This is a genomic window from Paenibacillus sp. J22FR83 (genome assembly GCF_059691955.1).
This window is the reverse complement of the sequence record NZ_JCAUAM010000001.1, coordinates 1-57,671: the sequence shown is the minus strand read 5'-3', so window position 1 is coordinate 57,671 and position 57,671 is coordinate 1. Positions and strand designations below refer to the sequence as shown.

The window sequence follows — 57,671 nt, the reverse complement described above, 5'->3', positions numbered from 1 at the left end:
CGGTGAGTTGGTTGATACGAATCGCATAGGCGACACCTGACTCCAAGTTTTCCAACTTGCCGGAAACCGTCGTTTTCGGCGAGGTTACCGTAAACCAATCGTCGTTGTCCAATTTAAGGCGCGCTTGAGGCCCTTGACCTGTCATGAGTGCGGAAACAGGGACTACTTCACCATTTTTTCGCAGCTTAATGAGATCGCCAACCTTGAAGTTTTTCGCTAGATACTGTTTAAAGGTTTTGTTCGCCCAGCTGTCATCATTCGCGACAAGAATGAAACCGCCTTGCGGGATCGTCAAGGTTGTCGGTCCTGTCCAGACAGGCACACCGCCGTTAACGGATGGATTGACGACTCGAGTGACATGATTTGTCGCATCGACGACAACACCGACGGAGGTGGTGCCAACGGTAACGGATGTTGCAAATTCCGTAGTGTATAGTGCGACATAATCGGTGATTCGACTCATATCCGTATCAATGGCATTAATTTGCTTGCGCGGACCCTCAATATCGATGGTGATATCGACGGGAGCCGCTTCTACTTCAATGAAATCAGTGGGACTGGTTGCCGCAGATGCGGTGATGGACCAAGAAGAAGCGAGTAGTGTAATCAATAAAGTCATGATTAGCCATTTCGAATTTTTCAATTGGTTTCACATTCCTTCCCTAGAAACGGATTTCTTCACCTTTTTCACTAGATTCATAGACGCCGCAAAGTATTTTCATCATCTCAACCCCATCTTGTACAGGAGAAAGAGTCTCCTTGATACCTTGACACACTTCAATGAAGTAGTTGATCTCGTCCTGGAAGCCAGCGACGAAATCGAAGCTCAAATTATTAATTTGCGGAGTGAGGTTCAAGATCGTATCGTATTTCTCCGTAATGATGGAGAGCTGAGGCTCTAATTCTGCTCCGCCTTTCTCCCCATAGAGCTTCACTGTTAATTCATCTTCCTTGGCATGCAGCGTAAAGCTAACATCTACGAGAATCGAAGCGCCGTTCTCAAATCGAATCAAAGCATTGGCCAAGTCCTCGACAGTATTGTGCGTAGGATCGTAATCGGCAGCTTTGTAAAAGGCCAAGTTCTTCACATTGGCGCGATTACCTAACTTTTTGTAGGTATTACCAGAAATCGACTTTACTTTAGGTCGGCCCATCAAATACCAGCATAGGTCAATTACGTGTACACCTACGTCAATCAGAGGACCGCCTCCTGAACGATCTACATCAGAGAACCAGCCGCCAGGGTTGCCCAAACGACGAATGCAGGAAGCCTTCGCGTAATAAATATCGCCGAGTTCATTGTTATCGAGGAACGATTTGATGATACGGGTATTCGATGCGTAACGGCGAACGAAACCGACTTGCAGCGTTTTGCCTGTCCGCCGAACGGCGTCCTCAACAGCCAGCGCTTCGCTGACTGATGTACACAACGGCTTTTCGGTGAGTACGTTTTTGCCAGCTTCCAAGGCAGCAATGGAGATTTGGGCATGACTGTTATTCCATGTACAAATGCTTATCGCATCTACTGCGTCGTTCGCTAACAGATCTTCATAGCTCGTATAGACATGTGGAATGCCGTATTTTTCTGCTTTGGCCTTCGCGCGTTCCTCGTTCAAGTCACAGATGGCATATAGTTCAGCATCTGGATTCGTATGATACGATTTCAAATGCATTTCGGATATGGAACCTGCGCCTACGACACCAATACGTATTTTACTCATGAACATGCACCTCATCTTTCACATATTAAACGGGACGAATCGCAGGCCAAGCCAGCTCGATACCGTAACTTTCAAGCATATTTTGGAAAATGCGTAGTTCAGAAGCTTCGTTGCGCACTTCGCGTGGCAGGATGCCACGGTCGATGCAGCGGCTTGCGAGAAACCCGGCGGCTTCGCCGATGTTCCATTCGACGGGATGCAGTCGGTAACATCCATTGGTGATGTGGGTGACGCCTAGGTTTTTGCAAGCTGGCAGCAAATTGTTCATGCGTACTGGGATTAAGCTGCCAAGTGGAATCTGGAAAGGCAGCGAAGAGATATCGATATAGTGACGATTGCCTGTACTTGGATGGAGATCTATGCGATAACAGCCAATGCCAACGGAATCATGGAACTGTTCCGCTTTCCCGTCAGGACGACAAGCTGTGCTCACATGTTGTTCAAGGACGGTAAACTCGGCCTTGATCCTGCGTGACTCTCTTATGTAGGGATACATAGCGAGCCCGTCGTCTGTGCCTACAATATCCGGGCGCAGGCGAAGACCAGGGTAACCTTGCCCGCCATCTGGCCTAGGCGCTTCGGTTTGCAGCCAATACAGCAGCGATAAGCTGAGTTGTTTTGCATCCCATAAGTGTTGCTCTCTTTCTTCGGCGCTGACGTCAATCACGGATCCTAGCCAGTAGTCGTTCTGCGGCCAATTGACCAGTGTAATGTCGCCAGGGTAAAAGCCTTCCTCGAAATTGCGGCCATCAATAATGCGCCGATAGAAGAATAAGGAGTACTTGTCCGTGCCTTCAAACAGTTCATAGGAGACATGTTCCAATGTGCTCGGACGAACACCCGACCAGCTGAGCAACTTATCTGGCCAGAACTCCGCTTTGTACGCTTTCCAGAAGTCATAGCGCTCGGGCTTTGGAATGGTGTGATCTTCTCCTTCGATGTAGTCCATGGCGAAGCACTGCGTAAATCCCTGCATGTCTTGCGGCAGTGCATCGCCCTCTACGGCATTCGGCTCGCCAGTCTGACTTTTGGACTCAGCTCCTGTCACATATTCCGCACCCGCAAGTGGCAGCACATCGCCACATTCGGTGGCGTCAAGGAAATAAGCCGCATACAGCGTTATCCTATCGCCGCTCGTCAAGTTGCGAACGAGAACGGAACGGATATCATCGCCGTCCACGTCTACGGATTCTATGCGATGACGAGTTAGAATCTGCAACCGCCCACTGTTAACATAAGGAGCCAGCATCTCGTGCAGGACCGCTAATGCTGCCCGCGGCTCATGGCATAACCGTGATACGCCGCCATTGCCAGGATTAAGCAGCGGTCGAGAACGCGCGTCTGCGGTAAGTGGGAAATGACGGCGGTAATAGTCACGCACACCATCTCGGAACTGTCGATAACTGCGTGTGCAGCCAAATTGTTCGATCCATGGGTGTTCATCTGGCGGAACGGCTTGGCTCGTTAATTGGCCGCCGATCCAGTCGGTTTCCTCGGTCATGATTACTTTTTTTCCGGATTTGGCAGCGGCTAGCGCGGCTGCATAGCCGCCGGTTCCGCCGCCGATCACGACGATATCAGCCTGGTAAGTGTGTGTATGGGGATTGCTTGTCGTGTTCACCAATGATGATTGTCCCTCCTTTAACCAATTCACCTGCAAGCATTTACAGGTTATCCCTATTGTATTACAGCGGGTTCATAGTCACAGCGGAGGACGATGACTTCTTTTGGTACTTTAATAACCCATTCATGGTGAAAAAAAAGGGATTGTACAAGCGAGGGCGAAGAAAGATTATCTAGTAAGATAACAGAATGGATACGAAATCATAATTAGGGGAGAGATGACCATGAGTAATCAACCGCCATCAAATGACGTTCTGAAATTGGATGCGAATATGAGGATTCCACAAATGGGTGATCAAGGATTGGAGTGGTACTCGCCGCTCGAGCAACCTTTTTATGTAGCAGGTTTTGGATGGCTGAAAGAGAAACAGCAATACCGTCGTCTGCCAGCAAAACCTGCCTGGGTACTGCCCGAAGCGGTGGATCAAATAGCAAACTGTACAGCCGGCGGGCAAATTCGTTTTACGACCAATGCGGTCTCGCTTTCCATTAAAGTGAAGCTGTCCAGCGCTGCCAATATGTATCATATGCCAGCAACAGGTCAATGCGGATTCGATTGTTACATCGGTGAGCCAGGTGAACAGTTCTATTGCAGTACAACGCGCTACGATGCGAAACAAACGGAATATGAAAGCGTTATGTTTACAGATATGGACCGAGCATATAGAAGCGTCACGTTGAATTTCCCATTGTACCAAGGCGTTCAGGAAGTGTGGATTGGCTTGGATCCATCGGCTCAAATCGCACCTCCACCAGCCTACGATAACAGCGAAAAGATCATCTTTTACGGGACTTCCATCACGCAGGGAGGTTGTGCTACCCGTCCTGGAATGGCTTATCCCAATATACTATCCAGGCGAGTGAATAGGGAATTTCTGAATCTAGGCTTCTCAGGTAATGGCAAAGGAGAGCCCGAGCTTGCGCACATTCTAGCAGAAATACCGGATCCCGCTTGTCTCGTCTTGGATTATGAGGCGAACTGCGTTTCCACGGAGAGCTTGCAAACCACGTTGCCCGAATTCATTCGTATCTATCGAAATAAGCATCCGTATACGCCAATTCTTGTGGTTTCATGTATTACTTATGCGAAGGAACGGTATAGCGAGGCATTGAGGTTGGAAAAGGAAGAGCGTAAAGGCGTCCAGCGCCGCACGGTCGAGCTCCTGCGAGAAAATGGGGATGCCAACATTTATTTCTATGATGGTTCAAGGTTACTAGGCGAACAAGGGCACGAAACCACTGTCGATGGCGTGCATCCGACTGATCTAGGATTTCTGTTTATGGCTGACGGACTCACGCCTGTTCTCAAAGAAATACTGGAATGATGAGACGAACGAGGGCAGCATTTCTAGTCATGATCACTTGTTGCTTAATTGCAGGCTGCGGTATTTCAAATTTGACTTTAAAGGAAGAGAATAACATAAGTGCAGCAAGTGAACCTGCAATTCGAATCGTCGCGAACAGCCTAGGTATGAATTTCCCGGAGGGGATGGATGAGAATCATAATCCGTATCTCAGCTATATCGAGAAGAACATCGGTGTTCAGGTCAATGTGACGCTCCCTCCGCTCAATGGCTATGATGAAAAGCTTAATGTCATTATGGCGTCTGGCGAGCCTCCGGATTTGTTGAATACAAGCGATCCATCGTGGTTTATTCATTTCGTAAATCAGAAGGCGCTGACGCCTTTGGATGACTATATTGATAAGTACGGAGCAAATCTGAAAGCCAAAATTCCCAAGGAAGCTTGGGATAATGTCACCGTAGATGGCAAGATCTATGCGATCCCGAGTCTGAACGAGGTGAAGGGAACCGAAATTATTTATGCCAGGAAGGATTGGCTGGATAAGCTAGGACTGCAGCCTCCTAAGACAATCGACGAGTATACGGCGGTGATGAAGGCATTTGCTGAGAGAGACCCAGATGGCAATGGGAAGAGAGATACGTACGGTTTATCGATACTGGAGCGGCTGCGCAGAACTTCGCCATTTCTAGGTGCATTTGGTGTGCAAATGAAAGCGTGGTACGAACGAGACGGTAAATTGGTCTACTCGGGAATCCTTCCAGAAATGAAGGAGGCGCTTCTGTATCTGCGAGGCTTATATGACGCTGATATTCTAGATCCCGAATTCCCTTTGAATAAAATTGATGTGCTTGGCGAAAAAATTGTAAGCGGACGCGTAGGTTTGTTCTCAGCAGCGTGGTCAGACACGCGCGCACATATAGCCGCAAATCGCAAAGCTGATTCCAACGCGGAGTGGATCCCACTGGATTTCCCAATCGGTCCGAACGGGAAACATGGTGTTTACAGCACGACGAACGTCCGATCCTATAACGTGATTCCGAACAAAAGCGAGAACGCCGAAGCAGTCGTTAAGTTTTTGGATTTCATCGCAGGTCCAGGACAAACGAGTTTAAAGCTCGGCTTTGAGAACGAAATTTGGACAAGGGTCAATGGGAAATTGTCCATACGTTTTGATGAGCATTCGAAGCACGGCTATCGTGGGATCTACGGTGCGTTAGCGGATGTTGCAGATCCCAATGTCACGCGAGATCGGTTGGAAGCTCTAGGTTTACAGTTCCGACTATATGATAATATCCAACGGATCGAACAGAATTTGATGGTTGACCGATTCAATGGCCCACCAACACCAGCAATGGGGAAGCATCAAGTGAAGCTATCTAAGCTTCAAGAGGATACATTTACGCGAATTATTGCCGGCTTAAGCCCTATAGAAGAGTTCGACGCTTTTGTGAAAAAGTGGAAGGAAGCTGGGGGCGATGAAATTACTGGGGAAGTGAATGAATGGTGGCGAGAAACCAACCCATGATGAAAGAGTTCATATCCCGAATTCGTAAATTACTAACCAGTTATATTCAAGTTCGGTTAACTTGGTATTTTCTCCTTATTTTACTCCCATTAGCCGGATTTAGCTTATTTGCCATTGCCAAATCGCAGGTGATATTGGAAGTGCAGACGGGGGAAAGAACACAGGGAGCTCTGCATACCATGACGGATTATCTTGACCTCACCTTGCAAAATATTGAACAGCTGTCCTCCTTGATCGCGTTCGATTCGAATGTTAACACTACGTTGCAGTCTGTTGGTCAAGAGCCGGAAAAGCAGTCGTTCGTTCGCTTTGCCCAAGTCATGGATCAGATCACTAGCATGACGACTGTCAATCTCATTGTAGATCAAATCACGATTATTCATATGCCTTCGCGCACTGTCATTTCTACCAAATTCGGTGGAGGCAAGCTGCCTGCGGGGGCGGAGAACCAAGAGTGGTACCAGCATTTGATGGAGGCAAACGGGGGAACGATTTTTTTTACACCGCAGGTAGGGGAATCCTACTTTGATGCAGACAGTGTGCATCTGATTCGGACGATGGATCCGTATAACCGCACGCTGATGAATCCGAATTTACTTATTTTATCTGTCAAAAAGAGTGCACTTATCGAGCTTGCGAAACCTCTCCTGCCTTCCAAGAACGCGAATATTTATCTCTTCGATAATGACGGAAGATCGATCACGGGCACAGGTGGAAGTGTGAATAACCAAGTTAGGGAGAAGGGCGACAAAGTCAGAACGATTCGCAAATCGCCTCAGACAGGAACGGAAATGGTCACGATCAGTGTGAAATCCAAGCTATCTGGATGGTCGCTGATGATGGAGCAGCCCCTATGGGAAATTCGGAGTCATACCGACTCGTTGAAAGTTTTCTCTTATGGCATTTTAGTCGTTAGTTTAGTCTTGGCGATTTGGACTTCTTGGATTATTTATCGGGGTATCTCCGCGCCGCTGCGCAAATTAGCGTATGGGATGAAGCAGCTCCGCACAGGGAATTTCACCATTCAATTGGAGGATACCCGGGTCGATGAATTAGGCTATGTGATTGAGTCCTTTAACCGAATGGCGGAGAATCAGAAAACACTGATTCGAGATCACTACGAGAAGCAGCTTTTATTATCCAAAATGGAACTGAAATTTTTGCAATCTCAAATTAATCCGCATTTTCTCTACAACACTTTGGATTCCATTTATTGGACGGCCAAAAACTATGAAGCTGATGAAATTAGCGAAATGGTCTTGAATCTATCAAAATTTTTCCGTTTAAGCTTGAATAAAGGGAATGAGACCTTTACTGTTAAGGAAACGATTGAACATTTGAAATATTATATTAAAGTGCAGCAATTGCGATTCTTGGACCATTTCACGGTACGCTTCGATATTGCGGAGGAAAGTGCGCATTATCATGTGCTGAAGCTCCTCCTTCAGCCATTGGTCGAGAATGCTGTGCTGCATGGCTTAGAGAAACAGAGCAGCGGCGGGGAACTTGCCATTTCTTCCTATGTGGATGGCGGTTATCTCGTCCTGGAAGTACGCGACAATGGCGTTGGTGTTAGCAAGGACAGGCTGGACTATATCTGCGCCAAGTTAGAAGAAGCAGCTAGACAAGCGTCCGAAGGTATTTCTACGGATACCAAAAAAGAAAAAGACCTGTTCGGGTTGCGAAATGTCGTTGCGCGAATGAAGATGTATTATGGGGATGAGTCACAATTTCTATTTGAAAGTGGTCATCACATGGGAACGCGAATTACACTTCGTCTCCCACTCGACATGTGTGATTCACCCATAGAGGAGCAGGCAGTGTAGCGTTCACTGAGATCATACAGCATGATAAATATAACGAAAAAGAAGATGATGTGATGGGAACTGCATGGAGCTTGAGACGGAAAGCTTGGATGCATAAGCATTTCTCCGGCAAAGTGATGGATTATCAACAGATTATTGGCTTGTATATACCGATCCTTATCGATCAGGCTTTCCTTGTTGGGCTTAATTTGGTGAATATTGCGATGATTAGTTCATCAGGCGTAGCTGCCGTTAGTGCAGTAAGTATGATTGATTCGCTGCAAATATTTCTGATCAGCGTATTCGTAGCCGTTTCAACAGGCGGAACGGTGGTGGTCGCTCAGTATAAAGGAAGCGGAAATGAAGGCATGGTAGCCAAAGCTGCAGCCAGTTCCATTTCTCTGGTGTCAGCATTTGCGCTCGCCATTAGCTTGTTAATGATTGTTTTTCATACGCCAGTCTTAACGCTGCTATTCGGAACAGCCTCTCCGGAGGTTTTCGCTTATGCCAAGACCTATCTGATAGGGAGTAGTGCCTCTTATGTGGGTATTGCGATTGTTGAGGCGGTTTGCGGTGCATTAAGGGGGATCGGGAAGTCCCGGACATCCTTGAAACTCTCACTAATCATGAATCTATCGTATGTCCTACTGAACGTAATATGTATTCAATTCTTACATATGGGCGTGCATGGGTTGATTATCGCTGTGAATGTGTCCAGATTTCTCGCGGCAATCGTAGCTGTGCTGTATGTGGTGAAATTAGATACGAATTTCCAAATGCGATTATACGACTTACTTCATGTGAATATCGCGATGATGAAGAAGATTTTATTTATCGGGATTCCTTTTGCAGCCGAGCAAATGTTCTTTAATGGGGGTAAAATTGTAACCCAAGTGTTTATCGTTAGTCTAGGGACGCACGCTATGGCGACGAATGCGATTGGCGGGACGCTCGCAGGATTGTTACAGATTCCTGCTGCCGCGCTGTCTCTAACGACGGTAACTGTGATTGGACAATGTATGGGTGCGCAAAATGTGAAAGATGCTCGCAAGTTTACCAAATCGTTCCTTGGGCTTGCATCGTTTACACTTTTCCTGACGGCACTGATCCTGCTTCCATTGTTCAAGCCGTTGATCAGTTTTTTTCACCCGCCAGAAGATATCATTCGGGAGCTCTTCATTATCGTGTTGATTAATGCAATCGCGCAGGTTCCCCTGTGGCCAATCAGCTTTCTTCTGCCAGCTGCGCTGCGCGCTGCGGGAGATTCCAAATTCACATCGGTGACTTCCATGTTGTCCATGTGGCTATTCCGGGTTGTTCTGGGCTATGTGCTAGGCATCATGTTTCACATGGGTATTATCGGCGTATGGTTAGCCATGAATATTGAATGGGGCGTTCGTGGGCTCATCTTCCTTTGGCGTTTCAAGGGAGATCGGTGGTATCGCCATCGATTGATTGAGCCAGCTGCGGAGTTGAAATAAAGAAGACAAGATGACAGAAAGTACGAAGACACCTTCCTTGCGACGGTGTTTTTTCTTGTCTTCTCATCTATATTTTCAAATAAATGGAAAATATCCATTTAATGTTGCCGAATTCATTGTATTTCAGTGAATAGATGGAGAAGATACATGTAAATTAAGCGAGATTGATAGTTTGGAGGATTATAGCAGAAATTAACTGTAGGAAATCCATCTATTGCTCCCAAATGGTAAGAATCGACGGAAATAACAACATAAAATCCATTTATTTGATATGAGTCTTAATGATTAGAATTGTTCACTTCAAAGTTGGTACGGTTCATGTTAGTATTGCTACTAAACTAACTTTCGGGTAGTCTTACAGAGGATCCGAATGAATATAGAGGTGGATATTTTTTTTTTTCACAAAAGGGGGATTACTATGAATCTGAATCTAACGAGGCATCCTTGGAAGAAAAATGCGCTCAGAAGATTGATTCTCTCGTTTATTTGCATTCTGTTACCACTCTATATCCTCAGCATGATTATTTATAATTGGGGGATCCGAACGTTGCAGGACGAAATATCCAAATCTATGATCTCGCAAGTATCTGGGTATTTCAGCGGATTGGAGGAGGAGTTCAGACGCATTCAAACGTTGCAGTACGATGTGTTAAGCGATGATAATTTAAATGCATTAGGAGCAATTCCGGATTCGTTGAATGATATTGAGAAGATGCAAAGCATACTAAGACTTCAGCAGCGGCTGAATGCCATTCGCAACAGTTCGACGTATATTAAAGATGTGTACGCTTACATCCCTGCTATTCAAAAAAACGTCTCAGCGTTGACAATCTCCTCTTTTAATCAGCAGGAATTTGAAAAGTTGAGGAATATTCCATTGACGTTGGATTCGCAGGTAATGAATGTGGATGGCAGGATGTATCTAAGCGCTGTGTATCCCTTCTCTACACCTAGTAGTAAAAGAGGCCCGCTATTCATTGTAGCCATCGAACTGTCGAAGGAAAAGCTGGAGGATCATTTGAAATTAATGATTAACTCGCCCGATGAGGGATTGATTTTCAATAGCTCACAGTTTGTTATCACAACAAGTCACGATGCGGCATTCGATAAGGAAATCTCTGCCCATATGTCCAGTAGCACGAATATTGGCAATGCACAGAAACTTGTTATCCATGATAAGCATTATTTGGCTGTATATACGTCATCTAACTTTTTCGGTGCAGTGTTGAGCAAATATGTGCCGGAAAACGCAGTGTTTCAACCGCTTCAGAAGTATAGGAGTTGGTTTCTATTACTTGCAGTCGTAGCCTTCGTTATTATTGTTATTTATTCGTTATATGTGTACAAATATATTCACAAACCGCTGGATAAGCTGGTCAAAGCTTTTCGGAAAATCGAACATGGCGATTTCGAGGTTCGTATCGAGCATGCGATTAATGATGAGTTCCAGTACATTTATAAACGATTCAATGTGATGCTTGAAAATTTGAAATCCTTAATTGATCAGGTGTATAAACAGCAGATTTTAACCCAGAGAGCAGAATTGAAACAGCTGCAATCGCAGATTAACCCGCACTTTCTTTACAATAACCTGTTTATTCTGAGTACGATGGCACGCCTTGGTGATTACGAGAATCTCGAGCAATTCACGAATCAGTTGGGCGAGTATTTTCAATTTGTTACACGGAATAGCTCAGATGAGGTACCGCTCTGGAAAGAAGTCAATCACGCCAAAGTATATGCCGAAATTCAAACGATGCGATTTTCGAATCGGCTTCGGGTCGAATTCGATGATTTGCCTGAAAATATCGGACATGTCATGGTACCGAGGTTAATTTTGCAGCCGATTATTGAAAATGCCTTCGAACATGGTTTGGAAAGAAAGCCTGCGAAAGGCATGTTGCGGGTTCGTCTTCTTAAGGTTGGGAACGAGATTCAGATGATGGTTGAAGATAACGGTGAGGAGCTTGATGGAGAACGAATTGCCTTGCTTAACGAGGCTTTATCCAATCAAGAAGGGTTGGAGACGACTGGTATTTTGAATATTCACCAACGAATTCGTTTGAAGTTTGGAGCGTCTAGTGGTCTATTTGTGGAGCGAAGTGAATGGGGCGGTATGAAGGTAACAATTGTAATTGATCACATGAACGGAGGCGTATAAATGTACAGAGTACTGGTCGTAGACGATGAGATGATCATTGCAGATGGGTTGTACGAAGTGCTGCAGTCCATCCCGCAACTGGAGTTGGATGTGTATAAAGCTTATTCAGGTATGGAGGCTGTTCGGCAATTCGATCGAACGCGCTTCGATATCGTGCTAACCGATATTCGTATGCCAGGACTGGATGGCTTGCAGCTCCTAGAGAAGATTCGTGAGAGATGGCCGCAATGCCGAGTTATTTTTCTGACGGGATACAATGAATTTTCCTATATTTACTCGGCTATTCAGTATGAGAAGGTAAGTTATTTACTGAAGACCGAGGGGTACGCGAAAGTCATACAGATGGTGGAGCATGCGGTAACGGAAATTGAAACGGAGCTCAAGGCGCAGTCCCTGCTGAAAATAGCCCAAGAGCAATTGGATAACATGCGGGGTATGCTTCAGAACGAATATGTAAAGCGTATTCTGAATGAGCAGTTAGACATAAAGGAGATTCATCAAGAGCAATTTGATGAGCTAGCGATATCGCTCCAAGCAGATCGGCCTATTCTCATTATGCTTGGACGAATTAACAGCTTATCGAATCGGACGACTTATTCCGAAAAGTCCCGGCAGCTCTACAGAATTAAGCGGATCGCTGAGCAATATTTGTCTTCACACGTGTCTTTTGTTGATGTGGTGAATGAGCATATGGATCTGATTTGGCTAATTCAACCGCTTGGGGATCATTTGGATGAAGAGGGATGGAAGCGAACATTGACGTTCGTAAAAGGGAATCTGGAGTTGGTACAGGCGGCCTGTCGGGAATCTGTCGGGGAGTTATTGTCTTTCGTGCTTGATGACAGTACAGTAGCGTGGACTGATGCAGCAGAACGCTTCGCGACCCTCACGATGTTGATGAATTATCGCATTGGTCAAGGGAGCGGTATGCTCTTGCTGGACAAACAGATGGTGGAGCAAGAGCTCCAACAGTCGGACGGCAGCCACCGGGAGAAGCCACAGATTCGCCAAGCCAAATTGGAGCAGCTCGCTGATCAATTAGAACATGGGCAACGGATGGAATTCAGCAAGACGCTGCTTGCTTGTGCCAATTCATTGAAGGAAATCGACAGCATGCATGATGTTCCTGCGCAAGAGCTTTATTATGCCATTGGATTGGTCTTCTTATCCTATATGAATCGTTGGAATTTGGTTGAGACGGTTGCGACACAGATCGGACTTCACAAGCTTATGCAGCCTGGGGAGCACGAGTCATGGAAGATCGCCTTTGAGTATCTCGCACGTGTTGAAGAAATTCTATTCAATCTTCAGAATCAAGAGGAAGAGCGAAGGGCGAATGCCATTATTTCCTTGATTCAGAAGCATATTAAAGATAACCTTCATAATCCAGATGAGGTCTCGCTGGTGAAATTAGCGGAATTAGTGTATTTCAATCCGTCCTATTTATCACGATTATTTAAACAGGTAACTGGCAACAATTTATCCGATTATATTTCTTCGACCCGTATGACAAGAGCCAAGAGTTTACTTGAGAATCCGAATATTAAAATTCAAGAGGTTGCTGAGCAAGTCGGTTATGGAACGGCGACGAACTTTACGCGATATTTTCGCAAGATTACGGGTATGACGCCACTTGAGTATCGGACATCGATATTCAACAAGTAAACAAGTGATTCAAATGTAAAAACATGAATATTGAATGCCGAATGGCTGAGCAGTACCATTAGAGATGTAGCAACGCTAGTATATTTACATCTTTCGGGGAGGTTCACATGAGACAAAGAGATAAAGCGAAAACGGCGGTTATTCTCTCGGCGGCAGGACTATTGGTGCTCTCAGCTTGTAGTTCAGAGGGATCGAAAGATAGTCAGGCATCGGCAACGCCTAATGCTTCTGCAACACCGAACGCGAACTTAATGGCGAAGTATGAGAAACCAGTCGATATTACAGCTTGGCGCTACACAGAAGCAACGTATAAGTATGAAAATGGCGACACGATTGAGAATAATATTTATACCAAAGCTTATCAGAATGATTTGAATATCAACTTGAAATATCAATGGACCGTGCCTGTCGAGCAATTTGATCAAAAGCTGAATGTAGCGATTGCTGCCGGCGATTTGCCGGATGTCATGTGGTTGAAAAACAAGCAACTCACCGATTTGGCTGATAATGATATGCTCTATGACTTGACGGACCTTTATGACAAGTATGCCTCACCAATGGCGAAGAGCATTCTGCAACAGGATCAGAAAGCTTTCGATACAGCCAAAATTGGCGGCAAGCTGATGGCCATTCCACAGACATCATCGGCCATCGACGGTTTACCGCTCTTATATGTCAGGGCGGATTGGTTAACGAAGCTTGGACTTTCGGAGCCGAAATCGATGAAGGAAGTGCTGGCGGTTGCAGAGGCATTCACGAAGAAAGATCCAGACGGCAATGGCAAGGACGATACGTTCGGGATGGCTTTCACGAAGTCGTTCTTAGCAGATACACATTTCGGAACAACGGGTTTCTTCTCCGGGTTTCATGCGTATGCTGGGAAATGGGTGAAGGATGCATCTGGTAAGCAACTTGTCTATGGAAGTATTCAACCAGAAGTGAAAACAGCATTGAAACAACTTCAGGATATGTACGCACAAGGCTTGCTCGACAAAGAGTTTGGTGTTAAAGACAGAGCGAAGGTAACTGAATCCGTTGTTGGAGGCAAAGTAGGTATCTTCTACGGCAGCATGTCAGCGCCATTGTCGATCATTCAGAAGAACATCGATAACGATCCGAAGGCAGATTGGAAAGCGATCCCACTGGTGTCTGTCGATGATAAGAAGGCAACGCCAATCGGTAAAATGCCGATTCAAAGGTATTACGCTGTTAGCAAGAAGAGCAAGAATCCAGAAGCTATTATCAAGCTTCTCAACTTCGCAATGGATGGCTATGACGAGAGTAAGAAGATCAAACCAGAGATGAGCTTCTCCCCTACGAATGTTCCTGTCTATCTCTACAGTCTAATGAATCCAGAGCCAGCGAATAAAAACTTGAGCGCACATAACAACACGCTCAGCGCAATTGCTTCGAACGATCCGTCCAAACTAACGACGGAAGAGAAGGGCTACTATGACAAAATTGTAGACTACCGCAAAGGTAACAATGCGAATTGGGGTACAGAGCGCGTATTCGGTACGCCGAGCAGCTTCGACGTTATCAGCAAGTACGTGAAAGACGATAACTATATGTTGGACGCTTTCTATGGTGCAGCAACACCTACGATGGTTGAAAAGAATGCTTCGCTTCTGAAGTTGGAAGAGGAAGTATTTACGAAGATTATTATGGGCCAGTCCATCGATACATTCGATAAATTCGTTGATGACTGGAAGAAGCTTGGCGGAGATCAGATTACGAAGGAAGTCAACGAGTGGTACGCAAAAAGTAAATAAGACATTGACGGCTTAATACGAGATTGGAGCTTAGGGGGAAGCGGTCGTACACTGCTTTCCCCTTCGTTATTTGCCCATGTATGCAAACGGAGAGGAGTACAAACGGATATGAATAAAAAACTGCAGGAAATTCCTTTGCATCTTATGCTATTACCCGGTGTCATCCTGACAATTATCTTTAGTTATGTCCCGATTGCCGGGATCGTAATTGCTTTCCAAAAATTTGTGCCATCCAAAGGTATATTCCATTCCAAATGGATTGGGCTCGATAATTTCCGCTATATGCTGGAGATGCCTAATTTTGGCGGCGTCGTGTGGAACACAGTTTTCATTGCAGTCATGAAGATACTTGTGCACTTGATTGTGCCGGTCATATTTGCTCTTCTCTTAAATGAGGTCATAAGCACGGCTTTCAAACGTACGATTCAAACGATTATTTACTTCCCGTATTTTCTATCCTGGGTCATCCTGGGAGGCATATTAATTGATATTCTTTCGCCTTCAGGCGGCATTGTGAATCAGATGCTTGGTCTAATTGGCATTCAACCTATTTTTTTCCTTGGCAATGAAAACTGGTTCCCTTTTACACTTGTCGCATCTGACACTTGGAAGGAATTCGGATATAGCACAATCGTATATTTAGCTGCCCTCACAGCCATAGATCAATCCTTGTATGAAGCTGCGGTTGTAGATGGAGCGAACCGTTGGAAGCAGACAATTCACGTTACAATTCCCGGCATGCTGCCTATTGTCACATTGATGACTGTACTGAGTTTAGGAAATGTGCTGAACGCTGGTTTCGATCAGGTGTTTAATCTGTACAGTCCGATGGTCTACAGCACAGGCGATATTATTGATACGATGGTTTACCGGATCGGCTTAGTAGATGCGCAGTATGGTGTAGCGACGGCGGTAGGATTGTTTAAATCCGTTATTGCTTTCATTTTGATTGTCATTTCGAATAAACTAGCCAACCGGTTTACGGGTTATCGGATATTTTAATGTGAGGGGGAAAGGTTATGGGGAAAGTGACAACGAGCAGAAAAGTATTTCTGTTAGTTAACTATATCGTGCTTGGTTTAATAGCGTTCCTATGTCTCTTGCCGCTTATTAACGTGCTAGCTGTCTCTTTCAGCTCTAGCAGTGCTGCGGCAGGTGGTTTCGTCAAGCTCTGGCCTGTGGATTTCACGATTGCCTCGTATAAGCATGCTTTGACGAAGAAGGAATTCATTGAAGGCTTATATGTGTCAGTGCAAAGAGTCGTGTTAGGTTATGCGATTAATATGGTGATTACGATCTTGATTGCCTATCCGCTTTCCAAGGAAACAACGACGCTTCGTGCAAGGAATGTATACGCTTGGTTCTTTATCATTACGATGCTTTTCCATGGTGGATTAATTCCTAGCTATATGACGATGAAAGCGCTCGGTTTGCTCGATACCATTTGGGCGTTAGTGCTTCCTGGAGCTGTTCATGTCTTTAATATGATATTGTTGTTGAACTTTTTTCGGAATTTACCCAAGGAAATTGAAGAAGCTGCGTACATTGATGGTGCGGGGCATTGGAAGGTGCTTTGGAGCATGTATATTCCCTTGTCCAAGCCAGCCTTGGCCACGATCACGTTATTCACCGTAGTTATGCATTGGAATTCGTGGTTCGACGGGTTGATTTATATGAACTCACCATCGAACTATCCGTTACAGAGTTATTTGCAAACGATTATTGTTAATCCGGACTCTAGCACGCTTTCATCAACTGAACTGTACATGTCAGAGGTGTCCGATCGTACATTCAAGGCAGCGCAAGTATTCTTAGCGGCATTTCCGATTCTGATCTTTTATCCATTCCTACAGAAATATTTCATGAAAGGCCTTGTTATGGGCAGTGTGAAAGGATAACAGAGTGGGCTGCCTAAGGCAGTCCATTTCTACTAAAGGGGACTATTCGTATGAGTGAGAACATGCTAAATCGGCTTCGCGAAATTTCTGTGGAAGCGCAGTTAGGTCAGTTGAAAAAGGCAACAGATCGTCAGGTACTAAACGAGTGGCTTAATACAGGCGTGAAGTTTGCTTCGACTGGCGGTCGTTTGGAAGAGACATATTACAATGGGCTGAGCAAATTGTTCGATTGCATCGTACCGACGATGGGAGATGCACCTGTGCTGCATGAGGGTGGCATTTATCTAGGATGCTGGATGGAAAGCACGGGGACAATCAACAATGAATTGTTGTCGCGTTTTCTGCCTTCCGTATCGGAGGATACCTTTCAGCTATTCGCAGATTATCAGAAGGAAGACGGTCAGCTGCCTTATAAAGTGACTGAAAACGGCCCTGCTTATCGGCAAATTCAAATGGTGACTCCTTTGGCGCGAAGTGTATGGAACCATTATGCATTGAATGGTCGCAATCAAGCGTTCTTGCGAAAAATGTACGAGGCCATGGTACGCCATGATGAATGGCTTGAGACGTATCGTGATACACGTCGAACGGGCTGTGTTGAAGCATTTTGTACGTTCGACACGGGACATGACTTGTCTCCGCGATTCTGGCACGTGCCGGATTCCGCTCATCTGGATGATGCTCGGCAGTATAACCCGGATTCGCCGACTTTGCCCTATTTAGCACCAGATTTGACAGCAAATGTGTATTGTCAACGTCTTTATTTATCGCGCATGGCGATGGAACTCGGGGATGAGCAGGGGGCAGGGGAGTGGAAAGCAAAGGCTGAAATGAGCTTGAACAGCTTGTTCAACCATTGTTTCGACGAAACGGATTCCTTCTTCTATGATGTAGATCGGAATGACGAATGGGTTCGCGTCCAATCCGATGTTTTGTTGCGTGTGCTTGCCTGTGAGGTAGGCGATGAGGAATTCTTCGCAGCTTCGCTGCGGAAGTATTTGCTCAATACAAGCAAGTTTTTCGCGAAATATCCGTTTACATCCATTGCTATGGACGATCCGCGCTTTGATCCGTTCTCGAGTTACAATTCGTGGGGGGGCACGTCGAATTTCTTGAGCTTGATTCGTACCCCGCATGCCTTTGAACATCATCATCGCTATGTGGAACTGACTTGGGTGATGAACCCGATCGTGACAGCACTGGCGCAGATGACGCGTTTTGCCCAAACGGTAAGCCCTTGGACAGGGAAAGAGGGCTATACGGAGTCCTATTCACCAGCTATTCTGTGCCTGCTCGACTTTGTTGAGCGGATGAGCGGCATTGTACCAAGACCGGATGGGGAGCTTTGGTTCACTGCTCTAGTACCTTATCCACAGGATCACGGTGAAGTTATGGCTGCAGAAACGGGCTACAGTCGAATCGTCGACGGTGTCACATTCGAATTTGTCACATCGAGAGACGGTGGAACGGCATATAGGAACGGTGAGGCTTATCTGCAGATACCTTTCGGAACAAGGGCAGTGACGGATCGGAACGGCCAACTAAAAGCCATCATTGGGATGAGCGTTCGCTCGATTGAAGGAACAGTTCGGTATGCGGGTCGAGAAATTCCTCTTCGAGTGAAGGGAAATGAGATGGTTGCATACGTGAATGAACAGTTTACTAGTGTGCGCGATTTAGGTGTTATTTATCCAACATATCGGTAATTGGGAGGGGAGCAGGTATGGCGATGATACAAAATAGTAACTTACAGATTCGTGATCCCTTTGTTGTACCCGTTGTCCAGGAGGGACAGTATTATCTGTTTGGCAGCACGGATACGAATATTTGGGGCAAAGGGACAGGGTTCAATGTGTACGTAGGACGAGACCTGCAAGAATGGGAAGGTCCTTATGCTGTATTTAGGCCTGAGGCGGATTTCTATGCTGAGAACAATTTCTGGGCACCTGAGGTTCATAATTACGAGGACCGTTATTATATGTTTGCGACCTTCCGACGGAAGGATAACGATTTGCTGGGAACAGCTGTGCTGGTAAGTGACAGCCTGCTAGGTCCTTTTACGCCGCATAGTGAGGGTCCGGTTACGCCGAAGGAATGGTGCTCGCTGGACGGGACATTATTCATCGATGAAGAGGGGGTACCTTGGATTGTATTCTGTCGTGAGTGGCAGCAGGTAGCGGACGGTCAAGTTTGTGCAGCTAGATTGTGCGAGGATCTGAAGGGGATAATTGGCGAGCCTGTGGTTTTATTTTCTGCTTCGCAAGCTGCATGGCCAACGGCGTTTCAGCATGCTCGTTATCCAGGACAAGACAACTATGTGACCGATGGGCCGTCGTTGTATCGAACAGAAGAAGGCGTATTGCTGATGTTATGGGCAAGCTTTATCAACAACACGTATGCACTTGGTGTTGCTACGTCAGTCTCAGGGACGGTACTGGGCCCGTGGGTGCAGGAGGAGGAAGCCCTCTTTCGAAGTGATGGCGGACATGGGATGTTGTTCCATGCATTTGACGGAAGCTTGATGTTGGCTGTCCACACGCCTAATCAGACGCCGAATGAGCGTCCGCTTTTCCTGAAAATCGAAGAGGTAGCAGGGAAACTGCGGGTAATTGGTATATAGGGTTATACATTAGGTTAGGAAGAGCTACCGAGAGGTAGCTCTTTCGTGTTTGTAGGGCAAGTGTAAATCTAACATGAAAACTGCTGAAAAAAGGTGTCCTGACGTAGATTTCTCTACATCAGGACACCCTGTCCCTTTAAGGCACTAAAGTTCCCATGCCGTGTTCAATTGTCGAAATGACACTTTATTAACATGTTAGTTCTCTTAACAATCGCGTCTAAACGACACCTTGTGCGATCATCGCGTCGGCAACTTTGGTAAATCCTGCAATATTTGCACCGACAACGAGGTTGCCAGGGTGACCATATTCCTCAGCTGCTTGAACAGCGCTTCTGTAAATGTTCTTCATGATCGCGTGCAGCTTATCGTCTACCTCGTGGAACTGCCAAGAGTATCTCATGCTGTTCTGGGACATTTCAAGCGCGGATACGGCAACGCCGCCTGCATTTGCTGCTTTAGCTGGTCCGAACAAAACGCCAGCTTGTAAGAATACATCAATCGCTTCTAGAGTGGATGGCATATTTGCGCCTTCCCCGATAGCTTTTACGCCATTGCTAACAAGCAGTCTTGCTGATTCTTCGTCGATTTCATTCTGTGTAGCACTCGGAAGCGCGATATCACATGGAATGGACCAGATGCCGTTACAGCCTGCATGGTAAGTAGCATGAGGATGTTCTTTCACATACTCACTGATTCTCGTACGCTCAACCTCTTTCAAGCGACGAACGGTTTCAAGACAGATACCTTTTGGATCATGGATATAACCGTTGGAATCGCTACAAGCAACAACTGTTGCGCCTAATTGAACGGCTTTTTCAATGGAATAGATTGCCACGTTACCGGAACCGGAAACAACGACTGTGCTGCCATCGAAGCTAAGACCTTTGGAATTCAGCATTTCGTTTACGAAGTAAACACAGCCGTATCCAGTAGCCTCTGTACGGCCCAAGCTGCCGCCATAGATAATACCTTTACCCGTTAGTACGCCAGACTCGTATGCGCCGCTTATGCGCTTGTATTGACCGAACATATAACCAATCTCACGTGCGCCTACGCCAATGTCCCCTGCTGGCACGTCTGTATCCGGTCCAATATATTTATAAAGCTCTGTCATGAAGCTTTGTGTGAAACGCATAATTTCGTTATCGGATTTGCCTTTAGGATCGAAATCGGAGCCACCTTTACCGCCGCCAATAGACTGACCAGTAAGGGAGTTCTTGAATGTTTGTTCAAAACCAAGGAATTTGATAATGCTAGCATTAACAGACGGGTGAAAACGCAAACCGCCCTTGTAAGGACCAATTGCACCGTTGAATTGTACACGGAAACCACGATTTACTTGCGTAACTCCTTGATCATTCACCCATGGTACGCGGAACGTGATTAAACGCTCTGGCTCTACAAGGCGCTCAAGAATACCGTGTTTCATGTACTTCGGTTGTTTCGCAAGAACTGGAATTAGGGATTCGATAATTTCTTTAACAGCTTGATGGAACTCAGTCTCATTCGGATTACGTTTGACTACGGTTTCGTATACACTGTGTGCATATTCTCTTGCGACTACATCATTTTCCACTTGAACTAACACTCTGTCATCCACCTTCACAATTCAAATATGATAAAAAAAGTTTATTAGTATAGTTTTACCTTATTCGAGCCAATTGGGCAATCAAAATTTACATGTCATGTAAGCTTACGAATGCGTGTTATGAAAGTGATCATTAGACTGAATTTACATTGTGTAGTATACTTTGCGAAGTGTGAATTAGAACTGCATACTGCTTAAAAAGATAAATCTTATCTTATTATGGAAAAGAAAAGGAATAGCATACATGGATAATCGAACACCACGCATCGATCCACGAATTCTTCGAACACGGCAATTGCTGAAAGACGCTTTTGTCGAATTGCTTCAGGAAATGGATATTGAAAAAATATCGGTCAATCGTATCGCAGAGCGCGCAACCATTAACCGAGTTACATTCTATCTGCATTATCGCGATATTCCCGATATGCTCGAGAAGATGGCGGATGAAATGATTGAAGACATCAATCGCATTTTGACCAATGCACAGGCCATTCAGATTTCCAAGGAAGAAGACGATTGGCCGATGTTAGTGAATTTACTGGAACACTTTGCTGAACATGCGAAGTTTTATAAAGTCGTGCTTGCGTCAAGACGAACACCGATTTTTACAGAGCGCATGTTAAGGCTTCTGACGGAATTGGTTACCTCACGAATTGAGAAGATGGGGGATGCGTCTGTTTTAGCAACAGCAGGTATTCAAAAGGATATTGCCATATGGTACGGTTCTTCCGCATTAATCGGTACGATTGTTGCTTGGCTTCGCCAAGACATGCCCTATACGCCTGTCTATCTAGCTAAGCAGTTTATAATGATGCGTACACTTACATAGAAGAGATAGAAATTTGGGGGAGATTGGATGAGGGCGAGTTGGGCTATTCACAGGCAAACCCAGGTAAACCCACGGCAAACCGAGAGCAAACCGAGGGCAAACCCCAGGGCAAACCAAGGGGGAATATAGTGCAAGCCCAAGGTAAACCCAGTGCAAATCCAGTGCAAACCTAAGGTAAACCCAGTGCAAATCCAGTGCAAACCTAAGGTAATCCCAGTGCAAATCCAGTGCAAACCTAAGGTAATCCCAGTGCAAATCCCAGGGTAAACCTGTGCAAACCTAGTGCAAGCATCAGGTAACCCTTGCCTCATTCCTCGTCCCCATGCTGTGGCCCCGTCTCCATGCACCCTACCTTGGCACCAATTAGCCATTTAACTGGAAAACATGCTGTTATTTTCTCGGTTTTGGATCAATATTTAGGATTAGATGGAAAATATGCTGTTAATTTGAAGAGTTTCGCTTGAAACAGCAAATTTTCATTAAAATAGATGGATATTTTACAGCCATTGATGGAAAACATAAGAAATTCCTGATTTTAACTGTATATTATCCAGTTATTTGCAATATCAGACATCATAACGAAGCGCCAAACAAGGTTAGATCCCTTGCGCGGCGCTTTTTCCGCATTCACAGGGCTCGCGCACCGTACCTGTTAACCCGACGAAAACATGTATATTGAGCAAGTTGTCTTCTATAGATATGCTTGGGACATTCAACGGAGGGAGTGTAGAGAGAATGACACAAGAACAATGGATAAAGGATGCCTGGGAACAAGGTGTCCGCAAAGTAAAGAAGACGAGCCTGCGATTAGGTGCAGCATTTCCTCACGGATCGAACGAAGGTCAATTTCAATTAACCTCGCCGCATTACTGGACAGCCGGTTTCTGGCCTGGGATCCTCTGGCTTATTTATCAAGATCGTCAAGATGAACAGTTACGGCTCATAGCAGAGAGCTGTGAAGCGCAGATGGATGCTGTCATCGAGGCGTATGAACCCCTAGATCATGATATGGGCTTCATGTGGACGCTAACCTCGATCGCGAATTGGCATCTCACCGGCAATGAGCAGTCCAAACGCCGAGCTTTGAAGATTGCCAGCCATTTGGCGGGGCGATTCAATATCAAGGGAAGTTTCATCCGCGCATGGAACAGCCCGGAGCGCGTAGGCTGGGCAATCATCGATTGCATGATGAATTTGCCGCTGCTCTACTGGGCGTCGCAACAAACGAACGACCCGCGCTTTAAGCATATTGCAGAGGCGCACGCGGGTATGGCTGCGAAACAATTTATACGTGAGGATGGCTCCGCGTATCACATCGTCTGTTTCAACCCTGAGACGGGCGAACGTACAGGTGCGCTCGGCGGCCAAGGCTATGCGGAAGAATCCGCATGGGCACGGGGGTCGGCTTGGTCGATCTATGGCTCGGTGCTTAGCTACCAACATACCGGCCGTGCCGACCTGTTGGCAGCAGCTGAGCATGCAGCCACATTCTTCCTGTCACACTTACCAGAGGATAAGGTGCCGTACTGGGACTTCCGCTTGCCTACCTTCGAGGGGGCTTCGCGGGATACGAGCGCCGCAGCGATAGCGGCAAGCGGACTACTCAACTTAGCCAAGGTTTGCGAAGGCGATCGGGCACTCTTTTATAAGGAACAGGCGTGTGCGATCTTGCAATCTCTATCCCTTCATAATAATGCGGATGATTCGGAGGAAGCGATTCTGCTCTCAGGTACGGGGAATGTGCCGATGAATCAGAATATCAATAAACCGCTCATTTACGGTGATTTCTACTATATGGAAGCATTAGCGAAGCTGCAAGATTATCCATCTTTCTGGGAAATAGGCGCAGCCAAAGCGCATGTATATCGCTAGAAAAAATGTATATCGGACAGTGAATATCCGTATAACATCAGCCTGTTAACTGATCGAAATCATGTATATTGAACGGATGGCGGATAAGCAGGTACGATGAGTTCAAATTACAGAGCAAGGAAGTGACACCGATGAGTCAGACACTCCCACCTTCAACCCCAGCGATGGTCAATCAGAAGGCGAGTACAGCCAAAGCCAAAAGTAACTGGTTAGTAAGGAAGTATGGCAAGCGCGTATTAAAACAGAATATACCGTTGTATATCATGTTTGTGCCTATCATCCTATTCTTCTTTATATTTAAATATTACCCGATGACGGGGCTCGTCATTGCCTTTAAGAAGTACAGCTTCATTAAAGGAATTTGGGGCAGTCCTTGGGCAGGCATGGACAACTTCAAAATGATTTTTCAGACAAAACAAATCTTCAGTATCGTGTGGAACACGTTGAAACTGAGTGGGCTAAGCATCATTATAGGATTCCCGGTTCCGATTATATTAGCCTTGTTACTAAATGAAGTAAGGAAGATGAAGTTCAAGCGTTTGGTTCAGACGTTAGTTTATCTGCCGCATTTTCTCAATTGGGTCATTGTGGGGGGCATTGTCGTTACGGTCTTCTCGCAAAGTACAGGTACGCTTAATCATTTGATCGAGAAGCTTTTTGGGGAATCGTATCCATTCTTATATAAAGAGTTCTCCTGGATTTCTATTTATCTGGCATCAGGTGTTTGGAAGGAAGCGGGTTGGAACGCGATTATCTATCTCGCAGCACTAACCGCCATTGACCAAAGCTTATATGAAGCATCAAGTATAGACGGCGCTAATAAATGGCAGCAAACGATACGAATTACATTGCCGGCGATTCTGCCGACGATCATTATTATGCTAATCCTGAAGATCGGACATTTGATGGAATTAGGCTTCGATCAAGTATTCGTTCTACAGAATAACGCCACACTTGAAATATCAGAGGTCATCAGTACTTTCATGTACAAAATTGGTATTCAGCAAGCGAATTTCAGCTTGGCGACAGCAATGGGATTGTTCGAATCCTTGGTTGGTTTAATCTTGGTGCTCGCAGCTAATCGCATTGCGCGCAGCTTCGGCCAAGGCTTGTGGTAGGCAATCAGTTGATGATGTGACAAACGATTAGAAGGAGAAGCTTATGAAGCATACAAGAGGAGAGAAGGTATTTTACGCCCTCAACTATATATTTTTACTACTTATTGGTCTCAGTTGTTTGTTGCCAATAGTTCATATTCTAGCGTTGTCACTGAGTGATAAACATGCGCTGATGTCGGGGACGGTAAGCTTCTGGCCTGTTAATGTGAGCTTAGACGGCTATAATGCGCTGTTCAAGGAAAGCCCAATCATCAAGGATTTTAAGAATAGTCTGATCATTACGGTCATTGGGACATTCCTGAATATTGTGTTCACCATCTTAGCTGCATACCCCTTGTCTAAGCGTTATTTTATCGGACGCAAATTTTATTCATTCGCTATTATATTTACGATGATCTTCTCAGCTGGTCTTATCCCCACGTATTTATTAGTCCAAAAATTGGGGCTCATCAATAGCTATGGCGCGCTATGGCTGCCTGGTTTGATTACGGTGTGGAATCTCTTGGTATTGAGAAGTTTTTTCGAAGGATTACCAGAAGAATTGGAGGAGGCTTCGCGTATTGATGGTTGCTCCGAATGGCGATTGATCTTTCAGATCGTGTTGCCATTGTCATTGCCAGTCTTAGCTGCGTTAACGTTATTCTATGGAGTAGGTCACTGGAATGCTTTCATGAATGTTCTCATTTATATCAATGACTCCAACAAGCTGAATTTGGCGGTACTCGTGCAACAAATGATTCAGAATCAAAGTTTGATGCAGGAGCTGACGAATACACAGCCTGAACTAGCAGCTGCGATCACACCTGAGGGTGTCAAAGCGGCTGGGGTTATCGTTATGACATTGCCGATGTTGATTGTATATCCATTCTTACAACGGTTTTTCGTCAAGGGTGTTATGGTCGGTGCTGTGAAAGGATAATGGTAATTCGATGAAAGGGGTGGTGTGCAGCACCAAACATGGTAGTCTTAATGGGCAAGTAGATGTATGCAACGGGGTTATCTTAAATCTGCATGAACATAACTTGAGGGGTGACTTATTCATATGAAAAAAATGAGCAAAATGAAAGCGACATCCGTTACATTGGCATTGGCAATCACAAGCACGACGCTACTTGCAGCTTGTGCATCTGATAAAAAGACAGATACTGCAACGACGACGCCAAGCGCTGCAAGCACAGCTGAGGCAACTGCGAAACCAGCTGGTCCTAAGCCAAAAATTACAGTTTCCATTTATGATAGAAATAACGTTCCTGAGGGTGAAGGAACGATAACCAATAACCGCTGGACGAAGTGGATTAATGAGAATGCACCTGTGCAAGTTGAATTTATCCCAGTTCCACGTACGAATTCTTCGGAGAAGTGGAACGTCCTGTTCGCATCGGGGCAAGCACCTGATTTAGTCATGGAATTCTCCAATCCTTATATGAAGGATTTGGCGGCCAAAGGGCAAGTTATTCCGCTCGATGACGCTATTGCGAAGTATTCCACGAACTACAAGAAGATGATTGCTGGCAATGAGTCCTTACAGAAATTAACGAGATTTAATGGGAAAACGTACTTTATGGGTCGCACTTTGCCATTTACAGCTAACCATTATGTGATGATTCGCCAGGATTGGCTGGATAAATTGAAGCTTCCAATGCCGAAAACAACCGAGGAGTACCTCCAAGTTGCCAAAGCATTCACGGATCAAGATCCTGACGGTAATGGCAAGAAAGATACGCTTGGTTCGACTTTCTATGATGTGGATGCTTTCTTCCAATTATATCAAGCAAGTGATGAGACATTGCCGATGATCACGTCCTATCATCTGATCAATGATCAATATGTACGGACATGGGATCGTCCAAAAGCAGATTTAGCATTTAGAAAGAGTATGTATGATGCTGGAGTTGTAGATAAAGATACGTTCACAGATAAAAATGGTGCGAAGGCGCAACAGGATTGGGTGAATGGTAAACTTGGCATTTATGGTTCCGATGTGTTAGAAGGAAGTAAAGGATTCGATGTCTACACGGCGCTGATCAAAAATAATCCAGATGCCAAAGTGTCAATTATACCGCTTCCGAAGTCTGAATTCGGCCAATTCTCGCCTGCCGGTGCTGTACCTATGCAATTTACGTCTGCGATTAATGCTACAGCAAAGAACGTAGAAGCTGTTGTGAAATACGTCGATTGGCTGATGCAGCCTGAAGTTCAGCAGACGTTGATGTACGGTATGGAAGGCGTTCACTATAAGATGGTAGATGGTTGTCCGAAACCGATAGATTCTGAGAAAAACAAGAAAGAATTAAATTGGAATGGCGATTTCCAAATGATGTCTCAAACGGGCACAATGGGCAAATGTGTAGAATATACGAATACATTGGATCCTTTGAAACCGGTTGATAAAGCGTATATTGATTTAGTTAAGCAAGGTAGAGCTGCTTACATTACAGCGGATCGTCCTACAACTTCCGAAGTCGTGCTTCCAGTAACACTGACGGAAGATCTGACAGTCATCAAGAACACGTTGAAGAATACGTTAACGAATATTTATACCAAAGCTGTTGTTGGTGGAACAGGTTATACGGTTGAACAAGCGATGAAAGATGCACAAGATGCTTGGGATAAAGGCGGCGGTAAGAAAGTCGATGACTTCTTAACTAAAGCTTATGCGGATAACAAAAAAGACGTTATTTACACGAAAGATTACTATAAATTGTTGACGAAATAAGAAATTCAAACAACTAGTTCATCATGCGCTTCCTTCCTGCATCAAGTATGTTCGGGAGGGAAGCATTTTTTTTCCACAATAGAAAGGGGATTATTAATGTTTATAAAATTTCGTTTGTTGAAAGCGCTTTTATTAGTTGTGGCTTTAATTGTCAACCTAGTTGCACTTCCAGTAAGACCTGCCTATGCGGCGGATGAGTATGACACGTTACGGGCAAAAATTTATGATCTTACCACTGGAGGACCTACGTACGATCCGGCAGACCCAGACATCAGCGGCAAGATTACCAATATTACGACGCTTGCGCAGACAAATTGGGATACGATGAATAAGGCTGTTGGGAGAACCTATCTGTGGAGTGATCTGGCAACAACAACGGAATCGGAGCATGTTTCCGGGAGCTACCAACGTTTAGAAGCCATGACGCTTGCTTATGTGACAAGAGGTTCGACTCTTCAGAACAATGCGACTTTGCTTGCTGATATTATTAGTGCAATGGATTGGATGTATACGAACAGATATAACACAAGCGTGGTGTATAGAGGTTATGACAATTGGTTTGACTGGCAAATCTCTTCCCCACTCAGTATTAATAACATAACAACATGGATTTATTCCAGTTTAACCGCAACGCAGATTACGAATTGGCACGCTGTCATCGACTATCAAGCGCTTACTTGGGGGGCTGGTCTGACTGGAGCTAACCGCGTATGGGCTTGCAACATTAAGATTACGAGCGGAATTATTGTCAAAAACAGTGCAAAAATCATCTTAGGCAGGGACCAGCTAAGTTCGGTATTTGATTATGTGACTTCCGGAGAAGGCATGTATAGTGATGGTTCGTTTCTGCAACATACCGCACTCATCCCATACAACGGCGGTTATGGTATTAATTTGCTCGATAATTTAACCAAGGTGATGTATGTCGTTGCAGGTTCTACATGGGATATCACAGATCCAGATGTAGATAACATCTATCAGTGGGTTTACAATGCGTTTGAACCGTTATTTTATAACACTTCGATGGCGGATATGGTTAGAGGAAGAAACATTGCAAGATTAGCCAGTGATGATAATGGATTAACGTCAATGGGAGCACTTGGAGCTTCTGTGGTCAGGATGGCTTTGTCAGCACCATCTGCCAACGATCGGGCAGCTTATAAATCGATGATTAAGAAATGGATGACAGAGGCAACGTCTCCTACCAAGTATGCTGATTTGGTTATGATCAGTTCCATCGTGCAAACGAAACAAATCATGAGTGATCCATCTGTTACAACAAGAGATGCATTGATCATGAACAAACAATATCCCAACATGGCTAGAACTATTCACCATAGACCGGGATTTGCGTTCGGCATCAGTATGTCTTCCAGTAAAATCGGGAATTTTGAAATTGTTAATAATGAGAATTTAAAAGGCTGGCATACCGGAGACGGAATGACCTATCTGTATAATTCCGATTTAACGCAATACAAGGATTCGTATTGGCCGACCGTAAACAGCTATCGCTTACCTGGCACGACAGTCAATCAGAACACGACGGCAACAGCCAATGCCAAGAATCCGAATAGTTGGGTTGGAGGTACAGAAATATCAGGACAATACGGAATCACAGGTATGCAGTACACCGCAAATAGCGCTACGCTGACAGCAAAGAAATCATGGTTCATGTTCGATGATGAGATCGTGAGTCTGGGAGCGGGTATCACGTCCACAGATAACAAGGTAGCTGAAACGATTGTTGAAAACCGGAAGCTGAATAGCTCCGCTAACAATGCGCTAACTGTAAATGGCGCCGCAAAGTCAACTGCGCTAGGCTGGAGTGAGACGATGACCGGGGTCACTAAGATTCATTTGGCCGGGAATGTAGCAGGCTCCGACATTGCTTACTATTTCCCTACAGCAACCACATTAAAGGGATTGCGCGAGGCGCGAACAGCCCAATGGTCGAGTATTAACCAATACTCAACAGGTCCAGAATACTTTACGAACTATACACGCAATTATATGAATATGTGGTTCGATCATGGGACGAATCCGACAAATGCTGGGTATGCTTATGTGCTATTGCCAGGTATGACTAGTAGCCAGTTGGATACGTATGCAGCTAACCCGGATATTACGGTCGTTGAAAATTCAACAGCTGCACAGGCTGTGCAAGAAAATGCACTAGGCATACTAGGAATTAACTTTTGGAATGATGCTGCCAAAACGGTGAGTGGTGTCACCAGCAACAAAAAAGCATCCGTCATGGTCCGCACAACCGAGAACGGAATGGAAGTTTCCGTATCTGACCCTACTTTGGCCAATACGGGGACGATCCAACTTACGCTGACACAACCACTGGGGCCAGTGGCTTATAAGGATTCTCGGATCACAACCAGTACAAGTGGCGGTACGACTACCCTCACTGTCAATGTGAGCAGTGCTGGCGGCAAGAGCATTAAGGCGTTTTTTGCAACACCTTCCGCTGGGCCGGTTACTGGCTACACGGTAAATGAAGATTTTAACAGTATGACGGTTGGTACCCTGACTGGTCAAAATGGCTGGATCTTCAATAATGCAGGGGCTGCGGAGAATACCGTTGTTGTACAGAAAGAGAATAGCGTGAGCGGAGACAAATCGCTGAAAGTAATGACTGCCTCAACAAGCGGAAGTGCCGAGGCGTATCGTCTGTTTAACGCACCTCAAAGCGGCTATATCACAGCGGAAGCTACCGTAACAGCCGATGACAGCAACTGGAAAAACGCACTAATCATTTCGGACAATAGCTTAACTGCTAGTAACGTAGCTGCTCAACTGGTGATGCAAAGCGGAAAAATCTGGGGTTACAACGGCAGTACCAAAACAGATGTATTAACAGGGATTACGAGCGGTCAACCGTATCGCTTGAAGGTCGTAATCAATGCATCGACGAAAAAATACGACGTCTACGTTAACGATGCGCTGCTTGCTTCGGGATGGAATTATCGCTTCTCAGGCGTAACCACACTCGACAAGTTCTCTACCTCGATCGCAGGCAATGCGAGCTCGATGAGCGTGGATGATGTGAAAGTAGCGTATAAGCCACTTACGCTGATTAGTTTAATCGATGAGAACTTTAACAGCCTAGCGCTCGGCAATCTGAATGGGCAAGGCGGTTGGGTGTTTGATAATGGCGGCATCACCGGAAATACGGGAGTTGTACAGACGGTAAGCGGATCTAACAAAGCTGTCAAATTGACTACAACATCCACCAGCGGTAAAGCTGAGGCCTATCAGGCGTTCACAGTACCAGCAAATAGCACGGTTATCGCAGAAGCGACTGTCACAGCCGATGACAACAACTGGAAGAATGCCTTAGTCATCGCTGACAGCAGTCTCACTTCGAACAACAGCGCTGTTCATCTCATTATGCAGAACGGCAGAATCTGGGGCTACAACGGCGGTACGCAAACGAACGTACTGACTTCGATTGAGAACGGCGTGCCGTACCGTTTGAAAGTGATTATTAACACATCAACGAAAAAGTTCGATGTCTACGTAAATGGCGAACTGCAAGGCTCGCAGTGGAACTATCGTTACACCGGATTGACCAAGATTGATAGACTGGGCACAGCGATTGGCGGAAATGCTAGTTCGATGAGCGTAGATGATGTCTTCGTGAGCTATAATCCATAAGATTTTGGAGTAGATTAACTTAACTTCCAGTCCAGTCATATGCTCCTTTTCATTCGTTTGGTTGTGTGTCTAATCCAATCATTGAAGAGGAGCTTTCTTTTGCCTGAAACCATTTGCAATATGGAAGGGGTTATTTATATTTATGCGTAAAAGTCTACTATTTACAACATTTATCCTAGTGTTATCACTGCTAATCAATGTGCTAGCACTACCAATTCAACCTGCCTATGCGGCAGATGAGTATGACACGCTGCGTGCGAAAATGTACGATTTTACAACGGGAGGATCGACTTACAATACAAGTGACTCCGACCTTAGCGTCAAGATCACTAATATTACGTCACTGGCTCAGACAAACTGGGATTCGATGAATACGAGTGCAGGAAGAACCTACCTGTGGAGTGATTTGGCAACGACAACGGAATCAGAGCACGTTTCCCAAAGCTATCAACGGTTAGAAGCGATGACACTGGCTTATGTAACGAGAGGATCATCGCTGAAAGATAACGCTACGTTGCGTGCGGACATTATCAGCGCCATGGATTGGATGTATACCAACAGATATAATACCAGCATTCCTAAAAGAGGGTACGACAATTGGTTTGACTGGCAGGTTACTTCACCGCTAGTTATCAATAATATCACGACTTGGTTATATGATAGTTTAACCCCTACGCAGATTAGTAATTGGCATGCCGTCATCGACTATCAAGCGCTTGTTTGGGGGGCCGGCTTAACTGGAGCTAATCGCGTGTGGGCTTGCTACATTAAAATTCAAAGCGGGATTATCGTCAAGAACAGCGCTAAGATTATAGAAGGCAGAGACCAGCTTAGGTCGGTATTTGATTATGTGACTTCCGGAGAAGGCGTGTATAGCGAGGGCTCTTTCATTCAGCATACCGCACTCATTCCCTACAATGGGGGATATGGCACAGCTTTGCTCGATAATTTGACGAAATTGATGTATGTCGTAGCAGGGTCCACTTGGGATATCGTAGATCCGGATGTGAATAACATTTATCAGTGGATTTATACGGCTTTTGAACCACTCTATTATAATAACTCCATGTTTGATAGTGTCAGAGGAAGAGGTATTGCTGGGTTTAGAGACGATGATAAGGGATTAACTTCTATAAAAGCGATTGGGCCAGCCGTGGTTCGGATGGCACTTTCCGCACCAAATGTCAGTGATCGGGCAGCTTATAAATCGATGATCAAAAAATGGCTGCTGGAAGCCACTTCGCCTACGAAGTATGCGGATTTGGTCATGATGAGCGATATTGTGCAGGCGAAGCAAATTGAGGGTGATCCTTCCGTTACCCCAAGAGAACCACTGGTTATGAACAAACAATACCCGAATATGGCCAGAGCTGTACACCATAGACCGGGATTTGCCTTCGGCATTAGTATGTCTTCCAATCGAATCGGGAATTATGAAATGATCAATGATGTCAATTTAAGAGGCTGGCATACCGGAGACGGGATGACCTATTTGTATAATTCGGACTTGAAACAATATAAAGATTCCTTCTGGCCTACCGTTAATAGTTATCGCATGCCAGGTACGACCGTGAACCAGAATACCACGGCTGCTGCGAATGCCAAAAATCCGAATAATTGGGTTGGAGGTACAGAGGTTTCAGGTTTGTACGGAGCTACAGGCATGCAGTACACGGCCAATGGCTATAATCTCACAGCGAAGAAATCCTGGTTTATGTTCGACGATGAAATCGTGAATTTGGGTGCCGGCATTACGTCTACGGATAATAAAGTCGTCGAAACCATTGTCGATAACCGCAAGCTAAATAGCAGCGGAAACAATGCGCTCACCGTCAACGGTGCAGCTAAATCAACAGCACTCGGGTGGAGCGAGACGATGACTGGCGTAAATCGCATTCATTTGACTGGAAATGTCGCCGGTTCGGATGTGGGTTACTACTTCCCTACGACAACAACACTTAAGGGATTGCGCGAAGCGCGTACAGACCAATGGTCGAGCATCAACCATTACAACCTAGGCACGGATTACACGACGAATTTTACACGCAACTATATGAATCTGTGGTTCGATCATGGTACGAATCCGACGAATGGCGGGTACGCTTATGTGCTTCTGCCGAACAAAACAAGTGGGGAAGTGGATACGTATGCTTCGAACCCGGACATCACGATCGTTGAGAATTCAGGCGATGCACAGGCTGTGAAAGAAAATGCACTGGGTATACTTGCAATTAACTTCTGGAATGATGCGTCCAAAACGGTGAGCGGTGTCACCAGCAACAAAAAGGCGTCCGTCATGATACGCACGGGAGAGAACGGAACGGAAGTTTCCGTATCCGACCCTACACTTTCCAATACGGGCACGATTCAACTTACGATTGCGCAAAATTTGGGACCGGTTGTGTATAAGGATTCACGGATCACTACTAGCACGAGCGGTGGTACGACTACACTTACTATCAACGCGAACGGTGCTGGCGGCAAAAGTATGAAGGCGTATTTTGCAACGCCTACTGGCGTCCCGATTACCGGATATACGGTAATCGAAGATTTTGACGATATGCTGCCTGGTGCATTGACTGGGCAAAACGGCTGGATATTCAATAACGGCGGTATTGCAGCGAACACTGTCGTTGTGCAGAAGGAAAATGGCGTGAACGAGGGCAAATCGTTGAAAGTAACGACAGGCTCAACAAGCGGAAGCGCTGAAGCTTATCGTCTGTTTAATGCTCCTCAGAACGGCTACATCACAGCGGAAGCGACTGTCACAGCCGATGACGCCAACTGGAAGAATGCGCTCATTATCGCAGACAGCAGCATAGCGACCAATAACAATGCCGCACAGCTCGTGATGCAATCCGGCAAAATCTGGGGTTATAACGGCAGCGTAAAAACGGATGTGTTAACAGGGATCGTAAATGGCCAGCCCTATCGTTTGAAGGTCGTTATCAACACATCTACGAAAAAATACGACGTTTACGTTAACGATGCGCTGCTCGCTACAGGTTGGGATTATCGCTATTCGAGTGTGAACACGCTGGATAAATTCTCTAGCTCCATCGCCGGCAATGCTAGCTCGATGAGCGCGGACGATGTGAAAGTATCGTATGCGCCGCTAACGTTAACGAGCTTAGTCGATGAGAACTTTAACGGATTGACGCTCGGCAATCTGAATGGGCAAGGCGGCTGGGTGTTTGACAATGGCGGCGTCACAGGGAATACGGGTGTGGTCCAGACGGTGAGCGGGGCTAATAAATCTGTCAAGTTGACAACAACGTCCGCTAGTGGCAAAGCGGAGGCCTACCAGTTGTTCAATGCGCCAGCGAACAGTACAGTGATCGCAGAAGCAACGGTGATTGCCGATGACGACAATTGGAAAAATGCCTTGATCATCGCGGACAACAGTCTCACTTCGAATGGGAGCGCTGTGCATCTCGTCATGCAAGCAGGCAGAATTTGGGGCTATAACGGCGGTACCCAAACGAATGTGCTAACCTCGATCACGAATGGAGAACCTTACCGTTTGAAAGTGATAATAAACACTTCAACGAAAAAGTTCGACGTGTACGTGAATGGTGAATTGCGAGGGTCACAGTGGAATTATCGTTACACAGGGTTGACCAAGGTCGATAAGCTAAGTGCATCAATCGGCGGAAATGCCAGCTCAATGAGCGTAGATGATGCGAAGGTGAGTTATATCCCTTAAGAAATAACAAAGAAGCCTGAGATTAAGATTCTCAGGCTTTTTTGTTATTCAAACGCATGCTATCGACTATGCGGGGAGGATTTCACTAGCAAGATTGCTCGTTGGAGAAGCATGTTAATCGTGCAAAGAAATGTAGATTGATGGCGTGCAGCAAAATCGGTATGTTGAAATCATTGAAATTAGGTAAGTAAATCGAGAGGTGTTCAATTTGCGTGTACTATTAACTGACTTGCCTTATAACGACCAAATCGAGCAAAATCAATTGTTAAAACCATGGGAACAGTCGACGGGTTGGCCATGCCGTTGGGTCACATTCAGTGAGGCTCTCCAACCTCCCTTTGTTATTGTTTATCGTTGCACATTCATATTAAAAGAGACACTTCGCTTCAGGGTACACGTTTCTGGAGACGAGAGGTACGAACTCTTCCTAGATCATAAACGAATTGGCCGAGGCAGCGAACGTGGAGATCGCAACAATTGGTTTTATGAGACGTACGAGGTCGAGCTAGCCCCTGGAGAGCATCAATGGGTTGCACGGTGTTGGGCGATTGGCGATCATAAGCCGTGGGCACAAATTAGCGTACAACCAGGTTTCCTCCTTAGCCCGGATGATGAATCGCTCGCACCGCTGATGGGCACAGGAGTTGCTCCGTGGGAAGCGAAGCCGATGTTGGGTTATCGTTTTCTTCCACTTCCCTCTAGCATCGGAACTGGTGCAAAGTTGGACATTGATGGGGCTTTTTTCGAATGGGATGCTTTACTTGGAGCAGGTAACGGTTGGTTTCCGGTACAACCTTTGGGGAATGTTTATCATACGAAGGACAATTATCATTTCTCATCCGTACAGCGCCTTATGCGTCCGGCTACATTGCCAGCGATGCAAGAGGTTAGCGTGACGACGATGGGGATACGTTTTGTTGAGCAAGCTGGCATCCAGGAATCTGACGGGTATCCGATCGTCGCGAGTTTGGATTTACTAGAGGAGCATGAGCGTTGGAGTGGCTTACTTACGGGTCAACCGACTCGCATTCCAGCGAATACCAGAAGACGAATCATTATCGATCTAGGGGATTACTATTGTTTCTATCCGGAGCTTATCGTTTCGGGAGGGAAGGGTTCTGTCATTCGGCTCCATTGGGAGGAGTCCTTCTATGATGAAGCGGAGGGCGGACGTAAGACGAACCGTAACGAGATTGTTGGTAAATGGTTTAGAGGTTACGGCGATACGTTCCGTCCGGATGGCGGGGAGGAGCGACGTTTCGATACGTTGTGGTGGCATGCGGGAAGGTATGGGGAGTTAATTGTGGAAACGGGGAGCGAAGCGTTAGATTTTATGGCGCTTAGGCTGTTCGAAACAAGATATCCCTTGGAAATGGAAGGTTCTATTCATTGTAATGATGAACGTTTAAATCAAGTCGTTAAGAAATCATTCAGGACGTTACAAATGTGTGCTCACGAAACCTACATGGATTGCCCTTACTGGGAACAGCTCATGTATGTGGGGGATACACGCATTCAGTCGCTTGTTACGTATGTGAGCACACTCGATGCTCGCTTACCACGGAAAGCGCTGGACATGTTCAGGGCTTCCCGCAACAATCATTTGGGACTTGTGAACTGCGCTTATCCTGATCAAAGCGGTAAACATATTGCTTCATTCTCCTTGTGGTGGGTAGCTATGGTTTATGATTATGCTTTATGGAGAGGGGACCGGGAATGGATTCGTTTCCTGATGAGCAGCGTTCGGGATGAGATGGATCGGCTATTGCACAATCGTTCACCGCAGGGGGCAGTTAAGCTGCCCGTCTCATGGAACTTCATGGACTGGCAGACTGCGCCTTCGGATGCGTGGCGCTCAGGTATACCTCCGCATAGTTCAGATCGGTTGAATGCTGCCTACAATCTACTGATCATTCATACGCTAGAGCTGGTCGCCAAGCTGGAAGCCTACTTAGGTGAAACGGAGTTGGAATCACGTGCTAAACGGTTGGCCAAAGAACTGAGCAACGTGACCGAGCAGCTTTTCTGGCAGGACGAGAAAGGCATGTTTGCGGATGATACCGACCATCAGAATTATTCGGAGCATGCACAGGTGCTTTCCTTATTATGCGAGTCGATTTCGCCGAGACTCAATCGTCGGCTTTTACCTGAAATACTGAAGACTGACATGGACTTGATGCGCACAAGTGTATATTTCGATCATTACACGTTTGATGTATTTGCCTCTGGCAGTCGAATTGACGCGCTATTGGACAGACTCCATCCTTGGTTTAGCATGGAAGAGACAGGCCTTAAGACGACGCCAGAGATTTTCCTGGATTCAACGCGTTCGGACTGTCACGCATGGGGCGCTCATCCGGTCTACCATCTCTACACGAGCTTGCTTGGCATTCGCCCGGCATCGATGGGATTTGCTTCGGTCGCGATTCGTCCGCAGCTTGGATCGTTAACAAGTCTGCAGGGCAAGCTTCCGCACCCCCATGGCTTTATTGAAGTAAACGTCGAGTGCCGGGGCAGCCAGTGGCATGTCGAAGTCACGCTTCCTGATGGATTGCCTGGTACGTTGGTTTGGGGCAACGACAGCTATCCTTTACATGAGGGGCAGAATGAGTTTGTTTTCTCTGAATTCGCGCAGCCAAGCACTCCCTAAGTCGAAAAAATCGACTTAGGGGACAGGAATCGACTGCTTCCCAGCTGCATGTTAACTCCACGAAAGGTTGTATATTGCTCCTTCATCGCATCGCGGATAAAATGGTAACATAGATACCCTTTATGCTGAAGGAGAGAGCCCAACTTGAGAAGAAATTGGTTCCATCGCTTGCTACTTTCCTATGTGCCTGTGCTTATTCTTATCGTTTGTTTATTCGTATTTATCGGGATTGTTCAGCTCAATGATTTGTCCCGCAAAGAAGCCCTGAAATCTAGCGGTGTCTATGTGCAAAATATCCAGAGCAGCATCGACATGTCACTGAACTCCATTGAAATGATGATGCTGGAAACGATCACGCGGAATGTTAATTTCATGACCTTTGCTGGCATGCAAAGCGATACTAACTTTTTCATCGAGCTATCCCGACTGCTTCAAAGCCTAACATCTACGAATCCATGGATTGATTCTGTTTATTTGTACCGGGTCGGTGATGGAACGGTTATTAGTGATAAAACAAAACTGAATGTCGATCAATTTGCAGATAAGCCATTCATTGAAAGTCATATAAATAATTCTGAACAAGCCAACTGGAGTCTGCCCCGTCCCTATCGGATGCTTAAAGATGGGCTTCTGGAAGGAACCGTCATTTCCCTGTCCAGAAGTGTACCCTTGCAAAGTAAAGGGATCGCTATGATGGTTGTTAATGTGAAAGTGAACGCCATTCAAGAGTTTCTAAGCAAATATGGCACTTCAGAAGTGAATCAGATTGCACTTAAGGATAGTCATGGGCAAATGATTTTCGAGCAAAAGGGCAAGAATCCGAAGGTTGATGATATTACGATCATATCCAACTATACGGGTTGGATGTATACGAGCTCGCTTAAGAAGGAAGAGCTAGGTAATATTTTTGACTATATGAAGAGCGGCTGGTTTATTGTTGGATTCCTGGGACTGCTGGTAGCGATAGGTTGGATTGTGTATATTACGCGTAAGAATTACAAGCCTATTGAAACGATTATGTCACGTATTGAGAAATACAATCAGGTGCACAAAGAGCATCCGATCCAAGGACCGACGGTCGATGAGCTTAGTTATATTGATTACACATTGAGCAGCATCATTGAGGTTAGTCAGGAGTATCAGAACCAGAGTCTTGTTAATCAGAAGTATCGACGCATTCAGTTGTTCCATGAGATTATTGATGGTAGTCGCCCGCTAGTTCAGGGGGATTGGGACAATGAAATGCTGGAGCTTGGCATGAAGCAATTGGGAAGTGCTGCCGTCAGTATTGTCGAAATTGATAAATATACCGAGTTTATTAGTAGGCATTCCCGTGAGGATCAGGGGCTTTTTAAATATATTCTGAAAAAAGTAGTGGAAGAGTCGGCAGAAGCCTGTGGTCTGCGCATTTGGCAGGAGTGGGTTACCAATCATCGGTTATGCATAATTTTTCTGGAAGAGCAGCAAGAGATGCCTCTGGAGTCGATGATGTTGACGTTGACGGATCAAGTTCGGCTATGGATGCAAAATAATTTGAAGCTGACGGTGACATTTGGTTTGGGCTGTACTGTACATGAAGTTCAAGCGATACACCAGTCCTATGAATCTTCGGCAAGGGCGCTGGACTATAAGTCTGCGCTTGGCAGCAATCGGTTAATCGGCCATTGGGAAATCGAGCTGTTGTCGCATGATGATCTTTACGTTTACTTACAGTATGTACGGACGATTGCTCAAGCTTTCCGTGTTGGTAATGAAGGGTGGCAGGAGCAGCTAACGCTGCTATTTGAGGGGTTGCGTCGGCTTTTGCTTCCGAAAGAAGAGATCAGCGGTATTCTCAGTTATATGAATTATTATTTCTATCGGGAAATGATGGAGCTGCCGCCTGAGTATCAAGAACTGTGGAATCGGGAATTCCGTACACCATGGGATGAGAATATGGAGACGCTTGAAACGTTAGACGAGCTTGAAACCTTCTATTTGAAAACCATATCGTCGTGTGCCCAGCAAATGGAAGAAATTCGCGTCAGCAAGGGCAATCACGGTGTGGTGCAAAAGGTAAAAGAGTACATTGAAGCCAATTTCAATGACCCGGATCTATCTCTATCGAGTTTGAGTGAACAATTCAACATGAATTCGTCCAGCCTAAGCACCCTATTCAAAGAAGATTTCGGTGAGAAGTTCGTTGTTTATCTCTGCCAAATACGGATGGAACATGCCAAAGAGTTGCTGAGAACGACACCTCTGCCAATTCAAGAAATATCGGAACGTGTAGGCTACTTACACCAGATGTCTTTCATCCGCGCTTTTAAGAAAATGATTGGCACAACGCCGGGAGATTATCGGAAGGTTCATCAATAGGAGTTTTTACAATCTGAAAAAACGGATCATTGACAGATGTTTATCTGTTCGTGATCCGTTTTTTTGGTGCTAGAATTTGAGGGTAGACGGAAGGATCGTGATCCCAGATTCACTTGGCCTATTGTCATTATACCTTAGGCTCAGAAGGATGATAGTTAACTGTAAAATATACAAGTAATTTCGCCTGAATCCCAACTTTAAGTTGAATGCATGTAAAAGCTACAGTTATTTTCGATGGTTTTCGTCCTAACTGGAAGAAAGGTATGAAATACATGTGCTTTTTCCATTTATTAAGAAAAATCAAGCTGAATCCGGAATATTAACTGGAGGTTTTCCAGTTAGTTGGGGTGGTCTTACTGGTCAAACATGCCCCGCTTAGTTCAACTCCCTAAATCGCTCTGGCGTAAGGCCAACTTGCTTGCGAAAGCTCGCAATAAAATGGCTCGTATCCCGAAAACCTACACGTACAGCAATCTCCTTAATGGCGCGATGCCTGTCGGTTAGGAGCATTTCTTTGGATTTGCGAAGTCTTATCATAATGAGATAGGCATAGGGAGAAAGGCTGAAAGCGTGCTGAAACAACGTATTCAAATGTCGTGGCGTAATCGCCAGTACCGCGGCCATCTGTTCAATCCCCGTATCGGGATTCGGATAGTGATCTTCTAACCAATCTGTTAGTGGCTGTAAGTGAAGCATTTGGTTCGTAATCGAAGTGCGATTGTTGATTTGGGCATGTTTTTTAATTTGAATCAAAAAGTGGTACAAATCCGCGGATGCATCATAGCCCGAATAATCGGCTTGTGTCTGAAGCTTGTTTAATATCGTTGTGAGCGCACGTTGCAGAGGACCTTCCTCATCCCAGCGGAAGACGGCGGATTCCAGCATATCCAATGTGCTTAGAATGGCATGCACACTCGTGCCTCCGAATGTGACATATTGTGTGCACCAGGTATCCGTAACGGCGTAATAAGTGTGCGGTTCGCCAGGCAGCATGAGGACACCAGAGCCTTTGGATAAAAGGATTTTCTTACTGCCCATGATGTATTCGCCTTCTCCGGAAAAGGTTTGCAGCCAATGATAGTGAGGGAGGCCATCTTTGCGGTCGAGCATCTCCTGATCTTCATGGTGACCAATGCTATCAATAAATAAAGGATAGGGCTGTGCGGTACTAGGCGTTAGTAGAAATCGGGTATGCACCTTCCATCCTCCTGTTCCATTTTCTTATATATGATCTTCATTTATCTTATATTTTAACATGAATATGAATTTAATATAATGTACTTATTCTTATATGAAATATACTGATGAGGTGCTAATCGTGATACATGCTAAGCTGCCAAAAATATGGTACGGTGGAGATTACAATCCAGAACAATGGGATAAAGAGGTTATGGACGAGGATTTACGCATGTTTAACCTTGCGGGAATCGATGTCGCGACAATTAATGTATTCTCGTGGGCGTTGTCGCAACCGAATGAGGATACGTACGATTTTACGTGGCTGGATGACATTATTACTCGTCTCCATGCGAATGGAACTTATGTGTGTTTAGCTACGAGCACGGGAGCTCATCCTGCTTGGATGGCGAAGAAATATCCGGACGTGTGTCGTGTGGATTTTGAAGGGCGGAAACATAAATTCGGGAAGAGGCACAATTCTTGTCCGAACAGTCCAACCTATCGTACCTATTCGGAGCGGATCGCGGAGAAATTAGCTGAGCGTTATAAAGATCATGAAGCAGTATTAATTTGGCACGTATCCAATGAATATGGCGGATATTGCTATTGCGATCATTGCGCGGACGCCTTTCGCACATGGCTGCAGGTGCGATATACGACGCTAGATCAGTTAAACAAAGCATGGTATACAGGCTTCTGGGGCCATACGTTCTACGATTGGGAAGAAATCGTGCCGCCTAATGTGCTTTCGGATGAAGAGCATGGGGAACGTTCGTACTTTCAAGCCATTTCCTTAGATTATCGCCGATTTATGTCGGATAGCTTACTTGATTGCTATAAATTAGAGTACAACGCGATCAGACGTCATTGCCCTGAGCTGCCAATAACTACGAATTTAATGGGGCTTTACAAGCCATTAGACTATTTCAAATGGGCACCTTATTTGGATGTAATTTCCTGGGACAATTATCCTTCATTGGATACGCCGGTTAGTCTAACGTCCATGACGCATGACTTAATGCGTGGGCTGAAGGACGGTCAACCGTTCATGCTGATGGAACAAACACCTAGCCAGCAGAATTGGCAGAAGTATAACTCATTGAAGCGCCCTGGCGTTATGAAGCTTTGGAGTTATCAGGCCGTTGCTCGTGGCGCGGATACGATTCTTTTCTTCCAGCTTCGCCGGTCAGCAGGCGCTTGCGAGAAATACCATGGTGCAGTGATTGAGCATGTTGGCCATGAGAATACCCGAGTGTTCCGCGAGTGCGCAGAGCTAGGGAATGAACTGGTGCGTTTATCTGATAAAGTGCTCGATGCTAGAGTGAAAGCGCGTGTTGGTATCGTTTTTGACTGGGAAAATCGTTGGGCAATTGAACTCTCAAGCGGTCCGACAGTCGACCTTAAGTATGTAGATGAAGTTCATAAATATTATGACGCTCTGTTTCAGCAAAATATTCAAGTTGATCTCATCGGCACGACTACGGATCTTGCAGGTTATGATATCGTCATTGCACCTGTCCTTTACATGGTCAAAGAGGGTTATGCGAAGCGCGTGGAACAATTCGTGCATGATGGAGGAACCTTCCTGACTACGTTCTTCAGCGGAATCGTCAATGAGCATGATCGTGTTACTCTCGGTGGATACCCAGGTGAGCTTCGTAATGTTCTTGGCATCTGGGCAGAAGAAATTGACGCGTTATTCCCGGATCAGAGCAACCAAATACAACTTAATGAGCAATGGGGCGGGCTCGATGGGAACTACCAATGCGGTATTCTGTGTGATTTAATCCATGCAGAGGGCGCAGAAGTGAAAGCTGTGTATGGGAAGGATTTCTATCAAGGAATGCCTGCATTGACAGTGAACAAGTATGGCGCAGGTCAAGCGTGGTATGTAGCTTCTAGTCCTGAACCGGCATTTCTACAAGGTCTGCTAGGTAATTTGTGCCAAGATAAAGGAATTACCGCACTGATTCCACCTGTTCCTGGGATAGAAGTTTCTACAAGAACGCATGAAGATAATGCGTCATTCGTCTTTATTCTAAACCATAATGATCATGCTACTACGATTGCGCTTGGGGATCTGAAAGGGACGGATTTGATCTCAGGGGATTTCATTGAAAAGGAAACAACTCTGTCAGCGAAGCAAGTCCTCATTATTGAGGCATAAGTGATAGCTCAGATGTAAAAAATACAGTTAAATTTCGGGAAGTCGTTTATTATTTATGGCTCAAAATAGAGGCGTTTCAATAAGTCTGCTTAGACTTTTGAGACTGCCTCTTTTGCCGTTCTTATTTTAAACATTACCCAAATGGTTATGCATCCTTGATAATTGTATAGTTGGGCTTCACTTTCGTGAAGTTAGGATTCTCGCCGCTAACCATTAACCCCATACCCCAGTCATAATGCTCTTGCGTCGTCGGGAAATCACTTGCTTCTCGGTATTGGAACAACACATTTCTCCGTGTTCTGGTGCTCTTGTTGGAAGATGATCCATGGATCGTTAAGTAATTGAAGAACAAGACATCGCCAGCTTCAGCTTCGCACGGAGTCCCTAGATGGATCGGATACTCTTTGTGATTGAGATAATGCGAGCCGATATGCGGCAAGCTTCCTGCAAGATGGGAGCCGGGGATGACGCGCAGACAACCATTCTCCTCATCCGCCCGATCCAAGTGAATACTTGCTGCTAACATCGTATGGTTTTCATGCGGAAAATACGGATAGTCTTGATGCATTGGGAAGGCAGCACCGTTCTCAGGCGGTTTAACCAGCATTTTAGAATGGTGGAGCTGCACGTTGGGTCCGATGATTTGTTTCAGAACCGCTACCATATTCGGATGAATGACAGCTCGCATGAAAGAGGCATCATGATAATGCACATCATGGAAACCCTTGAGAACGAGTTTCTTCAGCTCTTCAGCCGGTAAATAATCCCCTTGCCAAGCATCATTTCTATCCGCTTTTGCTTGTGCGGCACGTCCAATAATACGCTCAACAGCTTCTCTCATCTCTCCAACTTCTGTTTCATTAAAGACACCTTTGACAAGTAAATAGCCATTCTCTTTGTAAAAATCCACATCTTTGGATTGAATCATCGTCTATTCCTCCAGTATAAAGATTGCTCAATTACCCGCTTTCTATCTATAATTATAGGGGAAAGCAGTGACGTAATCTTTTTCAACAGAGGACATACTTTTGCACAATAAGGCCATTTTATCTTAAAAAGGTGAAGCTCATGTATCTCTATAAGGAAACATACGCGATGTTGAATGAAGCTTTAACGGTCGTCCATGGTGCGGAGGCCGTGTTTAAAGTGCATTACTGGGGAGTTGAACCTTGTTTATATGATAATCAACCCCATAAGCATTCCTTTTTCGAGATATGCTACATATTGGACGGGGAAGGAGAATACGCTGAAGAGGGTACGATTTATCCACTCCGAGGGGGCACGCTCTTTTGTTCCAGGCCTGGTATTAAGCACCAAATTCGGACGGACCGGGGACTGAACATTGTATTTATTGCATTTGAAATCGATGAGAGTTCAAGCGAAGAAGGGATTCGCGAGGCTTACCACAATCTTGCTATGCAAGGTGATTTCCTCCTCTATGAGGCTAATGATCAGCCGACGGTGCAACTGTGGTTGTCGCTTCTCATTCGCGATGGTCACGGAAGCTTACCTTATGCTGCCATTCATTCTGTGGCTTATGCCTTGCTGGTGTCCTTCTCAGCTGTCTTCGGAACAGTAACGAAGTCTCCCGTTGTTCGTCACAAGAGCACGAATGTATTGATGCGCCGCGCCAAACTCTACATCCGCGATAATCTCTCTCAATCGCTGCAATTGAAAGACGTTGCCCATTATCTGAGTGTGTCGGAACGTCATCTTTCACGGCTCTTCTCAGAAGGAATTCATGAGAGCTTTACGAATTTTATAAGAAGCGAGCGTATTCGCCAAGCATCCTATTTCTTACTGAACAGCGACTTACCTATCAAAGAAATTGCAGAAAGAACGGGATTTTCATCCGTTCATTATTTCTCACGCACCTTTCAAATGGAGAAGAAACAACCGCCAGGACAGTTTCGCCAGAGAGAAAAGCGCTATGATGGTGAATAATCTCCTACTTATCTAAATTCTACCAATAACGTATAATAGGGGTTAATCCACAAAATGAGAGGATGATTTCCGTGTTCAAGAAGTTTGCAGCAGATGCATTAGGTTTAAGCGATATTGGTAAAGTAATTAGTCCCGCAGATTTTGATAAAGTCGATTCTGATGATTATGTGATGCATGAGGATGGCGAGAAGATTTACTTCATTATTAAATCCAAGAAAGATGAATATTGCTTTACGAATCTTGCCCTTATCCATTTAGATGGCGATAGTGCGATTAGCTCTAAGCGAATGCTGAAACGTTACAGCTATCATACACATGCTATTTCCCAAGTATATTTGGAAACGGCAGGAACGATCGATCTAGATGTTGAGATCAAATTCATTATCGGTCACACGAACTTCTCCATTGATGTGGATAAAAAGCAAATTGAACAGATCAAAGACTTGTATAAAGCTTTGATTAAAATCTCCGAGACAGTTGCCCATAATGAGGAAATGTTCGAATACGCTAAGCAAAGCGTAGCTGTTGCGAAGGAAGCCACTGGCCGTATCTCAACACAAACGACTTCTCCAGTTACTCAATTTGATGCGATTACGGAATCCACGTACAACTGGTTGAAAGGTAAGCATACGGAGTTAAAGGTGAAGGATTTCGGAGCTGTTTTTGAACGTTATATTAATAATTAATTGTAAGGAAATTCAGTTAGATTAATTGAGTAGTTGAAACTGCCTGAGACGATGTTCCATTCGATTTTTGAATGGAAGGTCGTCTTTTTGGTTTATGCGTAATCGTATAATAAGCTTTGTCGCTGTAGCAACCCTCAAACCTTTGAATAAAATTAGCCTTAAACGCGGTGACCTATCTCATAAGGGATTTTTTGTGAGAAATTTGTGAGAAGCACATAGTACTATGGTTTATGGGTGATTTTGGCTAATGTAGTCGAAATTTGATGAAAGATAATTTGCAGACCAAATGAAAACTTTGAAAAAAATCAGGAGGTAACAGATGAAACACAAAATTAAAAAAACTTCATTGGCGATGGCTCTGCTGGTATCGTTGGCACCTGCAACTCAAATCGCATCGGCGGCTGCGCCAACTTTTAAGGATGCAGATACGGCGCCATGGGCACAAAAGTATATGACCAAACTTGCGCTGCTTGACATTATTGCTGGCGATAACGCAGGGATGTTTAATCCGCAAAGTAATGTCACGCACCAGGAAGCTGTTCTTATGGCGATCCGACTAATGGGTTTAGAGGAGGAAGTCAAGAAAGAGGGCGCAGTCAATCCTGCACTTTCGGTTGACGACTTCGCTAAACCTTACATTTCGGTAGCGTTGAAAAAAGGTCTTCTCGTGGCACAAGAGGAAACGAACAAGGCAGGATGGGGGCAGCAGACATCAAGCCGTGAATGGACGATCAAGCTGATCATTCGGGCAATTAACCGAGAGTCTGATGCAGGTCGATTGACTGAAAGCACAACTTTGTTTAGCGATGTGGAAGATTTTACACCATCTTACAAGGGGTACATCAACGCGGGAGTCAGTCTGAACATCGTAGAAGGCTTTGCCGATAATAAGTTTAAACCGTTGGATCTCGTAACGCGAGCGCAGATGGCGGCAATGCTAAGCAATGCGTTACCCTATTTAACGAATGGAAGGGAAAGCTCTTTGGAAGGCGTGTCCAACAGTGTAACTAACGGCATAATTTCGGCGATTACGAACGATTCGGTATCGGTAACGCTCGGTTCAGCGACAAAAAAGCTGAGTCTTACTTCGGAAACACAATATTTCGACAAAAATTCTTCGGAACAACTGAGCTTTGATGCTTTGAAAGTAGGACTGCTTGTATCAATCGTGAATAAAGAGGATCAAGCTTATTTGATTGAGGTTTCTTCTGGAGTAAAAGAGCAGCCGAAAGAACCGTCTGCAGTACGGGGTGAAATTGGACCAGCTGGACCTGTTGGCCCTGCTGGAGCTGTAGGCCCAGTTGGCCCTGCAGGTGTAAAAGGCGAAAAAGGCGAACAAGGTGAGACGGGATCAACAGGATCGCGTGGGGCGACCGGTGATACGGGAGCAACCGGAGCTCAAGGCGTAACAGGAGCAACAGGAGCGCAAGGCGTAACAGGAGCAACAGGAGCGCAAGGCGTAACGGGAGCAACTGGAGCCCAAGGCATAACAGGAGCAACCGGAGCCCAAGGCGTAACAGGAGCAACCGGAGCTCAAGGCGTAACAGGAGCAACAGGAGCAACAGGAGCTCAAGGCGTAACAGGAGCAACAGGAGCAACAGGAGCTCAAGGCGTAACAGGAGCAACTGGAGCCCCAGGCGTAACGGGAGCAACAGGAGCCCAAGGCGTAACGGGAGCAACCGGAGCCCAAGGCGTAACAGGGGCAACCGGAGCTCAAGGCGTAACAGGAGCAACCGGAGCCCAAGGAATAACAGGAGCAACCGGAGCTCAAGGTGTAACGGGAGCAACCGGAGCTCAAGGTGTAACGGGAGCAACCGGAGCTCAAGGCGTAACGGGAGCAACCGGAGCTCAAGGTGTAACGGGAGCAACCGGAGCTCAAGGTGTAACAGGAGCAACCGGAGCTCAAGGCGTAACGGGAGCAACCGGAGCTCAAGGTGTAACAGGGGCAACTGGTGCATTTGGAGAGCAGGGTATAACAGGTGCAACCGGAGCCACAGGAGCTACAGGAGCTACAGGAGCCCAAGGCGTAACCGGAGCCACTGGAGCGGCTGGTGCAGGCGGCTTGACCACTTTTGGCTATTTGTATAGTGTGTTGCCATCGGGAGCGCTTTATCCAGGTAATTCAGTGTTACCGTTGAATACACGTGGATATGTAACGTCTGGCATTGATGATATGCAGTTTGCGTCATTCATGGGACAAATTGACATAGCTCAAGCCGGAATTTATGAGATTAGCTATCAAGTATCGGCAACTACTGGAATCGGAGCTCGGATAGCGCTTAAGATAAATGGATCAATAGATCCTAGCACAGGCATCCAGATTCTATCCAATAATACCCAGATTTCGAATAAAATCATTTTGCAATTGAGCGCGGGTAGTATTATAAACCTAGTGAATGATTCATCTAGTCCAATAATATTAGCGTCTTCGCCTGCAGTAGGGCTCTCTATCGTAATTGAAAAAATCGCTTCTATTATACCTGTTTAAAGAATAACTAGTACAAGGTTCCGAAGGGCAGGAAGCACAGGAAGCTCAGGACAGATGGGAGAAGATGCAATGCACAAAAAGCGAGCCAAGATATGGACCCGCACGATAGCTAGTTGTTTACTCATGACCTCGGCCTTTACTTATGGCAATGCCATTCAGGCAACGAATGTAACCGAACAATTGGCATCCGATGCACCTTTGAGTCTCCTGGTTGATTCAGGAGGCCTGTATTTGAATAATGTTCAAACGGCGGTATATGGCACATTGCCGCCAATAATTTCTAGTGTAACGGCAGTAACCTATAAAGTTTATGGAACGGAAGAGCCCCGTATTCGCATGGGCTTCGGGCAGGGCATGGCTATTGACGATCGTGGAGCGCTTTGGGTCTGGGGCTCAGTCCAGTCTCAGGGTGGAAACTCGTATCAGACACCGAAGCTGATTGCTGGTATGAATCATGATGTGGTCGATGCTTTTATAGGAACTCATAATGTGGTCTTGAAAAATGATGGTACCGTATGGACATGGGGTGACAATCGTTTCGGGCAGTTGGGCGACGGTACAATTGTATCCCGTGAGACGGCGGAACAAGTTCCTACTCTTAGCGATATAGCAGCAATTTCTGCGGGAGAATCGTACATCTTAGCGTTGAAAAAGGACGGAACAGTATGGGCTTGGGGGTCCAATGAATTTGGCGAGCTAGGGGTGGGTGCGACTACTCAGCAAACCGTTCCCATTCAGGTTCAAGGTCTGAATGATGTGATGTCCATATCAGCAGCGGGATGGCATAATATGGCGGTAACAAAAGACGGCGCTGTGTGGGCCTGGGGCGCTAACGCCCAAGGACAACTGGGCGACGGCACGACAAGCTCTCGCAACCGACCTTTCCAGATAGACGGTATTCACGGAGTTAAAGCGGTTAGTGCTGGGTATGATCATTCGCTCGCTTTGTTGAACGATGGCACGGTGTGGGCTTGGGGGCATAACGAATATGGCGAGCTTGGCGATAAGACGAATCAAGGACAAGCTACTCCCGTTCAGGTTGCTGGACTCGCTCAAGTGGCCTCGATTTCTGCTGGAGAATGGTACAGCATGGCGCTGAAGGAAGACGGTACGGTGTGGGCGTGGGGCTCGAACAGCTATGGGCAGCTTGGCAATGGAAAGCCTAGCCATCAAAATAGTCCTGTACAGGTTCCCGGTATTGCCGCAAGTCAAATCTCCGCAGGCTTCTATGCAAGCGGAGCACTCGGAATCAACGGCATGTATTACACATGGGGCTCCAACATATTCGGTCAATTAGGAAATCAGGAGAAGAAACTGCAGCTTTATCCGCAAGGAATGGATGGATTGAGTTTAAAAGCGTCCAGGGATTAATCAGAAAAGAAGCTGCGGTTTGCACTTGCTGCGACTGCAGCTTTTCTTACATGTAGGAACAAGACTATGTCGAATGACAACTCGGAGCGTGATTTGGTATGATAACGGACATCGTCCTGCTGGCTCAGCATTTTGAAGCTATGCAAGAATGCATCCTCAACCTTCGTCTCTCTACTACAGAGCACCCTTACCATTTAATCGTTGTGGTGGAGGAAGACTCTCTGCGAATGTCTCAATGGCTAGCGCAGAATAGAAACGTTACTGTCGTGTTCTGCAAGCCTGGAATTAGCGTTGCGGCAGCTTATAATATAGGCGTTGCTGCTGCTTCATCACCTCATCTTGTATGCATGCGCGAGTATATGTACGTTACGGATGGATGGCTCGGTCGGTTGAGCGACTGCATGGAGCTGCACAAGCTTGCGGCTATGGTCGGCCCTGTTAGCAGCGGTATTAGCGGTGTGCAAAACACGCCAATTATCAGCGAAAACCCACGCGTGATGCAGTCCTACTCCGAGAGCATTGGCATTATGCGCGAAAGCCGGAGCAAACGTGTAACTCGCTTGCTAAGCCATCTTGTGATGCTCCGTAAAAGCGCCTTCGACCAGTTGGGCGGGTTTGATGAAAGGTTCGAAGAAGAAAGTTACGAGGATGACGATTTATGCTACCGTGCTTTGCAAGAAGGTTACGAGCTTTATGTTGCCGAGGACTGCTTTGTACGCTACGAGCGAAAATATGGAAAATATGCTGACAATCCTTCATTGTATGATGAACAAATTAGCACGAATAGCCTAAAATCGTTTGAAAAATGGGGACTGGATATCTCATTATCGTTGCACAGTTGGAAGTGGGCTGTTTCGGTCAGCTTGTGCATGATTGTCAAAAATGAGGAAGAAACGTTAGAACGTTGTTTGTCCAGTGTGCAGGGATGCGTTGACGAGATCATTATTATCGATACGGGTTCCACGGATCGAACCAAAGAGATCGCTCGTCAATTTACGGATCGGGTTTACGATTTTGATTGGATTGATGATTTTTCCGCAGCGCGGAATTTTGCCTTTCAGAAGGCTAAGAAGGACTATATTTTATGGCTTGACGCCGATGATATCTTATTGCCCGGGGACGCTGACAAATTCCTTGTCCTGAAGCAATCATTGCCATGGCAAACAGATGCTGTTTCGATGGTATACAACCTCGCCTTCGACGAATTCGGCCATGTCACGGTCAGTTTGCGCAGAAACAGACTGGTTAAGCGAGAAAGAGGTTTTCGCTGGATCGGTGTCGTACACGAGTATCTTGAAGTGTTTGGAGCGATCGAATACGCCGATGTATGCGTAACGCATGATCGCAAGCATACTCAAACTTCCCGTAATCTGCATCTCTATGAAAAAAAGGAAAAAGAAGGAAAGAAGTTCTCTTCCCGCGATTTGTATTACTATGCTAATGAACTATTCGACCATCAGCAATGGGCGCGCTCCTTACGTAAGTACGAACAGTTCCTGGAACAGAAGGACGGCTGGATCGAAGACATTATCAATGCCTGCGGTCGCGCTGCCGACTGCTTGCATAAGCTGGGCAACCTGATGGAAGCGAAGGCGAAGGCGCTGTTAGCATTCGCTTACCAGTTGCCAAGAGCGGAGAACTGCTGCAGGCTGGGTTATTATCATATGGAAGAAAGCGATTATGCCAGCGCTGCGTATTGGTACCAAATGGCCGCTTCACTGGAGAAACCACAGCATCCACAAGCCTTGCTGCAGCATGCCTGCTGGACTTGGCTGCCCCATATCCAGCTTAGCGTCTGCTATAATAAGCTGGGACAAAATGAACGAGCTCATCACCACAACGAGATTGCTGCCATCTTTATTCCTGAAGACAGCAGAATCCTGAGTAATCGCGCCTTTTTTCAAGGCTTGGGCATTGGGGTTTCCGCGAGCACGACATGAAACGTCAGGCAGCATGAATGACACGCGCGGTCTGCGGCAGAAAGTTGAATGTAAAAAGGGTATCTTGCAAGCGTTCAAGGAAACGATTGCGAGGTAGTCTTTTTTTTGCATAACGCACCTAGTCGAGCTAGCCTCTTTATGGAAATTCCTCTCATATAAGCCACATTTCTTGAATAGATATATGGAAAGCAACCTGCATGTCCAACCAAGAAATTGATTGAGCCAAGGGGATGAGCATAGACCATGAAAGAAAATCACGTTATCGCAATTCTGGGAATAGGCACCGCAGTGCCTGAATTCCGTCTTGAACAAGCAGATACCTCGCAACGATTAACGGATGCGTTACGAGATACCCCTAACTCTGCCCGTTGGGCTAAGAAAATTTTCAAGCAGTGCGGCGTCGAAACGAGATATACCTGCGAACCGAACTTGTTGGAAACAGCGGAGCATTGTCGGTACTTTTCACAAACCAATCATCAAGCACCCACGACGTCCGATCGCATGGCTACGTACAAGCGCGAGTCGGTGCCTTTAGCCTTGCAAGCAGCAGGGGAAGCGCTACGTGATGCCAAAATTGACGTGTCTGACATCACACATCTGATCACTGTAAGCTGTACGGGGCAGTTCTTGCCAGGACTAGATGCCGCATTGACGCAGCAATTGGGACTAGCTCCTCATGTCAATCGGATCCCTTTCAATTTCCTTGGCTGTGCTGCTGGATTGAAAGCTGTGTGTCTGTCTCGTCACATTGCCGCCAGTCATCCGAACGCCAAAGTCCTAGTCGTCTGCGTGGAATTGTGTACACTTCACATTCAACCTTCCAGTGACCGTGAGGCTTTATTTGGAGCCTCCTTTTTCGGAGATGGCGCTTCGTCCTGTGTGATTGGTGTCGCAAGTGACCGCCAACATCCCATTTTTCAATTAGGAAATGATCATTCAATTCTTCTACAAGATTGTGCGGATGAAATGAAATGGGAGGTAGGGAATCACGGCTTTGATCTCTATCTGTCTCCTAATATCCCTAAGTTAATTGGAACCTGGATCCCTGAACAAGTAGCGCATCTGCTTGATGGCGGACCGAAACCGGACCTTTGGGCGATTCATCCTGGGGGAAAAGGGATTATTGATGCTTTAGAGGAGGTATACGAATTAACCTCGGAAGAAACACGGCCGAGCCGCACGGTACTGCGCAATTATGGCAATATGTCCTCGGCTACCATCCTCTTCGTATTTGATGAAATGAGGCAGGAACTGGCCCGCCGCGGAGCGGGACCGACTAGTGGGCTATCTCTCGCATTTGGACCTGGACTTACGTGTGAAATGATTCAATTCACCTATTGTGGCGTCGCCACCATTCAGCAAATGCAATTAGATGAAACTTATGTTTAAAGGGATCAAACAACGAGCCGTGCAGCATGAACTCATGGATGACTTCTCGTCGGGAGGTCCTGAACTTCGGCAAGCGTTGCAACATTTGCGTATGCTTAATCGTATTTTTGGTGCTGCTGGTCCTACCCTGTTCGGTTTAAACCAATTATGGCTGCAGGCTGGCAAACCGTTAACATTAACCATTCTGGATGTTGGATCTGGTTCTGGCGATGTGAATCGCCATCTCTTGCGTTGGGCGGATAAACATGGGGTAGCACTTACCATTACATTGGTCGATATTACCGAGGAAGCATGTGCGGAGGCAAGGGAGTTGTTTCGTAGTGAGCCGCGTGTCAATGTGATGCGGAGCAGTTTATTTCAGCTTCCCGAAAATGGCGTTGATATCACGACAGGCACCCAATTTGTGCACCATTTTACCAATAATGAGCTTCCTCAAGTTGTGGGCTGCATGCTGAAGGCGTCTCGACTAGGGGTTGTCATTAATGATATCCATCGGCATTGGCTTGCCTGGGGGGCTGTGTGGGTCATGGCTCACATCGTCTCGAAGAATCGCTATATTCGGAATGATGGGCCCTTGTCGGTAGCGAAAGGCTTTCGTGCGGGGGATTGGAAAGCTCTTCGCAAGTCTCTAGGAATTGCTGATATGTTGGTTTCATGGAGACCTTTGTTCCGCTATGCTGTTGTGATTGCAAAAAGGGAGCAGACATGATGACTCACAGTTATGATGTTGCCGTTATTGGTGCAGGTATCGCAGGCAGTGTGATGGCCAAATCTTTGGCAGATCATGGCTGGGATACGGTGCTGTTCGATCGTAAAGCATTTCCTAGGCATAAGGTGTGCGGGGAATTCCTATCCCCTGAAACTCTCACAATGTTCAAGAAATTGGGACTGCGTGAAGCCGTGTCTGTGTTAAAGCCAAGTAGAATTCATCGGACAAGCTTGATGCTAAGTCAAGGTAAGTCACTAGAGATTGCACTACCTGGAACAGCTTGGGGAGTTAGTCGCTATCAGCTGGACGCAACGCTTCACCATGCTGCATTGCGCGCAGGCGTTCAGTTGCAGACTGAAACAACGGTGATGGCTGTGAACCCTCTTGAGCAGGGATATTGCCTTACGACGAAGCAACGAGGTGTGGTTCATGAATATCAGGTGCGAGCTGTTATTGCAGCCTGTGGCGCAACGGCGCCTGTTTCAGGTCTGCAAAGTCATACAGTGCGGGATGGTACGCCCAACAAAGGCGGGCATCTAGGTGTGAAATCCCATTATAGCGGGGTAACCATGAATGGAGTTGTCGAGCTCTATTTCTTTGAAGGCGGGTACCTCGGTCTATCACCGATTGAAGGTGGGTTGGTGAATGTGGCTGCACTTCTGGAGCGAGAGGCTTTTCAGCAGGGGGACAAATCCATTCTGGGATTGATCGAGGCCGCATGTGCTAGACATCGTAAACTATCGGAGCGTTTATCCGGAGCACAACCTGTTATCGGCACACAAGCGGCGGTTGCTCCGGTTAAGTTAACACGCAAGCCTGTTCCGTGGGATGTGTACCCACGACTAGGTGACGCTGCGATGATGTTGCCGCCATTGTGCGGTGATGGCATGTCGATGGCGCTCCGATCTGCTATGTTATGTGCGCCACTGGCATCACGATATCTCAAAGGGCAGATCAGCCTGGATGAATGGGAGCGTGACTATACTGCGGCCATACAGCGAGAATTCAAGGGGCCTTTGAAGTGGGGACAGCGGTTGCAGGGGTTGTTAACGGTACCGTATCTACCCAGCGTTATGCTTACTGCAGCTAAATACACGCCTGGATTGGCCCAACGATTCGTGCAAGCAACTAGACTGAAAGAAACCGAGTATTAAAGGGGAGGGGACCATCTTGCATAAACTTGCGTTGATATCCCTTCGATATCCCAAAACCATCGTGGTATTCTGGGTCTTATTCTTTTTCTATTTTGGATGGCACGCTCCCAAGTTGCCTGCTGTATTAAAGGACCATGGGTTAATTTCGGATGGTGCTTTTGCCAAGGTTGAACAAACACTTGCTGCTCATTTTCATATGCCAGCGAATCCTGTTATTCTCGTATTTGAGAAAAAGGGCAAGCTGGAACCCCGCCAATTCGAGCGGTACTTGCAGCAGGATTTATTAACCTTGCATGGCATGCAAGGGTTAAGAGAGGTCATATCTCCGCTAGAAGTAGAAGGGATGGTCCAAGGAAATTACGCTTATGCACTGCTTGGATTCGAGCAAAGTCCGCATGACATGGGACCCGTTTTGCAGGAAATTCAGACACGATTACCTGGGCATCGAGAGATGAAAGTATCATTGACAGGAAAGTCAGTTGTTCAAGAAGATGTAAACCGAGCGAGCCAACGTGATTTGAGAAAAGCGGAAAGTCTAGGCATCCCAGCGGCTTTTTTGATTCTGTGGCTGGCATTTGGCGGCATGACTTCCTCGCTAATCCCTATCATCGTTGGTGTTTTCGGCGTTACGAGCACGATGGGCATCATGTATGGAATCGGAACACGCATTGATTTATCCAACTTTGTACTGAGTGTTATCCCGATGGTAGGACTGGCTCTTAGTATCGATTTTGCCTTGATGATGGTCAGTCGATTTCGTGAGGAAATTCATGTGCGTCCTGTTGGACAAGCCATTCTGATAACGATGACAACAGCTGGAAGAGCTGTCCTATTCTCGGCACTTAGTGTTTTTCTAGGTCTGATGGGCATATTGTTCATACCGCTTCCGATCTTTTCGACCATTGCCTTGGGAGCAATGACTGTGTTAACCGTTTCTGTCATGTTGACGCTAACGCTGGTGCCAGCGCTACTAACGCTGTGGTGGCCAGCTATTCGAGCTGAACGGAGACCGCTTTCTACGACGAAAGGTGCGAACAAGTGGTTTGTCATGGCTCATTTCGTGATGAGAAAACCTGTTCAAATGAGTCTGCTTGCTGCTTGTATCCTTATTTGTTGTTTCTTACCCTTAACGAAGATGACATTAGCGATCCCTGATGCAACATCTTTGCCCCGAGGGTATGAATCCCGCGCAGCATTCGAGGCGTATCAAACACATTTTGGCACGAAAAAAAGTTCAGTCGTTTATTTCGTTGTCACAGGAAAAGCAACGCAATTGACCCCAAGTGATTGGAAAAACGCTTCTCTACTCGTACAAAAATTAGAGAGGGATCCGCTCGTTGAAAGCATAGATTCGATTTATGCGAAGCTGCGAATGTCGGATGAACAGATCTATGCGTTGTTGCAAAATCCCAACGCAAAAGCGAAGTACGAGCGCATCTTTCAAGCTTTTGTCCATAAGAACGAGATGCTCATTCAGGTTCAATTGCAAGGGGAACTCTCCTCACAACCTGTGATGGATTGGGTAAGACGCTGGGAAATAGAAGGAGAATCGGGAACTCTCCCATTCCTTCTTGGCGGTGAGGCGAAGTACCAGCAGGAGATTTTCGATGATATTTTTGACAATTTAATTTATGTCCTGCTGTTTATACTAATTTCGAACTATGTGGTCTTATTTATTGCGTTCCGCTCCGTTCTCATCCCCCTCAAAACAATTCTCATGAACCTCCTGAGCTTAGGTGCGTCGTTCGGTATTCTAGCTTGGCTGTTTGAAGCGGGGCATTTCGGCTTAGAGCCGAGTAAAATCGCTATCATGATTCCTGTGTTTATCTTTGGACTCGCGTTCGGAATCTCCATGGATTATGGCGTTTTCTTAGTATCGCGCATTTATGAGGAGTATCAGCGGACACATGATAATGAGCGTTCTGTGCTAGTCGGCTTAGGTTCCATAAGTAAGATTATCAACTCCGCAGCCGCAATCATGATTGCGGTCACGCTGCCGTTCGCTTTCGCTGATGTTGTCGGCGTAAAACAACTAGGACTAGGCATTGCAGCGGCTATTTTTATCGATGCGACGGTGATCAGATTGATTCTTGTTCCAGCGTTAATGGTCATTCTCGGGGAGTGGAATTGGTGGAGACCTGGTGGGCGTAGAACGCGTAGTTAAGTTTCGTGGTTTAGGTAGGTGTGGAGGTGGAGGGGGAATGGGATGGAGATTTGAGGTAATGATAGCATTTGCTGGTTAAGAGTAAATTCGTTAACCGTTTATGCTCCTGGCGGGCAATTAGATGGATTTTCTGTAGTTAAATCGGTAGATTTTTCGATTAGAGAACCAATTGATGGAAAACCTACAGTTATTTTCGGCCTACATACCCGATATAGACAGCTTGGACAGAATTAACTACATATTTCCCATTTAAAATGAATTTTAGATGGGAAATCCCGAAATTAGCTGTAGTTTTTCAGGCTGTCGAGAAAGTCTCGGCAGCCTAAGTTTCTTCATCTATTTCACCACATTACCGCGTTAATTTGATATAATATAGGTATACTCTTGAAAGTGGTGATCTCTTT

Annotated in this window: 36 protein-coding genes (1 of these 36 running past the window's edge); 30 read left to right on the top strand and 6 right to left on the bottom strand. The window is 45.9% G+C overall.

Features of this window, described 5'->3' with window-relative positions:
• The 3 genes in view from AC58PV_RS00180 to AC58PV_RS00170 are tightly spaced (at most 25 nt apart) and all read right to left on the bottom strand, a layout consistent with a single transcriptional unit that may run on beyond the window.
• Positions 1-643: the 5' end (the start) of an Ig-like domain-containing protein gene (locus AC58PV_RS00180; RefSeq protein WP_497430275.1), read on the bottom strand. Its footprint begins 2,519 nt before the window's first position; the window shows 643 of its 3,162 coding nt (coding positions 1-643); the start codon lies at positions 641-643; its stop codon lies off the left edge, out of view.
• Between the two features lie 19 nt (positions 644-662).
• Positions 663-1,721 carry a Gfo/Idh/MocA family protein gene (locus AC58PV_RS00175; RefSeq protein WP_497430274.1) on the bottom strand — a complete coding sequence of 353 codons (1,059 nt, stop codon included), beginning with the start codon at positions 1,719-1,721 and terminating at the stop codon, positions 663-665.
• Between the two features lie 25 nt (positions 1,722-1,746).
• The gene (locus AC58PV_RS00170) at positions 1,747-3,342 is read right to left on the bottom strand and encodes an FAD-dependent oxidoreductase (protein ID WP_497430919.1); all 1,596 of its coding nucleotides are present in this window, start codon (positions 3,340-3,342) and stop codon (positions 1,747-1,749) included.
• A 226-nt stretch (positions 3,343-3,568) separates the two neighbouring features.
• Here AC58PV_RS00170 and AC58PV_RS00165 point away from each other — a divergent pair, with 226 nt between their 5' ends.
• From AC58PV_RS00165 to AC58PV_RS00115, 11 genes are all read left to right on the top strand, one after another.
• Complete coding sequence (locus tag AC58PV_RS00165) at positions 3,569-4,669, top strand: SGNH/GDSL hydrolase family protein (RefSeq protein ID WP_497430273.1); 1,101 nt, start codon at positions 3,569-3,571, stop codon at positions 4,667-4,669.
• Positions 4,666-6,174: an extracellular solute-binding protein gene (locus tag AC58PV_RS00160; protein ID WP_497430272.1), complete on the top strand. Its 1,509-nt coding sequence runs from the start codon at positions 4,666-4,668 to the stop codon at positions 6,172-6,174. The genes AC58PV_RS00165 and AC58PV_RS00160 overlap by 4 nt, the downstream gene beginning before the upstream one ends.
• Positions 6,150-8,000 (top strand): cache domain-containing sensor histidine kinase, encoded by a 1,851-nt coding sequence (locus tag AC58PV_RS00155; protein WP_497430271.1) that lies wholly within the window; start codon positions 6,150-6,152, stop codon positions 7,998-8,000. Before AC58PV_RS00160 ends, AC58PV_RS00155 begins: the two co-directional genes overlap by 25 nt.
• 53 nt (positions 8,001-8,053) lie before the next feature.
• Positions 8,054-9,460 carry an MATE family efflux transporter gene (locus AC58PV_RS00150; RefSeq protein ID WP_497430270.1) on the top strand — a complete coding sequence of 469 codons (1,407 nt, stop codon included), beginning with the start codon at positions 8,054-8,056 and terminating at the stop codon, positions 9,458-9,460.
• Positions 9,461-9,878: 418 nt separating this feature from the next.
• Positions 9,879-11,621 carry a sensor histidine kinase gene (locus tag AC58PV_RS00145; protein ID WP_497430269.1) on the top strand — a complete coding sequence of 581 codons (1,743 nt, stop codon included), beginning with the start codon at positions 9,879-9,881 and terminating at the stop codon, positions 11,619-11,621.
• Positions 11,622-13,286, top strand: a complete 1,665-nt coding sequence (locus AC58PV_RS00140; RefSeq protein ID WP_497430268.1) for a response regulator transcription factor — start codon at positions 11,622-11,624, stop codon at positions 13,284-13,286.
• 107 nt (positions 13,287-13,393) lie between these two features.
• Positions 13,394-15,058, top strand: coding sequence for an extracellular solute-binding protein (locus AC58PV_RS00135; RefSeq protein ID WP_497430267.1), 1,665 nt, complete (start codon positions 13,394-13,396; stop codon positions 15,056-15,058).
• A gap of 108 nt (positions 15,059-15,166) precedes the next feature.
• Positions 15,167-16,060 (top strand): ABC transporter permease, encoded by an 894-nt coding sequence (locus AC58PV_RS00130; RefSeq protein ID WP_497430266.1) that lies wholly within the window; start codon positions 15,167-15,169, stop codon positions 16,058-16,060.
• Positions 16,061-16,077: 17 nt separating this feature from the next.
• Positions 16,078-16,956 (top strand): carbohydrate ABC transporter permease, encoded by an 879-nt coding sequence (locus AC58PV_RS00125; protein ID WP_497430265.1) that lies wholly within the window; start codon positions 16,078-16,080, stop codon positions 16,954-16,956.
• A 50-nt stretch (positions 16,957-17,006) separates the two neighbouring features.
• The gene (locus tag AC58PV_RS00120; RefSeq protein ID WP_497430264.1) at positions 17,007-18,662 is read left to right on the top strand and encodes an MGH1-like glycoside hydrolase domain-containing protein; all 1,656 of its coding nucleotides are present in this window, start codon (positions 17,007-17,009) and stop codon (positions 18,660-18,662) included.
• Between the two features lie 23 nt (positions 18,663-18,685).
• Positions 18,686-19,576, top strand: coding sequence for a glycoside hydrolase family 43 protein (locus AC58PV_RS00115; RefSeq protein WP_497430918.1), 891 nt, complete (start codon positions 18,686-18,688; stop codon positions 19,574-19,576).
• Positions 19,577-19,793: 217 nt separating this feature from the next.
• On the opposite strand, the gene gdhA is transcribed toward AC58PV_RS00115, so the two are convergent.
• Positions 19,794-21,164 (bottom strand): NADP-specific glutamate dehydrogenase, encoded by a 1,371-nt coding sequence (gene gdhA / locus AC58PV_RS00110; RefSeq protein ID WP_497430263.1) that lies wholly within the window; start codon positions 21,162-21,164, stop codon positions 19,794-19,796.
• A 244-nt stretch (positions 21,165-21,408) separates the two neighbouring features.
• Between gdhA and AC58PV_RS00105 the strand changes: the two genes are divergently transcribed.
• From AC58PV_RS00105 to AC58PV_RS00065, 9 genes are all read left to right on the top strand, one after another.
• Entirely contained in the window at positions 21,409-21,993 is a 585-nt protein-coding gene (locus AC58PV_RS00105) for a TetR/AcrR family transcriptional regulator (RefSeq protein ID WP_497430262.1), read from the top strand.
• 735 nt (positions 21,994-22,728) lie between these two features.
• Positions 22,729-23,865, top strand: coding sequence for a glycoside hydrolase family 88 protein (locus AC58PV_RS00100; protein WP_497430261.1), 1,137 nt, complete (start codon positions 22,729-22,731; stop codon positions 23,863-23,865).
• Between the two features lie 131 nt (positions 23,866-23,996).
• Positions 23,997-24,983: an ABC transporter permease gene (locus AC58PV_RS00095; RefSeq protein WP_497430260.1), complete on the top strand. Its 987-nt coding sequence runs from the start codon at positions 23,997-23,999 to the stop codon at positions 24,981-24,983.
• Positions 24,984-25,026: 43 nt separating this feature from the next.
• Positions 25,027-25,902 (top strand): carbohydrate ABC transporter permease, encoded by an 876-nt coding sequence (locus AC58PV_RS00090; RefSeq protein ID WP_497430259.1) that lies wholly within the window; start codon positions 25,027-25,029, stop codon positions 25,900-25,902.
• Positions 25,903-26,025: 123 nt separating this feature from the next.
• Complete coding sequence (locus AC58PV_RS00085) at positions 26,026-27,699, top strand: extracellular solute-binding protein (protein ID WP_497430258.1); 1,674 nt, start codon at positions 26,026-26,028, stop codon at positions 27,697-27,699.
• A 96-nt stretch (positions 27,700-27,795) separates the two neighbouring features.
• A complete protein-coding gene (locus AC58PV_RS00080) occupies positions 27,796-31,362 on the top strand; it encodes a polysaccharide lyase 8 family protein (protein WP_497430257.1) in 3,567 nt (1,188 codons plus the stop codon).
• 142 nt (positions 31,363-31,504) lie between these two features.
• A complete protein-coding gene (locus AC58PV_RS00075; RefSeq protein WP_497430256.1) occupies positions 31,505-35,068 on the top strand; it encodes a polysaccharide lyase 8 family protein in 3,564 nt (1,187 codons plus the stop codon).
• 208 nt (positions 35,069-35,276) lie between these two features.
• Positions 35,277-37,718, top strand: a complete 2,442-nt coding sequence (locus AC58PV_RS00070) for an alpha-L-rhamnosidase-related protein (RefSeq protein ID WP_497430255.1) — start codon at positions 35,277-35,279, stop codon at positions 37,716-37,718.
• Positions 37,719-37,862: 144 nt separating this feature from the next.
• Positions 37,863-40,076 carry a helix-turn-helix domain-containing protein gene (locus AC58PV_RS00065; protein WP_497430254.1) on the top strand — a complete coding sequence of 738 codons (2,214 nt, stop codon included), beginning with the start codon at positions 37,863-37,865 and terminating at the stop codon, positions 40,074-40,076.
• A 375-nt stretch (positions 40,077-40,451) separates the two neighbouring features.
• Here the strand turns inward: AC58PV_RS00065 and AC58PV_RS00060 are convergent, their stop codons facing one another.
• Entirely contained in the window at positions 40,452-41,273 is an 822-nt protein-coding gene (locus tag AC58PV_RS00060) for a helix-turn-helix domain-containing protein (RefSeq protein WP_497430253.1), read from the bottom strand.
• Positions 41,274-41,394: 121 nt separating this feature from the next.
• Here AC58PV_RS00060 and AC58PV_RS00055 point away from each other — a divergent pair, with 121 nt between their 5' ends.
• The gene (locus AC58PV_RS00055; RefSeq protein WP_497430252.1) at positions 41,395-43,422 is read left to right on the top strand and encodes a beta-galactosidase; all 2,028 of its coding nucleotides are present in this window, start codon (positions 41,395-41,397) and stop codon (positions 43,420-43,422) included.
• Between the two features lie 145 nt (positions 43,423-43,567).
• On the opposite strand, the gene AC58PV_RS00050 is transcribed toward AC58PV_RS00055, so the two are convergent.
• Positions 43,568-44,350, bottom strand: a complete 783-nt coding sequence (locus tag AC58PV_RS00050; RefSeq protein WP_497430251.1) for a phytanoyl-CoA dioxygenase family protein — start codon at positions 44,348-44,350, stop codon at positions 43,568-43,570.
• 167 nt (positions 44,351-44,517) lie between these two features.
• On the opposite strand from AC58PV_RS00050, the gene AC58PV_RS00045 reads away from it, so the two are divergent.
• The 9 genes from AC58PV_RS00045 to AC58PV_RS00005 all read left to right on the top strand — a co-directional run bounded on the left by AC58PV_RS00045 (position 44,518) and on the right by AC58PV_RS00005 (position 57,267).
• A complete protein-coding gene (locus AC58PV_RS00045) occupies positions 44,518-45,366 on the top strand; it encodes a helix-turn-helix domain-containing protein (protein WP_497430250.1) in 849 nt (282 codons plus the stop codon).
• 71 nt (positions 45,367-45,437) lie between these two features.
• Positions 45,438-46,052: a PH domain-containing protein gene (locus tag AC58PV_RS00040; RefSeq protein ID WP_497430249.1), complete on the top strand. Its 615-nt coding sequence runs from the start codon at positions 45,438-45,440 to the stop codon at positions 46,050-46,052.
• A gap of 319 nt (positions 46,053-46,371) precedes the next feature.
• The gene (locus tag AC58PV_RS00035; protein WP_497430248.1) at positions 46,372-48,540 is read left to right on the top strand and encodes an S-layer homology domain-containing protein; all 2,169 of its coding nucleotides are present in this window, start codon (positions 46,372-46,374) and stop codon (positions 48,538-48,540) included.
• Between the two features lie 69 nt (positions 48,541-48,609).
• The gene (locus AC58PV_RS00030) at positions 48,610-49,911 is read left to right on the top strand and encodes an RCC1 domain-containing protein (protein WP_497430247.1); all 1,302 of its coding nucleotides are present in this window, start codon (positions 48,610-48,612) and stop codon (positions 49,909-49,911) included.
• Positions 49,912-50,009: 98 nt separating this feature from the next.
• Positions 50,010-51,851 (top strand): glycosyltransferase, encoded by a 1,842-nt coding sequence (locus tag AC58PV_RS00025; protein WP_497430246.1) that lies wholly within the window; start codon positions 50,010-50,012, stop codon positions 51,849-51,851.
• 243 nt (positions 51,852-52,094) lie between these two features.
• Complete coding sequence (locus tag AC58PV_RS00020) at positions 52,095-53,240, top strand: type III polyketide synthase (RefSeq protein WP_497430245.1); 1,146 nt, start codon at positions 52,095-52,097, stop codon at positions 53,238-53,240.
• Positions 53,233-53,949, top strand: coding sequence for a methyltransferase domain-containing protein (locus AC58PV_RS00015; RefSeq protein ID WP_497430244.1), 717 nt, complete (start codon positions 53,233-53,235; stop codon positions 53,947-53,949). Before AC58PV_RS00020 ends, AC58PV_RS00015 begins: the two co-directional genes overlap by 8 nt.
• Positions 53,946-55,103 carry an NAD(P)/FAD-dependent oxidoreductase gene (locus AC58PV_RS00010; protein WP_497430243.1) on the top strand — a complete coding sequence of 386 codons (1,158 nt, stop codon included), beginning with the start codon at positions 53,946-53,948 and terminating at the stop codon, positions 55,101-55,103. The genes AC58PV_RS00015 and AC58PV_RS00010 overlap by 4 nt, the downstream gene beginning before the upstream one ends.
• A 16-nt stretch (positions 55,104-55,119) precedes the next feature.
• Positions 55,120-57,267 carry an MMPL family transporter gene (locus tag AC58PV_RS00005; RefSeq protein ID WP_497430242.1) on the top strand — a complete coding sequence of 716 codons (2,148 nt, stop codon included), beginning with the start codon at positions 55,120-55,122 and terminating at the stop codon, positions 57,265-57,267.
• The last annotated feature ends 404 nt before the right edge of the window (positions 57,268-57,671 follow it).

Bases quoted from the DNA above. Each gene is read 5' to 3' on its own strand.
- AC58PV_RS00075 (WP_497430256.1), top strand. From the start codon at position 31,505: ATGCGTAAAAGTCTACTATTTACAACATTTATCCTAGTGTTATCACTG.
- AC58PV_RS00150 (WP_497430270.1), top strand. From the start codon at position 8,054: ATGGGAACTGCATGGAGCTTGAGACGGAAAGCTTGGATGCATAAGCAT.
- AC58PV_RS00165 (WP_497430273.1), top strand. From the start codon at position 3,569: ATGAGTAATCAACCGCCATCAAATGACGTTCTGAAATTGGATGCGAAT.
- AC58PV_RS00125 (WP_497430265.1), top strand. From the start codon at position 16,078: ATGGGGAAAGTGACAACGAGCAGAAAAGTATTTCTGTTAGTTAACTAT.
- AC58PV_RS00145 (WP_497430269.1), top strand. From the start codon at position 9,879: ATGAATCTGAATCTAACGAGGCATCCTTGGAAGAAAAATGCGCTCAGA.
- AC58PV_RS00045 (WP_497430250.1), top strand. From the start codon at position 44,518: ATGTTGAATGAAGCTTTAACGGTCGTCCATGGTGCGGAGGCCGTGTTT.
- AC58PV_RS00140 (WP_497430268.1), top strand. From the start codon at position 11,622: ATGTACAGAGTACTGGTCGTAGACGATGAGATGATCATTGCAGATGGG.
- AC58PV_RS00095 (WP_497430260.1), top strand. From the start codon at position 23,997: ATGAGTCAGACACTCCCACCTTCAACCCCAGCGATGGTCAATCAGAAG.
- AC58PV_RS00100 (WP_497430261.1), top strand. From the start codon at position 22,729: ATGACACAAGAACAATGGATAAAGGATGCCTGGGAACAAGGTGTCCGC.
- AC58PV_RS00030 (WP_497430247.1), top strand. From the start codon at position 48,610: ATGCACAAAAAGCGAGCCAAGATATGGACCCGCACGATAGCTAGTTGT.
- AC58PV_RS00175 (WP_497430274.1), bottom strand. From the start codon at position 1,721: ATGAGTAAAATACGTATTGGTGTCGTAGGCGCAGGTTCCATATCCGAA.
- AC58PV_RS00020 (WP_497430245.1), top strand. From the start codon at position 52,095: ATGAAAGAAAATCACGTTATCGCAATTCTGGGAATAGGCACCGCAGTG.
- AC58PV_RS00025 (WP_497430246.1), top strand. From the start codon at position 50,010: ATGATAACGGACATCGTCCTGCTGGCTCAGCATTTTGAAGCTATGCAA.
- AC58PV_RS00010 (WP_497430243.1), top strand. From the start codon at position 53,946: ATGATGACTCACAGTTATGATGTTGCCGTTATTGGTGCAGGTATCGCA.
- AC58PV_RS00105 (WP_497430262.1), top strand. From the start codon at position 21,409: ATGGATAATCGAACACCACGCATCGATCCACGAATTCTTCGAACACGG.
- AC58PV_RS00120 (WP_497430264.1), top strand. From the start codon at position 17,007: ATGAGTGAGAACATGCTAAATCGGCTTCGCGAAATTTCTGTGGAAGCG.
- AC58PV_RS00135 (WP_497430267.1), top strand. From the start codon at position 13,394: ATGAGACAAAGAGATAAAGCGAAAACGGCGGTTATTCTCTCGGCGGCA.
- AC58PV_RS00130 (WP_497430266.1), top strand. From the start codon at position 15,167: ATGAATAAAAAACTGCAGGAAATTCCTTTGCATCTTATGCTATTACCC.
- AC58PV_RS00080 (WP_497430257.1), top strand. From the start codon at position 27,796: ATGTTTATAAAATTTCGTTTGTTGAAAGCGCTTTTATTAGTTGTGGCT.
- AC58PV_RS00155 (WP_497430271.1), top strand. From the start codon at position 6,150: ATGGTGGCGAGAAACCAACCCATGATGAAAGAGTTCATATCCCGAATT.
- AC58PV_RS00160 (WP_497430272.1), top strand. From the start codon at position 4,666: ATGATGAGACGAACGAGGGCAGCATTTCTAGTCATGATCACTTGTTGC.
- AC58PV_RS00115 (WP_497430918.1), top strand. From the start codon at position 18,686: ATGATACAAAATAGTAACTTACAGATTCGTGATCCCTTTGTTGTACCC.
- AC58PV_RS00015 (WP_497430244.1), top strand. From the start codon at position 53,233: ATGTTTAAAGGGATCAAACAACGAGCCGTGCAGCATGAACTCATGGAT.
- AC58PV_RS00050 (WP_497430251.1), bottom strand. From the start codon at position 44,350: ATGATTCAATCCAAAGATGTGGATTTTTACAAAGAGAATGGCTATTTA.
- AC58PV_RS00035 (WP_497430248.1), top strand. From the start codon at position 46,372: ATGAAACACAAAATTAAAAAAACTTCATTGGCGATGGCTCTGCTGGTA.
- AC58PV_RS00085 (WP_497430258.1), top strand. From the start codon at position 26,026: ATGAAAAAAATGAGCAAAATGAAAGCGACATCCGTTACATTGGCATTG.
- AC58PV_RS00090 (WP_497430259.1), top strand. From the start codon at position 25,027: ATGAAGCATACAAGAGGAGAGAAGGTATTTTACGCCCTCAACTATATA.